Origin of the sequence: Undibacterium sp. Di27W, assembly GCF_049340345.1 — a bacterium.
Classification (GTDB): domain Bacteria; phylum Pseudomonadota; class Gammaproteobacteria; order Burkholderiales; family Burkholderiaceae_D; genus Undibacterium.
This window is the reverse complement of sequence record NZ_JBMPOS010000001.1, coordinates 173,014-230,684: the sequence shown is the minus strand read 5'-3', so window position 1 is coordinate 230,684 and position 57,671 is coordinate 173,014. Positions and strand designations below refer to the sequence as shown.

General features: G+C 50.5%; 54 protein-coding genes (2 of these 54 only partly in view). 22 read left to right on the top strand and 32 right to left on the bottom strand.

Features of this window, described 5'->3' with window-relative positions:
* Window positions 1-975, top strand: partial view of a transglycosylase SLT domain-containing protein gene (locus ACO0LF_RS00965; protein ID WP_423011090.1) — the 3' portion only. 579 nt of this gene lie to the left of the window's left edge; the window shows 975 of its 1,554 coding nt (coding positions 580-1,554); its start codon lies off the left edge, out of view; it ends in the stop codon at window positions 973-975.
* A 213-nt stretch (window positions 976-1,188) separates the two neighbouring features.
* Here ACO0LF_RS00965 and ACO0LF_RS00960 read toward each other — a convergent pair whose 3' ends face one another.
* The 11 genes from ACO0LF_RS00960 to ACO0LF_RS00910 form a co-directional block, all read right to left on the bottom strand.
* A complete protein-coding gene (locus ACO0LF_RS00960) occupies window positions 1,189-2,190 on the bottom strand; it encodes an NADP-dependent oxidoreductase (RefSeq protein ID WP_423012405.1) in 1,002 nt (333 codons plus the stop codon).
* Between the two features lie 137 nt (window positions 2,191-2,327).
* Window positions 2,328-3,137, bottom strand: coding sequence for an oxidoreductase (locus ACO0LF_RS00955; protein WP_423012403.1), 810 nt, complete (start codon window positions 3,135-3,137; stop codon window positions 2,328-2,330).
* A 124-nt stretch (window positions 3,138-3,261) separates the two neighbouring features.
* On the bottom strand, window positions 3,262-3,870 hold the full coding sequence (locus ACO0LF_RS00950; RefSeq protein ID WP_423011088.1) for a TetR/AcrR family transcriptional regulator: 609 nt from the start codon (window positions 3,868-3,870) through the stop codon (window positions 3,262-3,264).
* 350 nt (window positions 3,871-4,220) lie between these two features.
* Entirely contained in the window at window positions 4,221-4,892 is a 672-nt protein-coding gene (locus ACO0LF_RS00945) for an OmpW/AlkL family protein (protein WP_423011086.1), read from the bottom strand.
* 14 nt (window positions 4,893-4,906) lie between these two features.
* Window positions 4,907-6,433, bottom strand: a complete 1,527-nt coding sequence (locus tag ACO0LF_RS00940) for an alpha/beta hydrolase (RefSeq protein WP_423011084.1) — start codon at window positions 6,431-6,433, stop codon at window positions 4,907-4,909.
* Between the two features lie 313 nt (window positions 6,434-6,746).
* Window positions 6,747-9,878 carry an efflux RND transporter permease subunit gene (locus ACO0LF_RS00935; RefSeq protein ID WP_423011082.1) on the bottom strand — a complete coding sequence of 1,044 codons (3,132 nt, stop codon included), beginning with the start codon at window positions 9,876-9,878 and terminating at the stop codon, window positions 6,747-6,749.
* Between the two features lie 3 nt (window positions 9,879-9,881).
* Window positions 9,882-11,063, bottom strand: coding sequence for an efflux RND transporter periplasmic adaptor subunit (locus ACO0LF_RS00930; RefSeq protein WP_423011080.1), 1,182 nt, complete (start codon window positions 11,061-11,063; stop codon window positions 9,882-9,884).
* 174 nt (window positions 11,064-11,237) lie between these two features.
* Complete coding sequence (locus ACO0LF_RS00925) at window positions 11,238-11,723, bottom strand: DoxX family protein (protein WP_423011078.1); 486 nt, start codon at window positions 11,721-11,723, stop codon at window positions 11,238-11,240.
* Between the two features lie 74 nt (window positions 11,724-11,797).
* Window positions 11,798-12,586, bottom strand: a complete 789-nt coding sequence (locus tag ACO0LF_RS00920) for a putative DNA-binding domain-containing protein (RefSeq protein ID WP_423011076.1) — start codon at window positions 12,584-12,586, stop codon at window positions 11,798-11,800.
* Window positions 12,586-13,485, bottom strand: a complete 900-nt coding sequence (locus ACO0LF_RS00915; protein WP_423011074.1) for a DUF692 domain-containing protein — start codon at window positions 13,483-13,485, stop codon at window positions 12,586-12,588. The genes ACO0LF_RS00920 and ACO0LF_RS00915 overlap by 1 nt, the downstream gene beginning before the upstream one ends.
* 55 nt (window positions 13,486-13,540) lie before the next feature.
* On the bottom strand, window positions 13,541-13,795 hold the full coding sequence (locus tag ACO0LF_RS00910; RefSeq protein WP_423011072.1) for a DUF2282 domain-containing protein: 255 nt from the start codon (window positions 13,793-13,795) through the stop codon (window positions 13,541-13,543).
* A gap of 234 nt (window positions 13,796-14,029) precedes the next feature.
* Between ACO0LF_RS00910 and ACO0LF_RS00905 the strand changes: the two genes are divergently transcribed.
* Both ACO0LF_RS00905 and ACO0LF_RS00900 read left to right on the top strand, forming a co-directional pair.
* Window positions 14,030-14,281, top strand: a complete 252-nt coding sequence (locus ACO0LF_RS00905) for a hypothetical protein (RefSeq protein WP_423011070.1) — start codon at window positions 14,030-14,032, stop codon at window positions 14,279-14,281.
* A 50-nt stretch (window positions 14,282-14,331) separates the two neighbouring features.
* Window positions 14,332-14,550, top strand: coding sequence for an RNA-binding S4 domain-containing protein (locus tag ACO0LF_RS00900; protein WP_423011068.1), 219 nt, complete (start codon window positions 14,332-14,334; stop codon window positions 14,548-14,550).
* Here the strand turns inward: ACO0LF_RS00900 and ACO0LF_RS00895 are convergent.
* The 3 genes from ACO0LF_RS00895 to mobB form a co-directional block, all read right to left on the bottom strand.
* Window positions 14,538-14,966: a hemerythrin domain-containing protein gene (locus ACO0LF_RS00895; RefSeq protein ID WP_423011066.1), complete on the bottom strand. Its 429-nt coding sequence runs from the start codon at window positions 14,964-14,966 to the stop codon at window positions 14,538-14,540. The genes ACO0LF_RS00900 and ACO0LF_RS00895 overlap by 13 nt on opposite strands.
* Window positions 14,967-15,156: 190 nt before the next feature.
* Window positions 15,157-15,357: a YjfB family protein gene (locus ACO0LF_RS00890; protein WP_110254153.1), complete on the bottom strand. Its 201-nt coding sequence runs from the start codon at window positions 15,355-15,357 to the stop codon at window positions 15,157-15,159.
* Window positions 15,358-15,432: 75 nt separating this feature from the next.
* Window positions 15,433-15,948, bottom strand: coding sequence for a molybdopterin-guanine dinucleotide biosynthesis protein B (mobB, locus tag ACO0LF_RS00885; protein WP_423011064.1), 516 nt, complete (start codon window positions 15,946-15,948; stop codon window positions 15,433-15,435).
* A gap of 138 nt (window positions 15,949-16,086) precedes the next feature.
* Here mobB and ACO0LF_RS00880 point away from each other — a divergent pair, with 138 nt between their 5' ends.
* Window positions 16,087-17,211, top strand: a complete 1,125-nt coding sequence (locus ACO0LF_RS00880; RefSeq protein WP_423011062.1) for an ABC transporter substrate-binding protein — start codon at window positions 16,087-16,089, stop codon at window positions 17,209-17,211.
* A 135-nt stretch (window positions 17,212-17,346) separates the two neighbouring features.
* Window positions 17,347-17,961: an outer membrane beta-barrel protein gene (locus ACO0LF_RS00875; protein ID WP_423011060.1), complete on the top strand. Its 615-nt coding sequence runs from the start codon at window positions 17,347-17,349 to the stop codon at window positions 17,959-17,961.
* A 133-nt stretch (window positions 17,962-18,094) separates the two neighbouring features.
* Here the strand turns inward: ACO0LF_RS00875 and ppc are convergent, their stop codons facing one another.
* From ppc to edd, 4 genes are all read right to left on the bottom strand, one after another.
* Entirely contained in the window at window positions 18,095-20,851 is a 2,757-nt protein-coding gene (ppc, locus tag ACO0LF_RS00870; protein ID WP_423011058.1) for a phosphoenolpyruvate carboxylase, read from the bottom strand.
* A 231-nt stretch (window positions 20,852-21,082) separates the two neighbouring features.
* A complete protein-coding gene (pgi, locus tag ACO0LF_RS00865; protein ID WP_423011056.1) occupies window positions 21,083-22,717 on the bottom strand; it encodes a glucose-6-phosphate isomerase in 1,635 nt (544 codons plus the stop codon).
* Window positions 22,718-22,779: 62 nt separating this feature from the next.
* Entirely contained in the window at window positions 22,780-23,433 is a 654-nt protein-coding gene (eda, locus tag ACO0LF_RS00860; RefSeq protein WP_423011054.1) for a bifunctional 4-hydroxy-2-oxoglutarate aldolase/2-dehydro-3-deoxy-phosphogluconate aldolase, read from the bottom strand.
* A 22-nt stretch (window positions 23,434-23,455) separates the two neighbouring features.
* Window positions 23,456-25,297: a phosphogluconate dehydratase gene (edd, locus tag ACO0LF_RS00855; RefSeq protein WP_423011052.1), complete on the bottom strand. Its 1,842-nt coding sequence runs from the start codon at window positions 25,295-25,297 to the stop codon at window positions 23,456-23,458.
* 382 nt (window positions 25,298-25,679) lie between these two features.
* Between edd and zwf the strand changes: the two genes are divergently transcribed.
* From zwf to ACO0LF_RS00840, 3 genes are read left to right on the top strand one after another with little or no spacing between them, the layout of a single operon-like run.
* Window positions 25,680-27,140 (top strand): glucose-6-phosphate dehydrogenase, encoded by a 1,461-nt coding sequence (zwf, locus tag ACO0LF_RS00850; RefSeq protein ID WP_423011050.1) that lies wholly within the window; start codon window positions 25,680-25,682, stop codon window positions 27,138-27,140.
* A 14-nt stretch (window positions 27,141-27,154) separates the two neighbouring features.
* A complete protein-coding gene (gene pgl / locus ACO0LF_RS00845; RefSeq protein ID WP_423011048.1) occupies window positions 27,155-27,823 on the top strand; it encodes a 6-phosphogluconolactonase in 669 nt (222 codons plus the stop codon).
* Window positions 27,814-28,731 (top strand): SIS domain-containing protein, encoded by a 918-nt coding sequence (locus ACO0LF_RS00840; RefSeq protein ID WP_423011046.1) that lies wholly within the window; start codon window positions 27,814-27,816, stop codon window positions 28,729-28,731. The genes pgl and ACO0LF_RS00840 overlap by 10 nt, the downstream gene beginning before the upstream one ends.
* A gap of 9 nt (window positions 28,732-28,740) precedes the next feature.
* On the opposite strand, the gene ACO0LF_RS00835 is transcribed toward ACO0LF_RS00840, so the two are convergent.
* Entirely contained in the window at window positions 28,741-29,397 is a 657-nt protein-coding gene (locus ACO0LF_RS00835) for a hypothetical protein (protein WP_423011044.1), read from the bottom strand.
* Between the two features lie 19 nt (window positions 29,398-29,416).
* On the opposite strand from ACO0LF_RS00835, the gene ACO0LF_RS00830 reads away from it, so the two are divergent.
* Complete coding sequence (locus tag ACO0LF_RS00830; RefSeq protein ID WP_423011042.1) at window positions 29,417-29,641, top strand: hypothetical protein; 225 nt, start codon at window positions 29,417-29,419, stop codon at window positions 29,639-29,641.
* A gap of 101 nt (window positions 29,642-29,742) precedes the next feature.
* Here ACO0LF_RS00830 and ACO0LF_RS00825 read toward each other — a convergent pair whose 3' ends face one another.
* Window positions 29,743-30,858 (bottom strand): SRPBCC domain-containing protein, encoded by a 1,116-nt coding sequence (locus ACO0LF_RS00825; protein WP_423011041.1) that lies wholly within the window; start codon window positions 30,856-30,858, stop codon window positions 29,743-29,745.
* Window positions 30,855-31,874, bottom strand: a complete 1,020-nt coding sequence (locus ACO0LF_RS00820) for an acyl-CoA desaturase (protein WP_423011039.1) — start codon at window positions 31,872-31,874, stop codon at window positions 30,855-30,857. The genes ACO0LF_RS00825 and ACO0LF_RS00820 overlap by 4 nt, the downstream gene beginning before the upstream one ends.
* Window positions 31,875-32,202: 328 nt before the next feature.
* Between ACO0LF_RS00820 and ACO0LF_RS00815 the strand changes: the two genes are divergently transcribed.
* Window positions 32,203-33,045 carry an HDOD domain-containing protein gene (locus ACO0LF_RS00815; RefSeq protein WP_423011037.1) on the top strand — a complete coding sequence of 281 codons (843 nt, stop codon included), beginning with the start codon at window positions 32,203-32,205 and terminating at the stop codon, window positions 33,043-33,045.
* 24 nt (window positions 33,046-33,069) lie between these two features.
* Here the strand turns inward: ACO0LF_RS00815 and ribA are convergent, their stop codons facing one another.
* The 4 genes from ribA to pepN all read right to left on the bottom strand — a co-directional run bounded on the left by ribA (window position 33,070) and on the right by pepN (window position 39,897).
* Complete coding sequence (gene ribA, locus ACO0LF_RS00810) at window positions 33,070-33,702, bottom strand: GTP cyclohydrolase II (protein WP_423011035.1); 633 nt, start codon at window positions 33,700-33,702, stop codon at window positions 33,070-33,072.
* Between the two features lie 288 nt (window positions 33,703-33,990).
* Window positions 33,991-35,868 carry a dihydroxy-acid dehydratase gene (gene ilvD, locus ACO0LF_RS00805; protein WP_423011033.1) on the bottom strand — a complete coding sequence of 626 codons (1,878 nt, stop codon included), beginning with the start codon at window positions 35,866-35,868 and terminating at the stop codon, window positions 33,991-33,993.
* Between the two features lie 306 nt (window positions 35,869-36,174).
* Window positions 36,175-37,176, bottom strand: a complete 1,002-nt coding sequence (locus tag ACO0LF_RS00800) for a class 1 fructose-bisphosphatase (protein ID WP_423011031.1) — start codon at window positions 37,174-37,176, stop codon at window positions 36,175-36,177.
* Between the two features lie 42 nt (window positions 37,177-37,218).
* The gene (gene pepN / locus ACO0LF_RS00795) at window positions 37,219-39,897 is read right to left on the bottom strand and encodes an aminopeptidase N (protein ID WP_423011029.1); all 2,679 of its coding nucleotides are present in this window, start codon (window positions 39,895-39,897) and stop codon (window positions 37,219-37,221) included.
* Window positions 39,898-40,315: 418 nt separating this feature from the next.
* Here pepN and ACO0LF_RS00790 point away from each other — a divergent pair, with 418 nt between their 5' ends.
* The gene (locus ACO0LF_RS00790; protein WP_423011027.1) at window positions 40,316-40,951 is read left to right on the top strand and encodes a DUF4136 domain-containing protein; all 636 of its coding nucleotides are present in this window, start codon (window positions 40,316-40,318) and stop codon (window positions 40,949-40,951) included.
* Between the two features lie 84 nt (window positions 40,952-41,035).
* Here ACO0LF_RS00790 and ACO0LF_RS00785 read toward each other — a convergent pair whose 3' ends face one another.
* The 4 genes from ACO0LF_RS00785 to ACO0LF_RS00770 all read right to left on the bottom strand — a co-directional run bounded on the left by ACO0LF_RS00785 (window position 41,036) and on the right by ACO0LF_RS00770 (window position 45,524).
* Window positions 41,036-43,282, bottom strand: a complete 2,247-nt coding sequence (locus ACO0LF_RS00785; RefSeq protein WP_423011025.1) for a DUF1631 family protein — start codon at window positions 43,280-43,282, stop codon at window positions 41,036-41,038.
* Between the two features lie 169 nt (window positions 43,283-43,451).
* Complete coding sequence (locus ACO0LF_RS00780; RefSeq protein WP_423011023.1) at window positions 43,452-43,598, bottom strand: hypothetical protein; 147 nt, start codon at window positions 43,596-43,598, stop codon at window positions 43,452-43,454.
* An 11-nt stretch (window positions 43,599-43,609) separates the two neighbouring features.
* Window positions 43,610-44,584 carry a quinone oxidoreductase family protein gene (locus tag ACO0LF_RS00775; protein ID WP_423011021.1) on the bottom strand — a complete coding sequence of 325 codons (975 nt, stop codon included), beginning with the start codon at window positions 44,582-44,584 and terminating at the stop codon, window positions 43,610-43,612.
* A gap of 28 nt (window positions 44,585-44,612) precedes the next feature.
* Window positions 44,613-45,524, bottom strand: a complete 912-nt coding sequence (locus ACO0LF_RS00770) for a DMT family transporter (RefSeq protein ID WP_423011019.1) — start codon at window positions 45,522-45,524, stop codon at window positions 44,613-44,615.
* Window positions 45,525-45,740: 216 nt separating this feature from the next.
* Here ACO0LF_RS00770 and ACO0LF_RS00765 point away from each other — a divergent pair, with 216 nt between their 5' ends.
* A complete protein-coding gene (locus ACO0LF_RS00765; RefSeq protein ID WP_423011017.1) occupies window positions 45,741-45,911 on the top strand; it encodes a hypothetical protein in 171 nt (56 codons plus the stop codon).
* Between the two features lie 74 nt (window positions 45,912-45,985).
* Here ACO0LF_RS00765 and ACO0LF_RS00760 read toward each other — a convergent pair whose 3' ends face one another.
* Window positions 45,986-47,623, bottom strand: a complete 1,638-nt coding sequence (locus ACO0LF_RS00760; protein ID WP_423011015.1) for a helicase HerA-like C-terminal domain-containing protein — start codon at window positions 47,621-47,623, stop codon at window positions 45,986-45,988.
* Window positions 47,624-47,753: 130 nt separating this feature from the next.
* On the opposite strand from ACO0LF_RS00760, the gene ACO0LF_RS00755 reads away from it, so the two are divergent.
* The 9 genes from ACO0LF_RS00755 (at window position 47,754) to ACO0LF_RS00715 (ending at window position 55,649) form a co-directional block, all read left to right on the top strand.
* Complete coding sequence (locus ACO0LF_RS00755) at window positions 47,754-48,479, top strand: YebC/PmpR family DNA-binding transcriptional regulator (protein ID WP_423011013.1); 726 nt, start codon at window positions 47,754-47,756, stop codon at window positions 48,477-48,479.
* Window position 48,480: 1 nt separating this feature from the next.
* Window positions 48,481-49,755 carry a phosphoribosylamine--glycine ligase gene (gene purD, locus ACO0LF_RS00750; protein WP_423011011.1) on the top strand — a complete coding sequence of 425 codons (1,275 nt, stop codon included), beginning with the start codon at window positions 48,481-48,483 and terminating at the stop codon, window positions 49,753-49,755.
* A gap of 108 nt (window positions 49,756-49,863) precedes the next feature.
* On the top strand, window positions 49,864-50,763 hold the full coding sequence (gene hemF, locus ACO0LF_RS00745; RefSeq protein ID WP_423011009.1) for an oxygen-dependent coproporphyrinogen oxidase: 900 nt from the start codon (window positions 49,864-49,866) through the stop codon (window positions 50,761-50,763).
* Complete coding sequence (nadD, locus tag ACO0LF_RS00740) at window positions 50,754-51,428, top strand: nicotinate (nicotinamide) nucleotide adenylyltransferase (RefSeq protein ID WP_423011007.1); 675 nt, start codon at window positions 50,754-50,756, stop codon at window positions 51,426-51,428. Before hemF ends, nadD begins: the two co-directional genes overlap by 10 nt.
* A gap of 4 nt (window positions 51,429-51,432) precedes the next feature.
* Window positions 51,433-52,176, top strand: coding sequence for a ribosome silencing factor (gene rsfS, locus ACO0LF_RS00735; protein WP_423011005.1), 744 nt, complete (start codon window positions 51,433-51,435; stop codon window positions 52,174-52,176).
* A gap of 97 nt (window positions 52,177-52,273) precedes the next feature.
* Complete coding sequence (gene rlmH / locus ACO0LF_RS00730) at window positions 52,274-52,744, top strand: 23S rRNA (pseudouridine(1915)-N(3))-methyltransferase RlmH (protein ID WP_423011003.1); 471 nt, start codon at window positions 52,274-52,276, stop codon at window positions 52,742-52,744.
* Between the two features lie 20 nt (window positions 52,745-52,764).
* A complete protein-coding gene (locus ACO0LF_RS00725) occupies window positions 52,765-53,382 on the top strand; it encodes a Maf family protein (RefSeq protein WP_423011001.1) in 618 nt (205 codons plus the stop codon).
* A gap of 21 nt (window positions 53,383-53,403) precedes the next feature.
* Window positions 53,404-54,876: a ribonuclease G gene (gene rng, locus ACO0LF_RS00720; protein WP_423000407.1), complete on the top strand. Its 1,473-nt coding sequence runs from the start codon at window positions 53,404-53,406 to the stop codon at window positions 54,874-54,876.
* A gap of 284 nt (window positions 54,877-55,160) precedes the next feature.
* Window positions 55,161-55,649, top strand: coding sequence for a hypothetical protein (locus ACO0LF_RS00715; RefSeq protein ID WP_423010999.1), 489 nt, complete (start codon window positions 55,161-55,163; stop codon window positions 55,647-55,649).
* 48 nt (window positions 55,650-55,697) lie between these two features.
* Here ACO0LF_RS00715 and ACO0LF_RS00710 read toward each other — a convergent pair whose 3' ends face one another.
* The gene (locus ACO0LF_RS00710) at window positions 55,698-56,351 is read right to left on the bottom strand and encodes a hypothetical protein (RefSeq protein WP_423010997.1); all 654 of its coding nucleotides are present in this window, start codon (window positions 56,349-56,351) and stop codon (window positions 55,698-55,700) included.
* Window positions 56,352-56,463: 112 nt separating this feature from the next.
* Window positions 56,464-56,865, bottom strand: a complete 402-nt coding sequence (locus ACO0LF_RS00705) for a hypothetical protein (RefSeq protein WP_423010995.1) — start codon at window positions 56,863-56,865, stop codon at window positions 56,464-56,466.
* A 376-nt stretch (window positions 56,866-57,241) separates the two neighbouring features.
* Here ACO0LF_RS00705 and ACO0LF_RS00700 point away from each other — a divergent pair, with 376 nt between their 5' ends.
* Window positions 57,242-57,671: the 5' portion of a substrate-binding periplasmic protein gene (locus ACO0LF_RS00700; protein ID WP_423010993.1), read on the top strand. Its footprint extends 368 nt past the window's final position; 430 of the gene's 798 nt are visible here — the first part of the coding sequence; its start codon is at window positions 57,242-57,244; the stop codon falls past the right edge of the window.

The following is a 57,671-nucleotide window of genomic DNA, read 5'->3' as shown; positions in this document are numbered from 1 at the left end:
CTGTATGGCATGTTTGGCGACTGGCAACTGGCCCTGGCAGCCTACAATTGGGGCGAGGGCTCAGTCCAGCGCGCTATCAAGAAACAACAGGCACTGGGCTTGCCGATAGACTTCCAGAGTCTGTCCGTGCATATGCCAAATGAAACAAAAAATTACCTGCCCAAATTGCAGGCCGTTAAAAATATCATAGGCCACCCTGAACAATTCAACCTGGCCCTGCCCAGGCTGGATAATCAGCCTTACTTTGTGACCGTGGAAAAAACCCGTGATATTGATGTAAGGGTTGCGGCACAACTGGCAGAGCTTTCCATCGATGAATTCAAGGCACTGAACCCGCAATTCAGCCGCCCTGTGATTACTGGCAGCAGCAGTACCAAGATCTTGCTTCCTACTGATAATGCGGCCCTGTACAAAGCCAACCTGAACAAATGGCAAGGCCCTTTGTCCAGCTGGTCCGCCCATACTGTGCAAAAGACTGAACGCATAGAATCATTGGCCAGCAAATTGGGTTTGAAGCCTGAGGTTGTGCGCGAGGTAAATCTGATCCCGGCAAAAATGATGATCAAGGCTGGCTCCACCCTGCTGGTGCCCAAGTCAGACAAAACACCCGATCATGATATTTCGCTGGAAATCGCGGAGAAAGCCCAGATCGTCATAGAGAAAACGGCTACCCGCCAAGTCAGTTACAAAGTTAGCAAACACGATAACCTGGCTGGCATTGCCAAACGCTTCCGCGTCAGTGTTGCAGAATTAAAAACCTGGAACCATCTGAAGCGTGAAAATCTTGCCCATGGCCAGACCTTGCATATACAAACGCCAGTTGTCACTCAGGTAAACCAGACCAATATACTGGCAAGTGCAGGTGGCCGCCATGCTGCACAGACACCTAAAATTGTCCACCACTCAGTCGCGCCTGCACGCCATGGCAAGACCCTGCTTGCCAACCTGAAGGCCAGCAAAAAGAAACACAGTTGATCAAGCTGCTCGGGCAGGGATTCCGGTAGGGTCGCCTAGCCAGATTCACCCAGACCAAGCCCCTTGACAGCTTCGATGCAAAATGCAAAGCCCTCACATGCAAATGGGAGGGCTTTGCACTCCGACCTAGCCTCCATACAAAACACCTGCAGGTCGACCCGGCAATCAGGAAATAAGCTGCAATTGACTCCACCTGCAAACAGATCTTGCCCCCTACCGGATCTTGATAACGACCTTACCTTTTGCACGTCCACTTTCGACATACGCCATAGCCTCGTTACTTGCTTCAAATGGAAAAACCTTGTCTATCACTGGACGGATAGCTCCGGCATCGATGAGAGAAGTAATCTCACGCAATTGCCTGCCGTGCGCTTTCATGAACAGGAAAGAGTAGCTTATATTGCGACGCATGGATTTCCTCCTGACGCTAAAGCTCAGCAGGCGGATGATCAATCTCACGAACCACGGAGCGCCAATTTCTTCCGCAAATGCTGTGTCCGGTGGCCCAGAAATTGAAATGAGTTTCCCTCCGGGTTTTAGTATTTGCAGTGATTTTTCCAGCGTCTGTGCATCCTGGCTATTCAATACAACATCGTAATCCTGCAGGATTTTTTCGAAATCCTCTTTCTTGTAATCGATAACAACATCTGCACCCAGACGCTTCGCCAAATCAATATTCGCAGTACTGGTTGTGGTGGCGACGAATGCACCCAGATGCTTCGCCAATTGAATCGCAAATGTTCCCACACCACCGGATCCGGCCTGGATGAATATCTTTTGCCCTTGCTTCAAATTTGCTTTCTCAACCAGCGCTTGCCATGCAGTTAAACCTACCAGCGGGATAGAGGCCGCCTCTTCCATGCTTAGAGATGCTGGTTTCATCGCCAGCGAGTCTTCCTTGATGGCGATGAATTCTGCAAAAGCACCGATCCTGAAGTCATCTGGCCGGGCATAAACTTCATCGCCCAACTTGAACTGCCGTACTTTGGAACCTATTTTGACCACTACTCCTGCAGCATCATGGCCCAGAATGAGTGGCAAGCGATAAGGCAGGATGAGTTTAAATTCACCATCCCGTATCTTGGCATCCAGCAGATTGACGGCAGCGGCATGGATCTGGACCAGGACTTCATCCTCCCGTATTTCCGGAACTGGCATTTGGCCAATTCGCAGCGCACTCTTTTTTTGGTATCGATCGACAATAAAAGCTTTCATCATGAATATGACTCCAATCTGTTTAAAATAATTTCTCGCAAAAATCTGGCCGTCAGTTGCTGACGCGGGATGCTTTACATATCCTCTGAACTGACTCATGCCCCCCCTGAACAAGAGCCAGGATACAAAAATCGCGTCTAAGCTTCTAGCCGCAGATCTCTACGTATCCCGGCATCCATCAGAGCAGCTGGCGCAAATGTGCGCAACAAGCGCAAGCGATTCGCCAGACGGCCTGCGGTGTAACGCAATTTGGGATGCTGTACGCTGGCAGCCTTCAACACCGCCTCAGCGACGACCTCAGGCCCTTCAGCTGCCTCCATTACTTCTTTAATCCTAATATTCACTGCGTCCCGAATTTCGCGATACTCCTCCATCTTGGTGTCTGGTTCCAGCATGTTCACGTCGAATGCTGTCCTGGTGTATGCCGGCTCAATCACTGTGACGCGGATACCTCTGGTGCGCAGTTCATGGTCCAGGGATTCGGAATAAGCTTCGACTGCGTGCTTGGTGGCAGCGTACAAAGCTCCGTAAGGCATGGGCAAAAAGCCCAATACCGAGCCGATGTTGACGATGCGACCCGCTCCCTGACGTCGCATATGAGGCACGACTGCCTGGGTTACCCTCAAGATTCCAAAAAAATTCGTATCAAAAATCGCCTGAGCCTGCTCTATGGAAACCTCTTCTGCCCCGGCAGGGGCGATCCCTATCCCGGCATTATTGACAAGCAGGTCTATACGACCACTCAAACGTATGACCTCAGCGATTGCCGCCTCTACAGATACTCCGCTGGTCACGTCCAGTGACAGCATCTCGTAGGATCGTTGCCCCGTTGCGGCTCCCCGGCGACTGGTGCCGTAGACCTTATAACCAGCTTTTGCCAGGCTCCTGGCAGTAGCTTCGCCTATGCCCTGTGAGGCACCTGTCACCAGCGCAATTTTTTTACTCATCATATTCTCCAATCTATATAGATTATGTATTTAGCCGTAGTAAGGCTTTAATTTCACAAAATATGATGCTCATCATATTTTAAAGCAAACAAAACCAGCATGAGCTGCCAAACATCTACCTCAATCAGCTATCCGCTGAAATGAGCTTTTCCCGCGCCGCATCGAGAAAACTTTCGGATAACTTGAGGTCATCAACAGCCCGTGCCAGCAGCATGCTACCAACCATGGTAGCGACCATCATCAGTGCCTGTTCATGCGCCCCTGGCTGTCCCCAGTTTGGTAGTTGACGCGCAACGACGTCTATCATCTCCTTGATACGGCGGGTAGCTGCACGCCGCACCTCCGGTGCCTGCCGGGGCATCTCCGAACCCAGTGCACTTACCGGGCAACCAGTCTCTATGCTTTCGAAATGTTCCTTCGACAAATACGCCCTTACCAATGCTTGCAATGCCTGCTCTGGCGGTACCGCAGCGGCAATGCTGGCGGAAGCGGCCACTGCTTCCGCACCTGCTCTATCCGCCGCTTCAGCCAGCAATGCTTCGCGTGAGGAAAAGTGACTATAGAAGCCGCCGTGTGTCAAGCCGGCTTCCTTCATGAGGTCAGCGACACCGGTGCCATCATAGCCACTACGTCGTATTGCACGCGCAGCAACTTCAACGATCCGTTCGTGCGTAATTTCCTTGCGACTAAGGTTTTTTTGCTTAGATGATTTATTTTCCATGACGGTCATCATATACCATTTCAGAATAAGTCGCTGGGTAACTCATTAAAATATCCAGAACTCAATTCATTAGGATTTATGCAAAACTGCCCTGGCAAGACGTGGCAACGAAGACAGTACTCTATACACGATCAGGAGCTGCAACGCAGCTGGCGGCGGGTTTGCATAGCTGGTATTCATGGAAAGTGTGACGCCTGCTCAATTTGAGCCGCTTGGCGTGGATGGCTTGCAGCAAAGAAGAATACCGACGTGCTGGTGATATTACACGTATCACTCTTGCGAAGAAAAAGTTTGTCAGTTCTTCAAAAAAAAGGGTTCCAGCATATGCTGGAACCCTTTTTATTTGGCATACAGAAGAATGATCAGAAGCTATAACCCACAGCTACGCCATAGACCACAGGACGAAAATCGATCGTCGTTTTACGCTCAATACTACCGGTCGTCGCTGTCATGTCAGATTTGACTTTGGCAGCCGCGATGGAAGCACTGACCGACCAGCGATCATTAATGTGGTAATTGATACCGACCTGTCCTGCCAAACCTATAGAGTCTTTCAAATCAATCTTGGTCGGACCACCAGAGGCGATATTACCGTTAGCAGTCGATTTTGCATCGAAGAACTGGGTGTAGTTCAGACCAAGTCCGACGAAAGGACGCCAGGCATTAGTAGCCTCACCAAAATTGTAATTGATGAAAAACGTAGGTGCACGTTGTTTGACCTTGGAAATAACACCATAAGGTGCCAAATTGCCACGACCAACTACTTCATGCTCAGGGGGAATACCAGCGACGAAATCAAAATCAAAATGATCGTTGAGACGGCGGGTATAACCAAAGACAACAGTTGTTGCATTACTGACGATCAGGCCGGCTGGCTGTGGCGTCAGGAAAGTTGGGCCATTGCTGGTCAGGTCAGGGGATTCTGAATGTACTTGCACATTCAAAACACCTGCCCGAATAGTATTGTCATAGGCGTGAGCCGAGAAACATGCCAGACCAAACAAGGCGCTGACGGCGAAATGAATTTTTTTCATGATGGCGTCCTCTCTTATTTAGCCAAGACTTGCTGGAAGAAGGCGCGTGCCGCTGCATTGCAGAACGGCGGAACCAGGGTACCGTGATACACGCTTGCTACCGCTGTAGTCGGATCCTGCTTGGCTGCAATCGCTGCACTGATAGCTGCTGCCTTGCTTTGGGCGAAGCCAACTTTTGCTGCTGCAAATGGATCTGCCGCGCTGGTTGGCGCACTATCTACGTCCAATACTGCCAAAGCTGCTGCTGGCAAACCCTTGGCCAGGAAGAAGCCAGCTGTTGCCTGCGTGCTGGCAAAGAACACTGTAGGATCATTGGCGCCACCACACAACAACACAGGTACATTAGGAACATAGTTACGCAAGTCATTCTTCACGCCAGCCTTACGGAAAGGATTGGCAGGTGTACAGTTCAAAGGATCTGCTGGATTGACATTGCAAGGATTTTTCTGTGCATCAGCCAGATAGGTATTGCGATAGCTGGTTTTCACCAGGTTACCGTCACCAAAGAAGGCGCCAAATGCTGGTGAAGATGGACCAGGCAAAGAGTCTTTGGCAAACATCGCATACGCAGGCAACTTGCCAGTAGTGAACAGGTCATTGAAAGTCAAAGCACCTGGCAACAGTGTTTCTATACCAGTAGCGTATTTGTCTTCATAGACTTCGTTCGGGCTGGAGTACAGGCCACCGTAAGATTTTTGCCAGCTAGTGGTGATCAGCGGGATAAATACAGTGCCGCCAGCATTCGGACTACCAGCAAAAGTAGCGTCACCCAACAAGGACATGGCGTAAGGACCGGACATGCCAGCCAGGGCGCTCACCTTGAATTCGGAAGCATAAGTGGTTTGCATGGCGCGCTGTGTTGCCATCGCTACGTGACCACCCTGAGAATAGCCACCAATCACCAGCTTGCCAGAATCTTGCGCACCAATAGTCGCAAAAGCCTTGCGTGCTGCACGCAGGGAATCGACCATATCATTGGCTTGTTGCTCAGCATTCAGATACGGATGATATGTCAGTGCCGATGTATCGTAACCAGCATAGTTAGGTGCAACCACGATGAAACCTTGAGCGGCGTACATGGCTGCCAGCAAAACAGCTTCCGAATTGTCGCGCAGGTTGGCCATGTTGAAGGATTTTTCCACTGTCGTGCCATGGGCATACAGGATCACCGGGCGTGGACCGCTACAGGCAGGATCGCTGCCGGATGGAACCATGATGGCACCAGTCGCATCGGTCGCCTCATTGGCACCGCCGACTGTAGTGTACTTCATGTAATAAGTAGTGATTTCGCACTTAGGCGCGCCCGTGAGCTGTGTCAGACCTGGCTTGGCAGCATCCAGAGAAGCCTTGAAGACGACTGGGTCGAGCTTGGTTAATGCAGTGCCATTCGCTTGAGGAATAGGTACCAAGATGGGTGGGTTGGCGACCAGAGTGCCGCGGGCAGGTGTGTTATCGATGACTGGACCAGCACTACCACCGCCACCGCAAGCCGATAAAACGGCAGCAGAAAGCAGCCCCAGCGCTACATGAATTTGACGCATTGTTGTCTCCTGTTAAGTATTTTTTTGCAAGTCATTAAAGCCTCACACCATCAAAATAAAATGGAACGAGCGTTCTAAAACTTGATATTAGTATGTCATTTGCGCAATTTACTGAATAGCTAAAACTATCCATCTAGAGTAAACACTCTTAAAAAAACTGCTTAAACTTGCCCCAAAGAAGATTCATGCGGGGCAAAAACAACACTCTCAAAAAAATGGGAGAAAGAGTGAGGAAAACCCGCCACTATTTCCGGGCGGCAAGTATATCCTCTTCTTTGTCAAAGCGAAAAATCATTTATGTAACAGTATACTTTTATTTGGAGGATTCACTTCCGGTAACAACAAGTATGGGTGCAGCCACGGCGTCCGGTTCGTGATGTGCAAAATATGATTTAGCTTTTTTACCCAGGTTATCCAGATAAGTATAGGCGATAGGCACGACCAGCAAGGTTAATAAAGTGGAAGTAATGATACCGCCTATAACTGCCCTGCCCATAGGCGCCTGGGTTTCTGCACCATCACTGATACCCATGGCCATAGGCAACATGCCGAAGATCATTGCCAGCGTTGTCATCAAGATGGGGCGTAAGCGCACCTGACCAGCGGCCAGCACTGCATCAAACTGACTCATGCCCTGCTTTTGTGCCTGATTGATAAAGTCCACCAGCAAAATCGCATTCTTGGTCACCAGCCCCATGAGCATGATGAAACCGATGATGGAGAAAATATTCAAGGTACTGCCAGTAATCAACAAGGCCAGTAAAACCCCTATCAATGAAAATGGCAGCGCTGTCATGATCGCCAAGGGTTGCAGGAAACTGCCGAATTGCGATGCCAGTATCAGGTAAATAAAGATCACTGCTATCCCCAGCGCCGCCACGGCGGCACTGAAAGACTCTTGCATTTCCCTGGTTTGCCCACCGATATCAAAGCGGTAGCCGGGCGGCAGCTCTATGGTCTTGACCAGTTTTTGCACTTCTGCACCCACGTCACCAGCAGGCCTACCTTCTACGTTGGCATAGATCGCGGCCCTGCGCTGCAAGTCCTGACGCTTGATAACGCGTGGGCTAGTGCTGGGAATAAATTGCACAACCTGACGCAAGGGCACCATCATGGGCTTGCCATCGACGTCTATCTTGCTACTGGCCAGCGACAGGTCAGCCAGATCAGAAATTTTTTGCCTGCCTGACTTAGGCAGTTGCACATTGATTTCATAATTCTGACCATCTGGTGCCAGCCATTGGCCCAGAGTATCGCCAGCAACAAAGGGGCGCAAAGCTGCACCTATCTGCTGCACAGACAGGCCCAGGTCATTTGCCAGTTCATTATTGACCTTGACCAAGACGGTAGGGTTAGCGCCAGTCAGGCTACTCTCCAGATCGGTGATGCCCTTGATGACAGCCATTTTCTTCATGACACTATCAATCACGTCCTGCAGTTTGTCGGCATCCGGCCCCAGGATCGCCACATAAATTGGCTTATCAAAACCCACTGCCATTTCTATGCCGGGTATGCTCTTCAAACGCTCACGGATTTGCGTTTCTATCTGCTTTTGTGATTTTCGATGGGAGATACGCTTTTCACTCAGCTTCATATTGATTTGCGCAGTATTTCTTTCATTTTCAACGCCGACTGAAGTATTGATAGTCTCGATATCCGGCATGGCCTTGAGCACGGCCTCTACCTGATGCGTCTTATCGTCGGTGTATTGCAGGCTGGAACCTACCGGGGTTTTCAGGTTGATGGTGATTTGCCCTTCATCAGCTTCAGGCACGAATTCTGTACCTATCATGGGCAGCAGGAAAAAACTGCTGACGAACAGGGAAAGTGCCAGTAGCAAGGTGGTTTTGCGCTTACGTAAAACCAGTAGCAATAATTTTCCATAAACCAGGTGCAACTTGTCTATGCCATGTTCAATGCCATCCATGAAACGGGCCAGCCATGGAAAACGTTTGAAGCGATTTTCCTCGGGATCTCGCCATACTGACGACAACATGGGGTCAAGCGTAAAACTGACAAACAGTGAGACCAGCACAGCAACGGTCACCGTGATCCCGAACTGGAAAAAGAATTTGCCTATCATGCCCTTCATGAAAGCCACAGGCACAAATACGGCGACGATGGCAAACGTCGTGGCCATGACTGCCAGGCCGATTTCATTGGTACCATCTTCTGCCGCCTGCTTATGCCCCTTACCCATGCCCAGATGACGCACGATGTTTTCCCGCACGACAATGGCATCGTCAATCAGTAGGCCTATGCACAGCGACAGTGCCATCATGGTTAAAAAGTTCAGGGTAAAACCAAAGGCTTTCAGGGCGATGAAGGTGGCGATGACCGAGATAGGCAAAGTCAAGCCGGTAATAATGGTGCTGCGCCAGGAATGCAGGAACAGGAAGACAATCAATACTGTCAGGCCAGCGCCTTCGAGTATGGTTTCTTTCACGCCATCAAGTGAGTGTTTGACAAAATCAGCATTGTTTTCGCTGACTGTCATTTGCACATCCTTGGGCAAGCGCGTCTTCAAGTCCGCTATCGCCTCCATGATACCGTCGCCTACCTTGACGATATTGGCGTCCTGTATCCTGGTCACTGCCAGGGCAATTGACCTTTGTCCGTTCACACGCGAGATGGAAAATTCTTCCTTTTCGCCATCCAGAACTTCAGCCACTTGTTCCAGATAGACAGGTGCTCCTGCACGACGGGCAACGATAATTTTATTGAAACCGCGGGTATCAACTATTTTGGCTTCCAGCCTGACCAATTGATCTTGCGAACCACGTGTAATCAAGCCTGCTGGCATGTTTTGATTGGTGCTTTGTATTGCAGCCAGGACTTCATTGACACCAATATGATTTGCCGCCATGCGGTCAGGCAAGAGCTTGACCTGGACTTGTCGCACGACTGCACCACGTACATCCACCCTGCCTACACCAGGTACGCTCTGCAATTTCTTGACGATAATCTGGTCTGTCAAATTCGACAAATCACGCAGGCTGCGCTCACCCGAGCTCACCGCCATTTGTACGATGGGGCGACCATTGCCATCCCCACCCCGAATAATAAAGGGGTCCTTGACATCTCTGGGGAAGCTGGGGCGTATCTGGGCAATCTTGTCGCGCACTTCTTGCAAGACCTTGTCGCCATTGACGGACAACTGGAATTCTATCCAGATGCCAGCACGGCCTTCATACGAACTGGCCATGATGCGTTTGACGCCACTGATAGTATTGACGACGTTTTCTACTGGCTTGGTGATGTCATTTTCGACAATCTCCGGTGAGGCACCGGGATAGAGGACTTCCATCCAGACACCGGGCGACTCCATATCGGGCATGTTTTCCAGACCCAGGCCTTTATAGGAAAAAATACCCAGCACCATCAGGCCTATCATGACCATGGTGGCGAACACCGGGTTTTGTATACTGACTTTGGTCATCCACATGGTTTAACCCTTGCTCAACGCATTAAGCTGAGGCAATTTGACCTTGCTACCAGCCTTGACACCATCCAGACGTGAGGAAATCAGCACGGCCCCTGTTGCCAGCCCCTGTACAACTTGCACCCTGCCTTCATCTTCGCTGCGCAGGCCCAATTTTACAGTTTGCACCTTGACTTTATTATCAACGATTTCATAAACAACATCGGCACCATTGAGCTGTTTGACGGCGGTCAGCGGAACTGTGGTCACTGCTGCTGTTTTTTCCAATACCAGATTCCCTTTGGCAAACATGCCACCTCTTAACGCTGCATCGGCATTGTCAACAGCGATATACACCATCATTGAACGCGAACCTGCTTCAGTCGCAGGATTAATGCGGGCCACCTTGCCCTGGAATTCACGGCCACCATAACCATCGACTTGAAACAATACTTTTTGCCCGGCTTTGACTCGTGGAATCTCACTGGCGGGAACTTGTGCCTCCAGGGTCAGGCGGCTCAGGTTGACGATGTTATACAAGGCGGTATCTGGCGAGACTTTTTCACCCGGCTGCACATGACGCTTGCTGATGACGCCATCCAGCGGTGAACGCACCAGGGTATCCGCCAGCGCCAGTTGTGCTACTTGTTTTTGCGACAGCGCAGACTTCAGGCTGGCTTGCGCCAGTTCAAGGCCATTGTGCGTAGTGTCATAGGCATTCTGGGAAATATAATTTTGCTTGAGCAAAGTTTCATTCGACAAGCGATTTTTTTGCGCCAGCGCCAGTCTGGCCTGGGCCTCGTCCACCGCGGCTTCCTGAGTAGTCAGCCTTGCATGTAGATCAGCCGCCGTAAAGCGCGCGATCACTTGTCCTTTTTGCACCGCGACACCTTCTTGCAAAGGTGCTTCCGCCACTTCTGCCACGACTTTGGCGCGCACCGTGACCTGGCTTTCTGGCATCAGCGAGCCTGAGATCGGCAATTGCGATGACAATTCCTTCAACTCCGCCGTAGCAATGTCAGCCCTTGCCAATTCAAACACCAGTTCTTTATCCGCGCCCTGCTTTTCTGTAGTGCTGGCCTGGGCTGTCGTCTTGCTGGAATAAGCCAGCCAGAGCGCCGCAGAAATTGCTACAGCGACCACAGTCAAGGCAGGTGCGCGCCATTGAATTTGCCCTTGAGCATTGCGAAAATGAAATTTACTTTGCATGATGAATATAGTCCGGTGAAATTCTGCTTCATATCCGCACTGCCGCCTGGCAGGCCAGATTTTGTTTTCCGTTTGACTGAAACCCTGGTGATTAGTTCATCAAAATAGATTTTACAAAAAAATGGCCCGCATCTGCGGGCCTGGTGACTATATTGATCTTTGCATTTGTTGAGCTTAGCTGCCTGGGGCGGATTGCTTTAATTTTCCTGCACTCATCCAGGCATCAAGTGACAGTTTGCCAGGACCAAAACTCACCAGCACCAGCAATAATATGCCCCAGTACAAATGGGAATTGACCGCAGCCGGGCACTCCAGCTCAAACAACTGTGGGTAGGAAACTACCGCCATCAAATTCACTGCAAACAGGGCCAGGGCCGCTGGGCGGGAAAAAATCCCCAGTGCCAGCAAAACCGGTAAAACCAATTCTCCCCCGGCCCCCATCCAGGCAGCCAGCTCTGGCGGGATAACAGGCACCATGTATTCTTCACGGAATAATGAGAGGGTTGATTGCCAGTCAGCGATTTTTACCAGGCCAGCTTTAAAAAACTGCCAGCCCACAAATAACCTCAGAGCCAGACTCAGGGCTGAACCACCCCAGACGCTCAGTTTGTCATCAAAACGGGTACTCAGGCTATGAAAGTATTGCAGGGTGTTATACATCGTCATTCTCCAATTGATCTCCTGCATCTTAGTCAGCCAGGCCAGAGTTTCCTTACAGCTTTTTTTATGAAAATTTAAGCTGAATAAATATGTTTGACAAATAAGCCTGCCGCAAACCAGGATTGCAAATGCGCATTGATGGCAAATTCTGCATCCACATCCAGCGCCACCTCCAGCGCCTCGCCCAGGCCGCGACCTTGCGTCAAAGCAGATAAAGCCAGCCAGGCTGGCTGATCCAAGGCTTGCAACTCTACAGACCAGTCTCTTCTGTAGATAAGCCCATGGCAGATTTGTTGTATATTCTCTGGCAACTCTCGTTCGGAATGTGCTTGATGAGCCAGCCAGATACTCACACTATCCCATTCTGAACGATACAGGCTGACAGCAGGATGCAATTGTAATTGCACTGTTTGCAAATCCTGCCCGCCAGCAGCAATCGCCTGTAAAAGCTCGGCCAGACTGAGTACATCTGCATCCGCCGCATAGTAAGCATTATGTATTTGCCATTCCAGTGCAGCGATGTCAGGAAAATAAGGGTAATCGCTTGCGTCAGGTATGCTCTTCAGAAACTCAGCGAGTTTTGCGCCAAATTGATTCAAATCCCCGGACAAGGATGGGCGAGCACGGCCAAAAGCGCGCGCCAGTTGCTCGAAATAAGCCTCCCCCACCAATTGATATAAAACAGGAAAGGCATTCTTCAAGGCCGACGTCCAGATGGCCGTCAAGTTACCTCGATACAAGGCCAAGCGGTCTTGCTGATAAGGATGAGGGCAAAATAGGCTCGCGGCATCCGGTGCGCTGGAGGGTTCCAGCAAAGCCGATGAAAAATGCTTCTGGATATCAGTCAGGCTCAATGCATTCATCAGGCCAGCACCGTTTCATGCTTGTTCCAGCTTGTCATGATTTCCCTGGCTGTATGCGCTTCACCCAGCAATATTGGTAAATCAGGAATCGCCGTATCCCACTCTATCAATACCGGGATGCCAGGAGGCAGCATACCGCCAGCTTGTCTGAACAAATCCCAAACCGCATCAGCTACCTGGCTACCATGATCATCCACCAGACAAATATCTGTTTGCAGATGACCCGCCAAGTGAATTTCACCTATCGCGCCAGCAGGCAAGGCCGCCATGATATGCAGAGCGTGCATGGCATCTTCACCGTGATTGTGTTGATTGACATAGAGATTATTGATGTCGAGCAAAATGCCGCAACCGGTACGTGTGACCAGAGCAGCGAGGAATTCTGCTTCCGACATATCATCCTGGGCAAAGCGCAGATAAGTCGAGACATTTTCTATCAAGACCTGTCGCTGCAAGCGGGTTTGCAAATCATCGACACGCTGGCAAACCAATTCAAGGGCGCTGTGCATCAAAGGCAGAGGCAGCAGGTCATTTAAATGTCGACCAGCGATCGCTCCCCAGCACAAATGTTCGGACACCAGCGCAGGCTCAGTTCTTTCTATCAAACGCTGGAGTCGACTGATATGCGCCTCAGAAAATCCCTGGGCCGAACCCAAGCCCATGCCTACGCCATGCAAACTCAAAGAGTAATCCCGGCGCAAAGTTTGCAAGACATGCAAATCATAGCCACCGTCACCAAAATAATTTTCTGAATGAACCTCCAGCCAGTCAGCTGGTGTGGCAGCAAGCACAGTCGCAGGCGCATGCAGAAAATCACGATAATGTTGAGTGCGCAAACCCACACCTACCCCTTGCAGAGTGGATGTGGGTTTGCAATTCAAGCGAGCCGTATCAGTCAAAATACATCAACCAGAAAAAACGGACCCGTCAAGATAGTCAATACTCAGGAAATACTCAGGATTTAGCCGCTTCCAGCTTGCCACCCATTTTTTCGCATGAACCGGCTGGGACTTTTTTCCATTCAGATGGATCATTGTCTTTTTTGGATTGACCAGCGCAAGAATGGGAGCCGGATTTGGTGGCGCAGTCATTTTGACCCGCTTTGGAAATACCAAAGCATTTTTCTGTCTTGACTGGCTCAGCTGCCATTGCCATGCTGGAACCCAACAAACCTGCCAGTGCGACTGCTACCATTGCTTTGTTACTCATGTTCATCTCCTGTTAAGTGCAAAACATCCCACATGGGAAAATTAAAACTACAACCATCAGTCGGCGCAGATAAAGCAAACTTACACCGTTTCTAAAAAAATTTCAGTTGCGCTATCTACACATCTATATACGCACGACATTTTTAATTGGATTCAAGTCTTAATCAGATTATCCTACTAGCTTATGACATTTTTTCAAGCTTAAAGTTTCCATATGCTTAACTTCACGCAAGAATTGCGACAAAGTATCCAAGATTTATCCGCTGAGCGCATCAATATCACTCATTTTTGCCACATATGGCGTAATAAACCTGAATTATTAGCCGCCCTGCCACCGCAATTCAGTGTGGTCATGGAGGACTTGTTGAGTCGGCTGGAATCTGGCAGCTTGTTCACCGAAGAAAGTTGCTCTTTCAGCCAGGCAGATTTACTTGCTCAATTGGGAATGTGGCTGGACAAAGCCAGTACGCGCCTGGTACCGGGATAAATAGTGTAAGCTGCGTGCCTTTTATTATTGTGCAGGTCAGAGGAATTTATATGCAAAAATTGAGTTTTAGCCTGGATGGCGAATATGTAGAACTGAACCAGTTATTGAAACTGGTCGGGCTGTGCGAAAGTGGTGGCGCTGGCAAGGCTATCGTTGCCAGCGGCGATGTCAGCGTGGATGGCGCACAGGAATTGCGTAAAACTGCAAAAATCCGTGCGGGCCAGGTCGTCAGCCTCGGTGATATAGAGATCAGGGTTCAGGCAGGCTGAACTTGAGCAGCATCAACAAGTTTTTCTGGATTGCTGGCCATGAAGCGCGCCAGCATATTATCCATGGTGTCGACATGATGCTCGAACCACAGTGGTAATTCTTCCGCGAGGCGACTGGCCAGATCCACCTCACCCAATTCCACCCTGCGCCTGACCTCTTGCATGACTTCCAGCACGGCCTCGTGCTCTTGTTTATGGCAGCCTGCAGGAGGGAAGCCGGTTTCAGCCATCCATTGATTCTCTTGCTCGAAATGGGCAATGGAATGCACGATCAATGCATCCAGTCTGGCCACGAAGGTGGCGGGATTGTCTTCCGACAATGCGGCACAGAGTTCAACAAACTCCTTATGGGTATCATCCATAGGTTCATAGCTGAGACTGAGGCGCTCAGACCAGCCCCAAGAATTTTGTTCCATGCGTAGTCCTGAAATAGTGGGATAAAGAAATCGCGAGATTATCGCTGATCGCCAGGCAACTTGCTTGCGCTAGATCAGCGGAGATCGTTGCAGCAAAGATCGCTCACAACAAAACTGATAACAAAAAAGCGCGCCATGAGCGCGCTTCCTGAAGTTTGTTGAACTATCTTTTTAGCAATACATACAGGCATCAAGCCGTGGTATTGATGTTCCTACCCAAATTAGGTGGTAGATTGGCAACAGATTTATTGTCAGGTATAGCTTCTATGAGCGCAGTGGCACTTTCAGCCGAGACATCAATGGCTTTCTTCAATACCGCAATACTCACTGCCTGGCTAGTACCAACATCAGCCAATGTTGTTGCTACGTTTGCAATACCGGTTACATCCATGACATTTCTCCTTATCTGTCTACTGTAGATAACGGCCGCTTTAAAGAAGTCTTTAGGGAATTTTCAGGTTTTTTTTTAAATCCCGTTTTGCATCGCAATATTTATCCACTCCAGCAGCAATTGCGGCTGATTTAAATCCATCCATATGAGACCAGGGCGCAAATCCTCAGGAGCTGGGGCATCAGAAGCAACCAGAAGCACCTGCTGGTCTTCCGGATAAATTGCCAACTTACCCAGCGAGGGCCGATAAACTTCAATTTTGGGTAAAGCTTCCCACTTATAGCCTTCCACCAAAGTCAAATCGGCAGGCGCCAGGCGCAACAATAACTCATTAAGCGATGGCTCGGCTTGCTGGCGCAATTCATGCGCAATGACATATCGATAAGGCGATGCCAGCAAGACTTCTTGTGCACCAGCAAGGCGCAGGCGGGAGCTGTCTTTTTGTGGCGGCTCAATCACGACATCGTGATGACTATGCTTGACGACATTGATCTTGCGGCCAGCAGCAGTCAACTCCCTGACCAGATATTCGAGCAAACTGGTTTTACCACTGCCAGACCATCCTATGACACCTAATATTTGTCCGGCCATTGTCACAATATCCCTTTATCACAAAAAAAGATTATATACATATAACTTACGAATCTTAACCTGCTGCAAGCCTGGTCATTCCTTAGTCATATTTGAATGTAACAATTGTGACATTGCAATATTTAACAGGTAATCACCATGCTTTCCCTCGTCAGACTCCGGTCTTTTTGCCTAGCCCTGCTTTGCAGCATTTTTGCATTGAATGCGCAGGCGCAAGGCAACACCATCATCATTGGCCAGGCCATAGACTTGTCTGGGCCGAATGGTAGCATTGGCCGTGACTATGTGGCTGGCATTACAACTTACTTTGACAGTATCAATGTGAATGGCGGCGTGGGTGGCAAGCGCATTAAATACCTGGTGCGTGACGACCAGGGCAACCCTGCCATCTCGGCGCAGGCAGTCAGTGATTTACTGGAAAAAGACAAGGCAGAATACTTATTAGGCGGCATAGGGGCAGCAACTACCGATGCAGTGCTGGCCAATGCAAAATTTTCACAAAGCGGCCTGACCTTGTTCGCCCCCTTGGTGGCATCTGCCAAGACTTATGGCTCCCGTGTCCTGTTCTGGCGCCCCAGCCCTGAGCAGGAAATGCAATACATTTTCTCTTATTTTGACAAATTGGGTATCAAGAGCGTAGGCATAGCCTATCAGGAAAATGCCTTGAATCAAGATATGTATCAGTATGTCGTTGCTGAATTGCGCAAGCGCAATATGCTCATGAGTGGCCTGGTACGCATAGGTGCTTCGGCTGCGGATCTGGAAAGAGAATCTGCCATATTGGCAAAATCCAATCCTGGCATTGTGATTGCCATTGCCGACACTCTGGGCACGGGCGTCTTCCTTAAGGAATTCAGAAAACATGCGCCACGCACTTTTGTTGCCGGCATGTCACTCATCAACCTGGATACCCTGGCAGAAGTAGCCGGCCCCAAGGCTCTGGAATGGACAGTGTTTTCTCAAGTTGTTCCCAATCCCTTGAGCAAAAAATCACTGATACAAATAGATCATAGCAATATGATGAAAAAATTCAGGGACGAAGATTTATCAGCCCTGACTTTTGAAGGCTTCATGGTTGCCAAGACCTTGGTCAAAGCCATACAGGCGGGCAAGCCTGGGCGTGATGCCCTGCAGGCACTAAGCACACAAAAAGGCGCTATTGACCTGGGCGGCGTCACCCTGACACCTTCAGACTCAACACACCGCATGTCCAACTATGTCGATATGGCGCTTTTTAGAAAAGGTGGCGGATTGTTATTTTAAAGACACATAAGTAATTTTATGACAACCATATCCAAACCGTTATAAATGTTAGAAATTAAATAAGATTTTTTTGACATTCGACCTGTTTTACTTTACAGTGCTGCACTGCAATATGAGGAATTCACCTTTGTTTATTTGACGAATGCAGAAATCCTCTTTGCACTATTTAAAAATTACAGGTACAAAAAAATGTTCACAAAAAAAATTATCGCTGCCACATTGGCAATCTCTGGTCTGTTTATCGGCACTACTGCAAATGCAGAAGCGTATGCTGGCGCTACAGTTGGTCAAGCTCGTTTCAATGTTGATTGCGCAGGCACAACTAACTGCAAAACTAATGACACATCCTTCTCAGTTTTGGGTGGTTACAACCTGAATGCTAACTGGGGCATAGAAGCAAGTTACAACGATCTGGGCAAAATCAAAGCCAATGTTTCTGGCGTAGCTGCAGAAATCAAAGCAACAAGCTTTGACCTGGCTGGTGTATATCGCGCACAGCTGAACAACAACTGGGGTGTATTCACCAAGTTGGGTCTGGCTTACTCCAAAGGTGAAGCAACAGTTTCCTACGGTGGTGCCAGTGGTTCCGTATCCAAAAATGCAACTAAAGTTGTTGCTGGTGTAGGCGTAACTTATGCATTCACACCTAACTTCGCTGGCCGTGCTGAACTGACTAGCCGCCGCGTTGACATGGTTGGCGGTGACGCAAATGTTACTAACTTCAACATTGGCGTACAAGCATCGTTCTAATATTGAAGCAGTATTGAGTTGATTGGCCTATCCGGGCCAAGTAAAAGCTCCAGACTGAATAAAAAACCTCGCTTGCTGTAGCAAGCGAGGTTTTTTTACAAGCAAAGCTGCGTCGCCGAGCAGCAGGTGATGCTTAACCACTATTGCGCAAACCTGCCGCAATACCATTGATAGACAAATGTATACCGCGGTGCACGCGCTCATCATCGTCACCGTTACGGTAACGCTCCAGCAATTCGACTTGAACGTGATTTAAAGGTGACAGATAAGGGAAGCGGTTACGTATAGAACGTGCCAGCAAGGGGTTTGCCGCCAGCAATTCATCCTGACCAGAAATAGACTTCAGTATGTCTATCGTCGCTTCGTGTTCAGCCTGTATGCGCGGGAAGATGCGGTTACGTAAAGACTCATCCTTGACCAGTTGTGCATAACGGCTGGCGATGCCGATATCACTCTTGGCCAGCACCATTTCCATATTCGATAACACAGTACTGAAGAAAGACCATTCCTTGAACATCGCCTGCAAAGTCTGCAAGCCATTATCAGGATGCGCCTTCAGATAAGCTTGTACTGCCGAGCCAAAACCAAACCAGCCCGGCAACATCAAACGACATTGCGACCAACTGAATACCCAGGGTATGGCACGCAAGTCTTCTATCGCTGTCGATTTTTTGCGCGATGCCGGGCGACTGCCTATATTCAAGCCAGCAATTTCGGAAATGACTGTCGATTCCCAAAAATATTTCTCGAAGCCTTCAGTCTCGTAGACCAGGTTGCGATAAGCCTTGAAGGCGTGATCAGACAATTCCTCCATGACTGTCAAAAATTCTGGCCTTGGTGCTGGTTCTGCGTCGGCCAGCAAGGTCGCTTCCATGGTAGCCGCTGCCAGCACTTCCAGGTTGCGCCGCCCTACTTCAGGGTTGCCATATTTTGCCGTAATTACTTCGCCTTGCTCGGTCAGGCGAATCTGGCCTTGCACAGCACCAGCAGGTTGCGCCAGGATAGCCTGATAGCTAGGGCCACCGCCACGACCAACAGAACCACCACGTCCGTGGAACAGGCGCAGGCGCACCTGGTGTTTGCTGAATATGGCGATCAGGTCAAGCTCAGCCTTATACAGCTCCCAGCCTGAAGTCAAAAAGCCGCCATCCTTGTTACTATCAGAATAACCGAGCATGACTTCTTGCGCATTGCTGCGACTTGCCAGCAAGCGTGCATAAGCCGGTATGCCAAACAGCCTATCCATGACAGGTGCGCTGTTTTGCAAATCGCCTATGGTTTCAAACAGCGGAATAATATTGACGTCAACACGGCCTTCTGCTGGATGCAGCAGACCGGCTTCTTTCAATAGCAAGGCCAGCTCCAGCATGTCGGACACGCCATCGGTCTTGGAAATGATGCAATTCGGTACTGCACCTTTGCCATAACGTTGCTGTGCAGTGAAAGCAGCACGATAGATTGCCAGCTCGGACTGGGTGTCTTCCGAATATGTCAGGTAAGGCGAAGCCAGCGGGCGGGCCGAGCTGATCTCTTTGATCAAGACTTCTATGCGCTGGTCTTCATTCAAATCCAGATACTTCAATTCAGGATTGGCCGCCTGCAATAACTCATGCACGACGCGTTCATGCACGTCTGAGTTCTGGCGCAAATCCACAGGTGCCAGATAAAAGCCAAATACCTTGACTGCACGGCGTAAATGACGCAAACGGCCGCGGGTAATTGCGGCAGAACCATTAACATACAAGGAGTGGTGGACGATATCCAGATCAGCAGCCAGCTCTTCCGCCGTTGCATAAGGCTCGGCGATGCCGCTGGGGTGGATGACAGGCTCCAGATCCAGCAATTGCTTATAGGTCGCTGACAGGCGCGCATAGATGCCGCTGATGGCGAGGCGATAAGGCTCATCAGAGCGATGCGGTGAATGATCGGGAGAGCGCTCAGCCAGCGCCAGCAAGTCGTCAGAGACTTTCACCAGCAAATTCGCCATCGACAATTGCGAACCCAGGGTATGCAATTCATCAAGATAAAATTTAAAGGCGCGTGTGGCCTGCATGGCAAGGGTTTTTTCCAGCACTGTGGCAGTGACGAAAGGATTGCCGTCACGGTCGCCACCTATCCAGCTACCCATTTTCATGAAGCTGGGCAATTCATGTTGCGCCAGGGCGGCATCTTTGCTGGCCAATAAATCTTCCAGACCGGCATACAGATGCGGCAACTCGCGCAGGAAAGTATAGTCGTAAAAACTCAGACCATTTTCGACTTCATCGAGCACTGACAATTTGGAAGTGCGTAGCATGCGTGTTTGCCATAGAGTCAGCACGGCACGACCCAGGGCTTCATCATTGGCTGCAGATTCTTCCGGTGTCAATTGCATACGGTCACGCTCATCAAGCAAGCGGGTAATCACCATCTGGCAATTCAGAATACTCTTGCGCTGCACTTCTGTAGGATGTGCAGTCAAGACCGGGAACACTTGTGCAGTCTCAAAGAAATCCATTAACTGCTGGCTGCTGTGGCCAGTGTTATACAGTGCATCTATGGTGTGTGCCAGACTACCCTGGCGCGGCGCAGAACCTGCGATCAAATGGGCGCGGGTACGGCGTATGTGATGCTGGTCTTCTGCCAGGTTCACCAGATGTGAAAAATAACTGAAGGCGCGTATGACTTGCGTGGTCTGGTCATTGGTCAGTGTATCGAGCGTGGTTTCCAGCTCGGCGCGTGCAGCCTCATCGGCATCACGGCGAAAGCGTATGGAATTCTGGCGTACCTGTTCGATGAGATCGAATACTTCATCACCATGCTGGTTTCTTACCGTATCGCCTAATATGCGGCCTAGCCTGCGTATGTCTTCACGCAGGCTCTGGTCTTTGTCGTCGCTGATATCGTTCATTTTTAGTTGCGGATGTAGGTGGGCATTCATGCTGACAAATTCTACGGTAAGGATAAAAACAGATCGATGAAAATTCTTGCATACCTGAAGTGGCAATATATTTGCGGCGGCCAGGGCGCGGTTCTACAGAGTAAGCAGCTGCCTTGACAGCATACTTACACCTTTATATAAATTTAATATATCAAATACATTGAGGCTCGCCTACAACACCATGGCATCAGAAATGAAATGCTAAGCTGCCTTTTTCAATTTGTGACTACGGCCAACTGCCATCAACAAACCCTTGGTTGAACTATCGTAATCTTCCTTGACTGCACTTGGATCAAGGCTGATCAATTGCTGCGCCAGCGATTTACCGAGTTCCACACCCCATTGATCAAAGGCATTGATATCCCAGATCACGGATTGCACAAACACCTTGTGTTCATACAGCGCAATCAGCGCGCCCAAAGAACGTGGCGTCAGGGAATCCAGCAAGACCGTTGAAGTTGGGCGATTACCTTCAAATACGCGCGGTGCCAATACCTTGTCAGGCAGGTCACCAAGTTCTGCGCGCACTTCCTGCATGCTCTTGCCCCAGGCCATGGCCTTGGATTGCGCAAAGCAATTTGCCAGCAGCGCCTGATTATGACCCGGCAAACCAGCATCATCATCAGCGACTACGATAAAATCGGTAGGGATAATTGTTGCGCCCTGATGCAATAACTGGAAGTAAGCATGCTGGCCATTAGTACCCGCTTCGCCGAACAGAATAGGCGAAGTGGTGTAATCAACCCGCTGTCCTTCACGCGTGACGGACTTACCATTGCTCTCCATTTCCAGTTGCTGCAAGTAAGCAGGCAAGCGCGTCATGCGCTGGTGGTAAGGTGCAATCGACAAAGCCTGCAGGCCAAGGAAATTGATATTCCACACACCGATCAAAGCCATCAATACTGGCAGGTTTTGTTCCAGCGGTGCCTGGGCAAAATGCAGGTCCATTTCATGTGCACCAGCCAGCATTTCTTCAAATCGGTCTGCGCCTACATAGAGCGCAATCGACAGGCCTATCGCACTCCACATGGAATAACGGCCACCAGCCCAGTTCCAGAACGGGAAAACATTTTCAGGGGCAATACCAAAATCAGCAGCAGCTTTGACGTTAGTACTGAGTGCCACGAAATGCTGACATATCTGATCAACCGGGCAGCCATGCGACAACATCCATTCACGCGCAGTGCGTGCATTGGTCAAAGTCTCCATGGTAGAGAAGGTCTTGGATGCCACCACGAACAAGGTTGTTTCAGGATCAGCATTAGCCAGCGCATCAGCGACATGACGACCATCGACATTGGAGACAAAATGCAGGGACAGGTTTTTTTGCGACCATGGTGCCAAAGCGATGCAAGCCATTTGCGGGCCAAGGTCAGAACCACCGATACCGATATTGACGATAGTGCGTATCGCCTTGCCGGTATAGCCCTGCCAGCGCCCTTCCCTTACCGCATCGCTGAATGTCCGCATTTGCGCCAGCACCTGGTGCACATCGGCAGCAATGTTTTCACCATTCAAATCAAAAGACTCGCCTTTAGGCAAGCGCAATACCGTATGCAGGACAGCGCGATTTTCCGTTTGATTGATCGCCTCACCGCGTAACATGGCGTCGCGCCGCGACTCTACATCCTGTTGTCTGGCCAGTGCCAGCAAATTGAGTTTGGCTGTCGTGTCTATGCGCTGCTTGGAATAATCAAGCATGATGCCGCAGGCAGAAGCTGAAAAATGTGCAAAGCGCTGAGGGTCAGCGCGAAACAAGTCTTTCAGGTTGGGCATGTTGGTGGCACGTTGCTGCAACAAACCCCATATAGGAGTACGCGATACGGAAGTGACCATAATCTTGCTTATAGACGAAAAGTGTTGGGTGAAAATGCTAAAAATATTATTCCAAGCTGTATTTACTTCTTGCCTGCTGCGGCAGCAGCGGCAGCCAGTGCGCCAATCGCAGCCCAGTCACCAGCATTAATCAGAGAAGCCGGACACATCCACGAACCGCCCACGCACAGAATATTTGATTGCTGTAATAGTGCTGGCGTTGCTTCCACCGTGACGCCACCGGTCAGGCAGAATTTCACATCGGGGAAAGGGCCACCCAGTGCCTTTGCCATCTTGGTGGCACCGACGATATCGGAAGGAAAAAGTTTGACGACATTGAAGCCATGCTCCAATGCCAGCATCAAGTCACTCGCACCACCAACGCCAGGGAAATATGGCAGGCCAGAATCAGCAGCGGCTTTGGCAAGCACAGGTGTAATGCCAGGGCTGATACCAAAGGCAGCACCAGTTTCTTTAACCGCATCCAGTTGCGCCTGCGTCAGGATAGTACCTGCACCTACAGTCACAGTCGGGCAAGCCTTGACGACTTCACGCAAAACAGTCATGGCATTTGGCGTGCGCAAGGTAATTTCCACGGCTGGCAAACCATTTTCTGCCAGGGTAGTCACGCAGCGTATCGCCTGATCGACGTCATCAGTAACGAGGATAGGCAGTACACGGATTTGTTCCAGTTGGGCGATGATGTTACGCTTGCTCATACTGATATTCAGGCTCATGATGGGTTTCGCTTTTAGAAAATTAATCGATGAAAAGAGTGGATGCACCGTGCTCAGGCGCAGTCACGACACGGCGCTGGGCAGCAAACAAGTCACGGCCATAACCAAAAGTGACTTCCTTGCTGAGCTCACGCACGGCGCGTTGTGACCAGACATCAGCATCCACCAGGGCACGCAATTCGCCAGTGTGAACATTGAGCTCGACCACATCACCATCACGCACTTTACCCAGAGGGCCGCCCTGTGCCACTTCCGGGCTGACATGCAGGGCCGCTGGTACTTTGCCGGATGCACCGGACATACGGCCATCCGTCACCAATGCAACCTTATACCCAGCCGACATCAGGCTACCCAGCACGGGCGTGAACTGATGTAACTCCGGCATGCCATTCGCCTGTGGGCCCTGGAAGATGACCACAGCAACAAAGTCCATATTCAGCTCGCCTGCTTTATACGCTTTGACCAGGGCATCCTGAGATTCAAATACTTTTGCTGGTGCTTTGATGATCCATGCATCTTCAGGTACGGCAGATGCCTTGACGATGGCACGTCCCAGATTGCCATGCAATAAACGCAGGCCACCGGTAGGTGCGAAAGGATCAGTCACATTACGTACCACTGTTTTATCGGTCGATTCTGCTGGCAAAGCTTCCCATTTGACCTTGCCTTCTTCAGTCAATACTGGGCGGCTGGTGTGTGAGTTCAAACCATCATCGCCATAGACTGTCATGACATCTGCGTGCATAAGGCCAGCCGACAAGAGTTCACGTATCACAAACACTGGGCCACCGGCATCTTCAAAGGCATTCACGTCAGCCGTACCATTAGGATAAACACGCGTCAGCAGAGGTATAACCGATGACAGTTCATCAAAATCCTGCCAGTCGATAATGATGCCAGCAGCACGGGCCACCGCTATCCAGTGGATAGTGTGGTTGGTGGAACCACCCGTCGCCAGCAAGGCGATGACGGCATTGACGATGGTTTTTTCATTGACCAGCTGGCCAATCGGTTTGTAATTGCCGCTTTGCTCTGTCAATTGCAGGACACGCTCTACTGCTGCGTCTGTCAGCACACTGCGCAATGGATCTCCAGGGTGGACAAAGGCAGCGCCTGGCAAATGCAGGCCCATGGCTTCCAGCAACATCTGATTGCTGTTAGCTGTGCCGTAAAAAGTACAGGTGCCTGCGCTATGGTAGGCGGCGCTTTCTGCGGCGAGTAATTCTTCCTTGGTCGCTTTGCCCTGGGCATAGCGTTCACGTACTGCGGCTTTTTCTTTGTTCGACAAACCAGAACCCATGGGGCCTGCTGGTATGAAGATGGTAGGCAGATGACCAAAGGCCAGCGCACCTATCAGCAGGCCAGGCACGATCTTGTCGCAGATGCCCAGGCAAAGCGTCGCATCAAAGGCATCATGGGTCAGCGCCACAGCAGTCGCCTGGGCAATCACATCACGAGAGAACAGCGAGAGCTCCATACCGGGGCGGCCCTGTGTCACACCATCACACATGGCAGGCACGGCACCGGCAACCTGAGCAGTACCGCCAAAGCGCAGGGCCGTCTGGCGTATTTGTGCCGGGTAATGTTCATAGGGCTGGTGCGCCGACAGCATATCGTTGTAGGCAGTAACGATGCCGATATTGGGTTTTTGCGCCTGGTTGAGCCAGATCTTGGTGCCGCTGTCCATGGCCGCATTGGCATGCGCCTGATTCGCGCAAGACAGACTGGCGCGACGCGGGCCACGGCCACGCATTTGCTCCAACTGGGAAAGATAGGTAGAGCGCATGGTTTTGCTGCGCTCGGTAATGCGCTGTGTGACCTTGTCGATAACAGGATGCAACGCAGTGGATGGGGATGTCGTCATATAACACCTGTAACCCGTTCGGGCGAAAAATAAGAAAGCTGTCGTAATACTGAATCAATGCCAACAAAGATAGCATAAATCCCTTCATTTTTGTAACAAACTTTCAGTATTTTGATATTTAGCTGTTTTTTTTGGCAAAAACATCAAATTTATCGTAATGAAACTACATTTCTGAATATTTTCTGTCATAATCAAGATAAATCACTATCATCAATGTAGTACATCTTTTGCAATGCATGCAAAAAGCAGTGCAAAGAAACAGCAAGCCCAGCAAGACCAATTAGCATCCCATTAGCACCCCGCAACACACAGAACATACGGGAACATATACCTACAGTCTGTGTTGCACCCAACATAACAACCGACACAACACGGAGTCAGCATGACCACATTTGTTTTATTTGGCGGCACTGGCGATCTTGCCAAGCGCAAGATCATCCCTGCTTTGTATAGCGCATTTGTGAATGGCAGGCTGGATCAGGATTTCAAATTCATCGGCGCAGCCCGTGAAAAACTGACGGATGAAGAATTCCGTGTGCGTGTCGCTACCGCCATAGAATCTTATGCGTCTGATGTAGATGGTGCGACAGAAGAAAAACGTGCTGCCTTTCTGGCGACCACGCATTATTCAAAAATCGACGCACGTATCCCGGAAGATTTTGCAGCACTCAAAGGCAGCCTGCAAACCAGCGAAACCAACGCCACCCTGTTTTATCTGGCGACTGGCCCGGACATCTTTATTCCTGTAGTAGAGCAATTATCGAAGCATGGCCTGGTCGAGGGTAATGCCCGCGTGGTGGTAGAAAAACCGCTGGGTCGCGATGCCCAGTCTGCCAAGGAAATCAACCAGTCCCTGCGTTCTTACCTGAACGAAAACCAGATTTACCGTATTGACCATTACCTCGGTAAAGAGATGGTGCAAAATCTGCTGGCGCTGCGCTTTGCCAATTCCTTCCTCGAACCTTTGTGGAACCGCAAATGGATACAGGATGTGCAAATTTCCATTTCTGAACAAGTAGGTGTTGAGTCACGCGGTGATTTTTATGACCACACTGGTGCCCTGCGCGACATGGTACAAAACCATTTGCTGCAACTGGTCTCCATCGTCGCGATGGAACCACCGGTGAATGCCAACCCTGACGCCATCCGCGATGAAAAAGTCAAGGTCTTGCGCGCCCTGCACAAGTTCACGCCTGATGAAGTCAGCAAAAAAACCGTGCGCGGCCAATACCGTGCCGGTGCTGTCGATGGCAAACCGGTTATCGCTTACCAGAATGAGCCTGGCGTACCGCCATCTTCACGCACAGAAACCTTTGTTGCCATCCGTGCCGAGATCGATAACTGGCGCTGGGCTGGTGTGCCTTTCTACCTGCGTACAGGCAAGCGCATGGCCAGCCGCAGCGCAGAAATCACCATCAATTTCAAACCTATTCCCTACTCCATTTTCGGCAAATCACAAGGGCCTTTGCGTTCTAACCGTCTGGTGATTTCCCTGCAACCGGAAGAAAGCGTACAACTGTATATGAAGGCCAAGGAACCAGGCGAAGGCATACGCCTGTCTGATGTTGCCCTGAACCTGGATTTTGCTGAAGTATCAACCTCTAGACGTGTAGAGTCCTATGAACGTCTGCTGCTGGATGCTATGCATGGCGATCTGACCCTGTTCGTGCGCGATGATGAATTGAGTGCGGCATGGGCCTGGATAGACCCTATCATGAGCGCCTGGAAAAATGATAGCGAAGGTCTCAAATCGTATATCTCCGGTAGCTGGGGACCATCTGCCGCCAGTTATTTGCTGGCACAGCATGGTGCAGCCTGGGGTGAAGAATTCGTTGAAAGCTAAGCGATAAAATGACCATGAAATATCACACTTTTGAAAACTTCACAGCACTGACCGAAGCCCTGAGCCAGCAATGGCTGGACGTTATCCAGACCACGCCTGACGGCAGCAGCTTTGCCCTGGCTGGCGGCTCCACACCTGCGCCCGTGTATCAGCGCCTGGACCAGTTGATGTCGAATATAGATGCGCATAATCCCATCAAGCTGGTGGCCACCGATGAACGCTGGGTGCCGGACCAGGACACGCAAAGCAATGAAGGCTTGTTCCGTCGTTGCCTGTCTGGTTCTGCTGCAGACAAGCGCTGGCAACTGGTGTCCTTGAAAAATGCATCAAGCACGCCGGAAGTAGCGACAGAAGCCATCAATGTGCGCCTGAATGAACAATTGCCGCAAGCTTTCAGCGCTGTCCTGTTGGGCATGGGGGCGGATGGGCATATCGCCTCCCTCTTCCCTGGTGCGCCTACTCAGCATGATGACCTGGCCTGCCTGGCAGCTGTGCATCCGCAAACCCGGCAGAGCCGCATGTCACTGTCTTTGCCGCGTTTGTTGAATACCAAACGCATCTGGCTGGTCATCACTGGCGCAGAAAAACGTCAGGTGCTGGAACAGGCGAAAGAAAATAATCTGCCGGTTGCGTCCTTGTTGCGTGAAGCTGGCTGTACCATAGATGTTTTCTGGTGCCCGTAAAACTCATGTATATGGCCAATCCGTTCTCTGACAATAAGCCCAATATTCCTCCTGAAAAAGGTTTACTGGCACGCATACGCACTGCCAGCACAGCCCTGAGCCGAGCTGAGCGGCAGGTGGCAGAATTTTTACTGCAAAAACCGCATGATGCATTGGAAATGTCGATACGGGTTCTGGCCCAGGCTTGTGATGTCAGTGAACCCACGGTTGCCCGCTTTGCCCAAAGCCTGGGCTTTGATGGTTTCAAGACCTTCAAGCTAGCCTTCGCCAAGAGCCTGGCCACCGGCATCCCATTCTTGCATCTGGATGTCAATCAGGCTGACCATGTACGCGATGTCTTGCCCAAGGTATTTGACCGCACCATCGCTGCACTCATGGAAGCGCGTAATAATGCCAACACGGCCACCTTTGAAGCCGCAGTCAGCCTGCTGGCACGAGCACGCCGCATAGAATGTTATGGCCTGGGTTATTCTGGTGCGCTGGCAATTGATGCACAGTTGAAATTCTTTCGCTTTGGCATACCGACTACCGTATTTTGTGATGCCCACTTGCAGGCACAATCCGCCACCTTGTTGAATAGCGATTGCGTCGTCGTGGCATTTTCACGTACAGGCCGCACCCGTGACCTGATCGACAGCGTGCAACTGGCGAAACAGGCTGGTGCCAAGATTTTGGTATTGTGCGCCAGTGGCGGCCCGCTGGCAGAACTGGCCGATGTGCATATCGGCGTAGACGTGGAAGAAGACCCCGACATCTACACCCCCATGACTTCTCGCCTCGCCCATCTGACTTATATTGATGCACTTGCAGTGGCTGTTACCCTGCTGCGTGGCCCTGCCGCCATTGACATGCTGGAAAGAGCCAAGGCCAGTATCAGTGAAAAGCGCCTCGTGCCAAAGATAGCTTGAGGCCGGACTTTAATCACAAGCGCCTATCGCACTGCAAGCAGGGAAGGTTCTCTGCTTTTTCTGGGTAGTGCATTTGCCAGCCTTAGCGTCGCAGTTGATGGTATAAGTCGTTTCCAATACATCGACCCAGCTACCAACTTCACATTGTTGCGCATCTTTTTTATTGCCTTTGAAATCAGATTCACTGCGTGTCAATAACTGTATCGTGCCTGGCTTGACAGGTTTCACTTCAAAGCTTTGCGCCTGATCCTGAAACTTTTCAGCCAGATAGGTTTTGGCATTCTGTTTCAAGTCAAAAATAGCATAGCCATCACCAGGTGCCTCGCCCAGGCAACTTTGCTGGCTGCCTATGGCAATACGCATACTGGTTTCAGGCAAAGCCTGGCTTCTGCTAGCGATCTCTGTCAATTTTTTCATGTCGCTTTTCGCGAAAAAGACAGAGCGAAATTGATCCACGCCTGCATCAATATCATCGCTATGCGCAGTCCGCACTTCGCGCAATTGCAGCAAGACATGCTCTCCCAGGTCTTCAAATTCAAGCTGCACTACGCCTTCAGGCAAAGGGGGCAAATCTTCGCCTGCTTTTTCTACTCCATGTGACTTCAATTGCCGAGCATTAAATTCATCTATTGATTTGCGCAAAGCCTGTTCGTCATAGGTCTTCATGGCCGCTTGCAGGTTGACTATGAAACTGTCAGCAGTTTCCGACTTGGCTGCCTGGGCTGCTGGTTTTATCGCTGGGGTACTGGCCGCCACTGCGGAAGCAACAGCACTCTCTGCGGACGATGATGCCGACGCAGTTGTTGCCTGTTTTTCACCACAGGCAGATAGTGCAACAGCAATCACCAGCAAACAAGAAAATCTGGTAACACTGGATGTATTAAAAGAAAACATCACATTTAACCCTTAGCTATGCAAAGCAGTGATTCTAAATCCAGTGGCACTTTAATGTGTGAAAATACCTGTCTGTCTTATTGAGAAAAAATACTGCATAGTAAAACCTACTTATCCTTACTGGCTTGCCTGTACCTCCATGCTGGATGTCGTCTTATGATGATCACTTTCCACGGCTCTTTTTTGATAAAAGTTCAAAATAACTTCTTCAAAATCAGTAATCAATACTCTGGCGATGAGATCGGCGTACCAGTTAAATTCTGTGCTGACCCTGTAGCGCATCTGTATCTTCAATTCCGTCGTTCGTGCAGACTGAGGTTTCAGGGAATAAGTCGTATCCAGGATATCGAAATAGCGACCACCTATCATGACATGATCATCAAGCGCATTTGGCGGAAAAGAATCAGGATAAAAATGATAGCGCCAGACCACATATTGATTTTCTACCCAGTCAGTGGAAACCTGGTCAAAATAAACTGACTTGTTCATCCTGATACTACGCACCAAACCAGTTGCAGTTTCATGAGTAACACCGGCGACCGGCAAGGGTACACCTATCCGATACATCCAGGCTTGCCCGACCTCATCTTGTCGTATATTTTCTGCATGGTGCAATTGATGCCAGATTTGCTCCGGTGTCGACTGTACCAGTATCGTCCTCTCCAGCACGGCAATGCGTTGCAGGTCAGGCTCGCCAGGCGGGATGATGCCCAATAGCAGTGGCAGCAACACAAAACTTCCCACAGCCTGTTTTGGCCAGTTAGTGGTACGGCAGATCACGCCCATCAGCAAGCCACCTAACGCACCGACCAGGGCAAATAGAGGGATGATAATGATGGCGCAGATTGCCCCTTCAATAAAAATCGCCATTGTTCCAAGCACAAACAGGAAATTGGCAATGATGGGGCCGCCAATATAAAAACTCCAGCTCCTTCGCCTCTTACGCTCGGCAACAAAGACCGTCGTTGCACCAACTGCCATAGGCACCAACAAGACAAAAGAACCAGCCATCGCAGTATAAGCAGTCTCAGGCTTCCCTGAAAAAACCAGGCGCAAGATAATGCCTATCATTGCCCCAGCCAACAAAGGAACCCAGTTTGAAAATGGCAAAGTCTTTTTACCCGATGCCACCTCTTTACCTGACGGAGTGAACATAATTTCTTCGTCTTCATTATCCAATGAAGCGGCTGGTATCTCCATCAGATGCGGTGGCTGCTTTTTGTCTTCGCTCATATCATTCTCTCACTATGTTGAACCGTCGTTTCTCTGCCCGATTCCTTTTCTATACTTTCCCGACTGGCATGAAGCGAACTCTGGCTTAATTGTGTATGCAAATGTACATGCAACTCAGGTCGAAATGGCAAATCAGCAGGCAGCTTCAGATTGGATGCCAGGCCCATTTTCTGTAGCAGCATCAAAGCCCACCAACCTGGATCCCATTCCCCCTCCGCCAAACCCAGTCTGGCAGAACCTGGATAGGCATGATGGTTGTTGTGCCAGCATTCACCCATGGTCAGTAAAGAGACGAAGCGTATATTGTGGCCCTGCACTGCAGCCCCCTGGATTTCATAATGCATAGGCCCATGATTGTGGGCGAAATAGCCGATGAACCAGTGACCAAAGACGGTCGCCGTTACGCGGGCACAAACACCCCAGAAGACAAATGCCCAGCCACCCCAGGCATAAAACAGCAAGGCGATTGGTAGTTGTTGCAGCATCCAGGTTTTTTCCAGGAAGCGATAAAAGCCATCATTTGCTATAGATGCTTCCAGGTAGATTGTCGGAGGGTGCTGCAACTGCAAATCACAATGCAATTGCCACCATGCGTCGACCCAGATACTGCGTCCATGGCGCAGATAATCATGGCAATCAGGCAGGCGCTGTGCATAGTCGCGCAATTCATGTTGCCGCAATAAGCCTATAGGCCCGGCCAGGCCAACTTGCACGCCGAGATAAACCAAAAGATATTCCAGCCATAAGGGACAGGCAAAACTATTGTGTATGAGTTTGCGGTGACTACCCAGCGAATGGCCAAATAGCAAAACCACTGCAGCAGTAACGATGAATAGCGCAAAGGCTGTCCAGGAGAAATAATGCAGACCGCCTGCCACCGCAGCCAGTAGCATGCCACTAAACCAGATGGATTTCACAGGCGAATAATTGACTTTACCTGTTCGCACGCTAAGCACATCCGATGCCTGCACGCGATGGCAGGCCAGATCAGGAATAGGAAATTGCACTGTTTTCATAGAAGAATTCCAGGTAGAGAATAGCCTGCTTGGGCCACATCAGCGTCACTGCAAAAATGCATTGAAGGTGAAACATCAAATACATTAAGTTAATTAGCCAATTAACTAATTGGCTAATACAATAATTGATAATTCATCCTTTGTCAAAGATTTCAATTGGCTGTGAAATCATGCGATGGCAAGTTTGCAGGACCGGCCGGGCATCGCAGCTCTCACTGTTTATTTTCCTTATTTTTTTGTAGCAAATTGACACAGATAAGAAATATACAAGTTCATTTCTCATATTTCTGGCAAGCTATAAGAAATATTCTTCATAGGAGCCAGGTTTATGAATCCCATCTCTCTTGCCCAGATTATTGACAGTGTCCAGGACTTGCCGACCTTGCCAGCTATCGTGATGGAATTGCTCAATAACATCGATGATGAAGAATTGAATATTCATGAGCTGGCACAAAAAGTCAGCCATGATATGGCGCTGACCGCCAAGACCTTGCGCTATGCAAACTCCCCCTATTACGCCACCATGATCAGGGTGACCACGGTGCAGCAGGCGATTTCATTACTGGGTTTGAGTACGGTGCGGCAAATCGTCATGACTGCGGCATTGACAGGCTGCTTTCCTGAAAATAATTGCCGGGGATTTAATCACAAGGAATTCTGGCGACACTCAAATGCTGTTGCCATCGCTGCCCGCATATTGGCGCGCCGGCTCAATTTCAATGTCGATGTGGCTTTCACGGCTGGCCTGTTGCATGACATAGGCGCGCTGGTATTGGCGACCTGCTATAGCGAAGCTTACGAGCAAGTGCTGGCGCAACGCCAGGAATTGCAAACGACGCAATATGAAACTGAAAAGCAGGTATTGGGAATTGATCACGCCCTGGTTGGCGAAACCCTGGCGGTACAATGGAATTTTTCAGAAGTCATGATCAAGGCCATCGCTGGCCACCATCATCCTGAAAAGCCCGGCCTGGGTTTTCTGGCGACCATCATCCATGTGGCAGATGGTATAGCCCATGCACTTGAGGTAACCACGACACCCGACCTGGCACCGCCAGAAATCACCGGCCAATCATGGGAAAGCCTGGGTTTGGACCAGGCTTTATTCGATGAAGTTTTGGCAGAGGCTGCCATAGAATTTGAGAAGCTGCAGGAAGCGGTTGAAGTATAAACCTGCACTGCGACTAGCAAGCGCTTATAAATCTGGCTGTATCAAATGCCCCAGCTTGGTCGCCTTGGTACTCAGGTAGCGCTCATTATAGGGATTGCGCTTGACGATCAAGGGGACATGCTCCTCCACCCTGACATTCATACCTTCCATCGCAGAAATCTTGCGCGGGTTATTGGTCATCAGGCGTACAGATTCTATGCCCAGATGCTTGAGCATGGGGTCACACAGGCTATAGTCGCGCAGGTCGGCGGCAAAGCCTAGTTTTTGGTTGGCTTCCACTGTATCAGCACCGTCGTCTTGCAGATGATAGGCACGCACCTTGTTGAGCAGACCTATGCCACGCCCTTCCTGGCGCAGGTATAGCAAAGCACCACGCCCTTCCTGAGCGATTTTTTGCAGGGCCAGTTCCAGTTGCGGGCCACAGTCACAGCGCTTGCTGAACAAGGCATCACCGGTCAGGCATTCTGAATGTATGCGCGCCAGCACGGGCTGGCCATCAGCTACATCGCCGAGAGTCAGGGCGATATGCTCTTTGCCCGTTGCCGTTTCGACAAAAGCATGCATGCGAAAAGTTGCCCAGGTCGTGGGCAGATTACAGGAATCAACATATTCCAGGGCCTGCTTACTTAATTTGACAGGCTGGTCATTGCTTAACATACAATTCTCGCGGATTCTTTTTATGGATTATTGCCTGGCATAGCGCCATCAGTGGCTTTGATAACACCAGCCAAGGCTAGAGTATAAACGAGACAGGCATTTTCTACCTGCCACTGCGAACGGGCGTTTTATTCTTAATCAAACCTAATTGTAGCTATATAGGGTCAGCATCCTTAAAAGCAAGTAGCTGCCGGAGTAGAGGGTTTCCACGAAAAAAAGGGCACCTGCTTTTCAGGGTGCCCTCATTCTCTCAGCTTAGCAAGCAGACAAGCTGCTTACATTAAAACTTTATCTACGCTGCAACTGCGTAATATCCCTGACCGCGCCACGGTCAGCCGATGTGGCCAAAGCAGCATACGCCTGCAAGGCTTGTGAGACATAACGCTCACGGTCTACTGGCTGCCAGGCTTGTGGGCCGCGTGCTTCCATGGCGGTTCTGCGTTGAGCCAGATCGTTGTCGCTGACTTTAAGATTGATGGTACGGGCCGGAATATCGATCTCTATGATGTCGCCCTCCTCCACCAAGCCTATGGTTCCACCTTCAGCAGCTTCTGGTGAGGCATGGCCGATGACCAGGCCGGAAGAACCACCAGAGAAACGGCCATCAGTGAACAAAGCGCAGGCTTTGCCCAGACCTTTGGATTTGATATACGAAGTTGGATACAGCATTTCCTGCATGCCAGGGCCACCTTTAGGGCCTTCGTAACGGATGATGACGACATCGCCTTCATGCACGGTGTCACCAAGAATAGCTTCTACCGCAGAGTCCTGGCTTTCAAACACACGGGCCTTGCCTGTGAACTTCAAGATACTTTCATCAACACCTGCGGTTTTGACGATGCAGCCTTTTTCTGCCAGATTGCCGTACAGGACCGCCAGGCCACCATCTTGCGAATACGCATGGGCTTTGTCGCGTATGCAGCCAGCTTCACGGTCAATATCGAGGCTGTCAAAACGTTTGTCTTGCGAGAAGGCAGTCTGGGTAGGCACGCCACCCGGTGCGGCACTGAACAGTTTGCGTATCGCGGGATTGTCAGTCACGGCAATATCGTTTTGCGCAATCGCATCTGCCATGGTCGGGCTATGCACGGTAGGGCGTGTGGTATCGAGCAAACCCGCGCGTGCCAGTTCACCGAGGATAGAGATAATGCCGCCAGCGCGATGTACATCTTCAATATGGTATTTATCGGTCATCGGCGCGACCTTGCACAGGCAAGGTACTTTGCGTGAGATGCGGTCGATATCTGCCATCTTGAAATCCACACCTGCTTCATGCGCAGCAGCCAGCAAATGCAAGACAGTATTGGTAGAACCGCCCATGGACACGTCGAGTGCCATAGCGTTTTCAAAGGTTGCCTTGTTGGCGATGGAGCGTGGCAGGATGGAATAATCATCTTGCTCATAATGGCGCTTGGCCAGCTCAACCACCAGACGGCCTGCGCGCAGGAATAATTCCTTGCGGTCGGCATGCGTCGCCAAAATCGTGCCATTGCCTGGCAGGGACAGACCCAGTGCTTCGGTCAGGCAGTTCATCGAATTTGCCGTAAACATACCAGAACAGGAACCACAGGTAGGACAGGCAGAACGTTCTATACGGCCTATCTCTTCATCCGACACATTGCTGTCGCCGGCCTTGATCATGGCATCGACCAAATCGATTTTCACTATCCTTTGTTCGCCAGTCTGCTTGGGATGCAAAGTCTCCAGCACCTTGCCCGCTTCCATGGGGCCACCGGAGACAAACACGACAGGGATATTCAAACGCATGGCGGCCATCAGCATGCCGGGCGTGATCTTGTCGCAGTTGGAGATGCAAACCATGGCATCAGCACAGTGGGCATTGACCATGTATTCAACAGAATCAGCAATCAATTCGCGTGAAGGCAGTGAGTACAACATGCCACCATGGCCCATGGCGATGCCGTCATCCACGGCGATGGTATTGAATTCTTTTGCTACACCACCCGCCGCTTCTATCTCCCGCGCCACCATCTGGCCCAGGTCTTTGAGATGCACATGGCCAGGCACGAACTGGGTGAATGAATTGACGACGGCAACGATAGGCTTATCGAAATCACCATCTTTCATGCCAGTCGCACGCCACAGGGCGCGGGCACCGGCCATATTGCGGCCATGGGTGGTGGTACGGGAACGGTATGCGGGCATGTCTGACTCCAGGCTGGCGATAAATGAAAAAGTTATATCAGCATGCGCTTGGGGCTACGATATGTCAAATATGGAATTTATTGCAAATTAGGTCGTTTTACATATAAGACCAAAAAACTCACCACAGAGGCACGGAGACACAGAGGTGCACAGAGAAAACCAAAACTCTTTTAAAAGGTATTTAGATTTTCTCTTGTCTTTCTCGGTGTCTCTGTGCCTCTGTGTTGAGAGGTCTTTACTCAAATCAGGAGTAACCATAAAAAAACGCGAAGCTCACACTTCGCGTTTTTAAGAATCATGACTCCATCATTCCTGATGGTATTGCGTCACTCTTTCCACTTCATTTTTTGAACCCAGGAACACCGCCACACGCTGGTGCAGTTTTTCTGGCTGGATATCCAGCATACGTTGCTTGCCATCTGTCGATGCGCCACCAGCCTGTTCGACGATGAAGGACATGGGATTAGCTTCATACATCAGACGCAGTTTGCCTGCCTTGTCCGGTTCACGCTTGTCAGCCGGGTACATGAAGATGCCGCCGCGGTTCAGGATGCGGTGTACGTCAGCGACCATGGAGGCGATCCAGCGCATATTGAATTCTTTGCCGCGTGGGCCAGTGCTGCCTGCCAGCATTTCATCGACATAGCGCGTGACTGGTGGATACCAGTGACGGGTATTGGAGGCATTGATGGCGAACTCTTTAGTATCTGTCGGGATTTGCATATTGCGTTGTGTCAGCACCCATGAACCCATTTCACGGTCAAGGGTGAAGCAATTAACGCCATTGCCTGTCGTCAGAACCAAGACCGTTTGCGGGCCATATACGGCATAGCCAGCGGCGACTTGCTTGCTGCCTGGCTGCAAAAAGTCTTGCTCGGTTGGTTTGCCCATGCCGTCAGGTGCTTTCAATACCGAGAAGATGGTACCGATGGAAACATTCACGTCGATATTGCTGGAGCCATCGAGTGGATCAAACAAGAGCATGTATTCGCCCTGAGGATAGCGATTCGGTATCGGATGTATGCTTTCCATTTCTTCCGATGCCATGGCTGCCAGGTGGCCGCCCCATTCATTGGCTTCGAGCAGGATTTCATTCGACAGGATGTCGAGCTTCTTTTGCACTTCGCCCTGGATGTTTTCGCTACCGGCTGTGCCCAGCACTTCACCTAATGCGCCCTTGCCTACTGCATGGCTGATGGTCTTGCAGGCGCGCGCGACGACTTCGATCAGCAGGCGTAGCTCTGCCGGTATCGAATTATTCAGCCGTTGTTCTTCGACCAGGTATTGGGTCAGGCTTACACGTTTCATGTTGATCTCTCGATTTTTTCAGTAATTCTTGTAAATATTTATTCAAGAAGCAAGTGCCTTGCTGACGACTTCCAGCACGTCTTTCGACAGCTTCTTGGTATCTGCAACTTTTTGCAGTGCTGCCTTCATATGTGTTTGCAGGCTTTCTGGATATTTTTTCCAGCGGTCCATGCTGCGTGCCAGGCGTGCTGCGACTTGTGGATTGAGCTTGTTGAGTGCAATCACCAGTTCTGCCCACAAGGCGTAACCACTGCCATCAGCGGCGTGGAAGCGGGACGGATTGGCATTGCAGAAAGCAAACGTCAAACTGCGCGCACGATTAGGATTGTTCAGTGTGAAGGCTGGGTGCGTCATCAACTCACGCACCTTGGCAACATCCGTAGTACGTGCAGTTGCCTGCAACATGAACCATTTGTCGATGACCAGGGCTTCTTTCTTGAAGTCTTTATAAAAGGCTTTCAAGGACTTGGCTGCCGATTTGGCTTGCTTATCATTGCCACTGAAGTTAGTCAGTGCAGTCAAAGCTGCCAGGCGGTCAGTCATGTTTTCTGCTTCGTCAAACTGGGTTTTTGCCAGCTCAAAAGTAGATTCGTCCGACCATTCCAGCAGATAAGACAGGGCCAGGTTTTTCAAACCACGTTTAGCCATGGATTCTGCATCCGGGCTGTATTTGCCTGGGGTCAGATGGCCTTCGTAAGCACTCAGCAAATCAGCGCGCAGATGTTCTGTGATGGTGGCGCGGGCAAACTGGCGTGCGGTATGGATGGCTTGTGGATCTACGACCTTGAATTCTTCAGCGATCATGGCTTCGGATGGCAGTGTCAACACCAGCTCACGGAAAGCTGGGTCCAGGCTGGCATCGTTCAGGGTAGCGCGCAGGGCTTCGATGAACATGCTGTCCAGGCTCAGTTCTTCGCCTTGCTGTACTGCAGTCGTCAGTTTGACCAAACGACGGGTGGCCAGGCGCTGGCCTGCTTCCCAACGATTGAAAGGGTCACTGTCATTGGCCAGCAAGAGACCCAGTTCTTCATCGCTGTAGTCGATTTCCAGCACAACTGGTGCAGAGAAATTGCGCAACAGGGATGGTACTGGTTTGCTGCTAACACCCGTAAATACAAAAGTCTGGCTGGCTTCTGTCAATTCCAGCACCAGACTGGTCGCACCAGCCTGTGCTTCGTACGCAGCGCTATGCAAAGGAATATCCTTGCCATCTGCACCCAGCAAGCCCATGGCAACCGGGATGTGGAAAGGCAGTTTTTCTGCCTGGCCTGGTGTAGCCGGGCAAGACTGGCTCAGGGTGATGGAATAAGTCTGCGCTTCTGCATCATAAGTCGCTTCCACCTTCACGCGTGGAGTGCCGGCCTGACTATACCAGCGTTCAAACTGTGTCAGGTCACGGCCACTGGAATCTGCCATGGCAGCGCGGAAGTCATCGCATTCAACGGCCTGGCCATCATGACGTTCAAAATACAGATCCATGCCTTTGCGGAAGCCATCGTGGCCCAGCAAGGTGTAATACATGCGCACGACTTCTGAACCTTTTTCATAAATCGTGACAGTGTAGAAATTATTGATTTCTACGAAAGAATCAGGCCGTACAGGATGGGCCATAGGGCCTGCATCTTCAGAGAACTGTACCTGGCGCAGCAGACGTACATCTTCTATGCGCTTGACGGCACGGCCTGTGGCTGTGCCTACCAGGTCGGCAGAAAATTCCTGGTCACGGAAAACCGTCAGGCCTTCTTTCAGCGACAACTGGAACCAATCGCGGCAAGTGACGCGGTTGCCGGTCCAGTTATGGAAATATTCATGACCAACGACGGATTCTATGCCTGCATAGTCAACGTCAGTAGCGATAGATGGATTTGCCAGCACGAACTTGGTGTTGAAAATATTCAAGCCCTTGTTTTCCATCGCGCCCATATTGAAGTCGCCAGTGGCAACGATCATGAAGCGGTCCAGATCCAGCTCCAGGCCAAAGCGTTCTTCATCCCAGCGTATGCTGTTCTTCAGGGAATCCATGGCGTGTTGAGTCTTGTCCAGATTGCCGTCTTCTACCCAGACTTGCAACAAGGCTTTACGGCCAGATTTCAACTTATAGTCTTCTTCCTGGCAAACCAGCTTGCCAGCCACCAGAGCGAACAGGTAAGAAGGTTTTTTGAACGGGTCTTCCCACTTGGCAAAATGACGGCCATCACCGAGATCACCTTCTTCTATCAGATTGCCATTGCTCAACAGCACAGGGAATTTTTTCTTGTCGCCACGCAGCATAACGGTGTATTTCGCCATGACATCAGGACGGTCAGGGAACCAGGTGATCTTGCGGAAACCTTCTGCCTCGCACTGGGTAATAAAGTTACCGTTGGATGCATACAGGCCGGACAAAGAGGTATTCTTGAGCGGATTGATCAGAGTTTCGATTTCCAGCGTGACTTCGTCCGGGGCATTAGCGATGCGCAGGGTCTCGCCTTCTATCTTGTAAGCAGACTTTTTGAGGTTCACGCCATTCATGCGCAGTTGCAGCAATTTCAGGGATTCGCCAAACAAAACCAGGTCTTTCTCGCTGCTATCATGATTGCGGCGCATGGTCATGCGGGTGGCTACGTGAGTAGCACTCAGATCAAGGTCGAAACCCATCTCTACGGTGTCTACCCAAAACCCCGGGGCTATATAGTCTTTACGAAAAATTGTCTCTGGCTTGCTGGCAGTATCGTTACGCATGGATGGAATATCTCGCGAAAATAAGTTGAATGACAAAGTCTTATGGACCCTGCAAAGACCACCATTTTACCAAGCTGTGTCATTACAAGTACAAAAGTAGTCTGAATAGACCCCAATTAGCACAGAAAGTTTGGTCAAATTGTGGATTTTATACTCACAATTCCTGACTAAGCGTAGCAAATCAAAGAATATCTTTAGGCGATTGTCAGCCACGTCGATATTCCGCAACTTATCTATCAACTTATCTATCAACTTATCTATCAACTTATCTATCAACTTATCTATCCATTTATGTCTGACTTTATCTATAACACAGACAGTCACAAAATCGTTACAACACGTTACAGTAAGAGCAACAATATTGGCCAATCGGGCATATCATGGAGGGATGACACACATCAGCATCAAGGAGTAGAACATGAAAAAATTAAGCCTCTTTCTTACCCTGGTTTGCAGCCTGATATTGAGCGGTTGCGCGACGACATTCAGTAGCCAGGTCAGCGTCTTCCATGAGTGGCCAGGCAGCACTCAGGATAAATCATATATTTTTGAACGTGCCCCGGGCCAGGAAAACAATCCCGAGCATCAATTATATGAAGACTTGCTGCGCAGCCGCTTGCAAAACCTGGGGTTCAAGGAAGTTACTGTGGGCACAAGCCCGAGCTTGAAGGTCGAATTGCAGTACGCTACGACACTCAGGGAAATCCAGTATTCACCATTCTGGCAACCCGGCATCTATGACCCGTATTGGGGCCTGCATTTCAGCCGTGGCATTTATCGCCGCCATTATATTTACTATCCACCTTACTGGGGCTGGCCTGGTTACCCCAGAGGCTGGATGGATATCAGCATGCGTAGTACCTATCTGCACCAGTTGCAAATCCGCATAACGGAAATGAATGGCAATAAAAAACTGGCTGACATCAAGGCCAGCTCTGAGCAGTTGAATCCTGAAATTTCGCTTTATCTGCCTTACCTGATGGACAGTGCCTTGAAAGACTTCCCGGGCAAGAATGGTAGTACAAGTAAAGTGGAATTGACCGTCAATCAGTAAGCTGACCAACTGAGCTGACCATCTAAGCTGGCTATAAAACCAGCAGATCCATGCACAATGACAGGCTAGAGCCTGTCATTGTGATTATGTTGCAGGAGGATCGCGTAGCGCCTCTACCAGGGCACGGTCGACTACCGATTCTGCGACGATTTGTATGGCCCTGCCTTCGCGGAACTGGGTGATCAACTCTTCACTGGATACCGAGAAGGCATCATGCCCCTGGCGGTTGGTGAAGATGTAGCGAGTACGCTTGGGGCTGACCCAGGCCAGTTTGAAGCGGGTAGTCACGCCATTTTGCCGTGTGAAATCGACCCAGATACCGCGTTCCATAGATTCTATAACACGTGCCCACTCATCGACTGGTTGTTCTATCTGATCTTGCACATGGCGGTTCAGGCGTTTTTCACTGGCGCGCTGGGCGATATTAACGGCAATTTCCAGTTGGCGACGCGGTGAGAATTCCAGTGGTGCACGGGCAATGGCAGCATGCCGCTCGGCCAGCTTGGAAAAGAAGATGACGCGCTCAGGCTCATCCCATTTGATCGCATTGAGCCAGGCATTCAGTAGCGACAGCATGGCTGGCAGCTTGCTGACCAGCTCCTTGCGCTCTTCTGCACTATTCTTGGGTTTCAGGCTCCAGATCAGGTCATCCATCGTCCTCAGAGCATTTTCCAGGGCGTTGGGTTTTTCTTCCTTGACGTTATGCGAGATCGTCAAGATCCTGATCCATTGCTCCTTGAGGAAAGTTTCCAGAAAACCAGCCACTTCACCGGTTTCCACCCGGATGGCGACATCGTTTTCGGCAAATTCACGCGCCAGGCGCATTTTTTCCTGCTTCAACGCAACGGCTACTGGCTCGCTGATGGCGACCTCAGTTTGCTGCTCTTCTTCTTTCAGGAAAGCTTCAAGATCAGCAACAACGTCAGAAAACAATTCTATCTGCTGGTCAAAATCCTGCTGCACCCGCTCGACTATGCCCTCTATCATTTGATAGAGAGGGTCTTCTGCCGTGGTGTCGCTATTGAGCAGGACGCTGGATTTTGCCAGGGTATCGATCAATACCCGTGCTGGATGGCTTTCCTTGAAAAAGAAATCCTTGTCCAGCAAAGCGACCTTCAGGGTGGGTATCTGCAACTGACTGATGAGGTTTTTGATATCTGCCGGTATGCTTTTGTCATTGAAGACATAATCAAAAATACGCGCCAGTAACTCTATGGTGCTTTGATCTATATGCGTCAGGCCGCCAGCATTGGGCTGCTGCGATAATTGCCGCAAATGCAAGGTATCCATGGGCATGGGATTGGCATTAAAGTCTCTTTGTACACTGGTCAGATAGTCGAAAAACTGTCTATCTATAGTCACCATGTCAGGGGCGTTGCCGCCGCCATGACCGCCGCCACCCTGGCCTGAGCCAAAGCCATTGCCGCCCCCATCCTGCCCACCGGTAAAAGGTATGCCGCCGCCGTCCATGGCAGGTGATCCACCGCCACCGCCACCGCCACCGCCACCGCCACCGCCAGTCACCGTATTGCCAAATGAGCCGGGCGGGGCATTGCCCGAGAAAATATTACGTAGCTTGTTTTCCAGATAGGGATCGCGATCGCTAATATCTTCAGAGCCAGAGATCATATTCTTTTTCTGTTTGTTACGATAACCATCATTCAGTTCAGGCAAGATACCGCGCTCAACCAAGGCCAGATTCAACTCACGATAAATTGCGCCCAATTGCAAGAATAGCTCAGGCTGTAACAAGCGCAATATCAGGTGATGCGTTTCGGGATTGGGCTCCAGTTCCATCCAGGCCTGGTGGACAGCTTTGACAAATAGCTCAGGACGAAAGGGATTTTGCGACACGCTGATGGGGGTACGACGCAAGACATGGCCTATGCGCACATTCAGTGCCACCAGTTGCTCGGCATTATTGACTTCCAGCGACTGACTCAAGTTGCGGCTGAGTACCTTGCTTTCCATTTCTTCAAAACTGACCAGGGAGAAATCCTGCTTGCCCTCATCCGTTCTGGCACGTTTGCGGGTATTGACGACGCTGACTTCCTTGGCAAGGGCGGCATTCACCTGCCCGGCAACCAGGCGGTAAAAGGTCGTGCCATTGCGCTTCAATTGCTGGTAGGCAGCAAAACTGCTGGCTACCTCTTCCGGCCTGACGGTTTGGTCAGACAGTTTGAACAAGGCCTCAGTCAGGCGGCCAGCAAATGCCTCAATTTGCGAAGAAACCAGGTTAGTGGCGATAGGCACCAGACTTTGCAGTATCAGCAAACGGCTAGAGCTGGAAAATTCACTCGTCTTGGCAGTATTTAGTGGAATGGTATCCATCGCTCTTTTTTATTATAGTTAAATTATCAACAAAATTCAGGCCGTAGAGCTGCAACTAAAAACTTGCATTTTGCCAAGCCAAGCAAGCTTACGCAATGCCAGCATCCACATCTACAGTGCCGCAAAACAACAAAACTAAAAAATAGTGTTTACGCGTCTTCCAAGCTGCTTAATTAGTATAGTAAGCCTCGGAGCCCAGTGTAATGGCAACGATGAGCATGACTGCAAAAATAAGGACAATAAGCAAGCGTCCAAACTTGGGGCTGCCATTCTCTTGCTCTACTTCTTTTTTTGATGGTGGTGTTACTTGTGTCATATATTCTTGCTTCAAGGAATCAATATACTGGAACCTGTCGTTTTTCTGGCTTCCAGCTCACGGTGGGCTTGCGCGACCTCACTTAAAGGATAGCGCTGGCGTATGTCTATTTTAACTTTGCCGCTCTCTACCATGGAAAATAAGTGCGCAGCCATTTGCTCAAGATCATCACGCTTGGCGGCATAACTCATCAAACTGGGGCGGGTAATGAATAAAGAACCGCGAGAAGCAAGCTCTCCCAGACTAAACGCAGGGGCCGGGCCAGATGCATTGCCAAAACTGACCATCATACCCAAAGGAGACAGGCAATCCAGAGAAGGGAAGAAAGTATCCTTGCCGATGGAATCATAAACGACCGGCACTCCTTTTCCATCTGTAATTTCACGCACTCGCTGAACAAAATTTTCCGTGTTGTAGTTGATGACATGGGCACAGCCATGGGCTTTGGCCAACTCACCCTTTTCATCCGAGCCTACCGTACCTATCATTGTGACGCCTATGGCACGTGCCCATTGACAGGCAATCAGGCCAACTCCACCGGCAGCGGCATGAAAAAGAATGGTTTCACCTCCCTGCAAGGGGAAAGTCCGGTGAAACAGGTATTGCACCGTCAAGCCTTGCAACATCATGGCGGCAGCAATCTCAAAACTGATGCTGTCCGGCAGCCGCACCAGATTATCCGCAGGCATGATACGGGCCTCAGCATAGGCACCGGTTGGCCTCCCTGCATAAGCGACTCTGTCACCAACCTGCACATATTTCACATCCGGCCCTATGGCCTCTACAATGCCCGCACCCTCCATGCCCAGACCACCAGGCAGTGCTTGTGGGTATAAGCCGGTACGGAAATACACATCAATAAAATTCAGGCCGCAAGCCTTTTGAATTACCAGCACCTCACCCGGGCCGGGGGTACCCAGCTCTACATCGACATATTCCATGACTTCCGGACCACCGGTTTGCTGTATGCGGATTGCCTTGACCATTTACCCCTCCTGAATAAGTTTTCTGTGTTTAGCTTTTTTTCCTGGACAGCAAATACATGCCGCCCATGACCAATACTGTCCCAGCCAGCTGCCAGCCCGTGATGGGTTCACCAATGAAGTAAGCGCCCAGGAACAAGGTCGATACCGGGCCTATCATGCCGGCCTGCGAAGCTGTCGCTGCACCTATGCGCTTGACGGCGATCATGGTCATGAACACTGGCAATACGGTACACATGATGGCATTTACTATAGACAATGAATATACAGCAAGCGGCTGCACCAGCATGCTGGCAGGACGCAAAATAAAAAACTGGCCTATGCAGGCGGCACTGGAAACACACATTGCATATGACACCAGCCTCAAGGAACCCAGTCTTTGCACCAGTTGACCCGACTGTATCAAATAAATGGCATACGAAATCGCGGCGCCCAGCACCAGCGCAGAACCCAGCAACACATACTCGCCACCCAATTTAAGGTCGTGGAAAAACACCAGCACGATGCCGAGGTAGGACACCAGCAAAGCTGCCCATTCCAGCTTACTGACGGCGCGTTTCAAAAAGAAGGCAGATATCAGCAAGACAAAGGAAGGTGTCAGGAACAGGATCAGGCGCTCCAGACCCGCGCTGATATATTGCAAGCCCAAAAAATCCAGGAAGGATGACAGGTAATAACCAACCAGGCCCAAAGCCACCAGTCGCCAGCGATCTGCCTTGCTCAGGCTACCCGCCTTATGCATTTGCCAGACAGCAATTGCAGCAAAAATGGGCAGGGAAAATGCCATGCGAAAACAGATCAAGGTCACTGCGTCAACGTTATAGCGGTAAATCAGCTTGGCAACGATAGCCTTGGTAGAAAAAAGAATGGCACCTGCCAGGGCGATGGCCAGGCCTGACAGGTAATGGCGGCGAGCGAGCAATTTCGATTGTTCTGTAAGCATAAATCTTTAAAAGAGAGCCAAAGTGTTACACGGCCAAAATCCATAATTTCACACATAAATTGCCGGGTAGAAAGCAAATAATTCCTCCTTGGAAAAGAACTAACAATTTTTCACACGGAATTTTACATTTGCTTGCCAAAATTGACTTTGTGTAACTATTAAACAATAGATATTTCATTACACTTAATTCATGAACCACATCGCAGGAGAAACCAAATGTACACGCCACGCTTACAATATGCAGATCAGCCAGTACTCCGCCCTCAACGTGCGATGACGGATATGCCACAAAGGCAGACAAAAAAAGTATCGCCCAAACAAAGCGATAGCTCCCTGAACAGTATCTTCAGGCGTCTGGCCAATAGCGGCAGCCAGGATCAGGAATAATTATGTTGGTCAGCAGAGCCGATAAGCTCTGCTGATCCTCTGCCCCGGCATGATTTCTTTTAGTGCCAGCAGGTTTACTTCTTCAAGATAGAGCCTAATACTCCGCGGATGATTTCGCGCCCTACCGTAGAACCCATGGTCCTGACCGTAGATTTGATCATGGTCTCAACCACATTGTCCTTACGTCGCAAACCGCCTCCACCGAGCAGGTTGCCGAATACACTTTTCAATGTATCACCGACGCCACCACCACTTGCCTGTGCCTGTGCGGGCCGAGCTGTATGTGCTGAACTGAATGCTGGCCTGGTTTGTGCTGAAGGGGACGGTGGCGTCGATGGGGCTGACGGCGCATTCCCCCAGCCATTGGCATCTGCGGCCGCTGGCTCGGGCTTGTTGTCTCGTTGCGGAATATCTTCCTTATCAGCGGCACGGGCTGCCACCCGGCCAGTCAGTTTTTCATACGCAGATTCACGATCTATGTGCTTTTCATACACACCGGCAACGATGGAGGTCTGCATGACTTGCTGACGCTCATCTGCCGTTATCGCCCCTATCTGCGACGATGGCGGCACAATCAATGCGCGTTGCACGATGTTGGGTCGACCTTTATCATCCAGGAAGGAAATCAGGGCCTCACCCACCTCCAGCTCGGCGATGACTGCCGCCGTATCGAGTTTGGGATTGGGGCGAAAAGTTTCTGCCGCCGCCTGCACTGCTTTTTGATCCCTGGGCGTATAGGCGCGCAAGGCATGCTGGACACGGTTACCGAGTTGCCCCAGCACGGTATCAGGAATATCCAACGGGTTTTGCGTAACGAAATACACGCCCACACCTTTAGAGCGTATCAAACGCACCACTTGCTCTATCTTTTGCAGCAAGACCTTGGGAGCCTCATCAAACAACAAATGGGCTTCATCAAAGAAAAACACCATCTTGGGTTGGTCGACATCACCCACTTCAGGCAGATGCTCATACAATTCAGACAGCATCCATAGCAAAAAGGTGGAATACAGGCGTGGTGACTGCAGCAATTGATCTGCCGCCAGGATGTTTACAAAACCGCGGCCATCACCATCCGTCTGCATCATGTCATCCAGGTTCAGCATGGGTTCGCCAAAGAATTGCTCTCCTCCCTGCTCCGAGATAGTCAGCAGCGAGCGCTGGATAGCACCGACACTAGCGGCAGAGATATTGCCGTATTCAGTCTGGAATTCAGAGGCATTTTCAGCCAGGTATTGCAGCATGGCGCGCAAATCCTTGGTATCCAATAACAGCAGGCCATGGTCGTCGGCGATCTTGAAAGCCAGCTGCAAGACACCTTCCTGGGTATCATTCAGATTTAGCATGCGCCCGAGCAGCAAAGGGCCGAGGTCAGATACCGTGGCGCGTACCGGATGCCCCTGCTTGCCAAACACATCCCAGAATGTCACCGGGCAAGCCTGCCATTTGGGTTCATCGAGTTGCAGGGCTTGCAGCCTTTGCTGCATCTTGCTGGTGGCACTACCTGCTTTGGCCATGCCAGACAGGTCACCTTTGACGTCTGCCATGAACACCGGCACGCCAATTCCAGAAAACGCCTGGGCCAGGGTTTGCAGGGTGACGGTCTTGCCGGTACCCGTGGCTCCAGTGATACAACCATGGCGATTGGCCCAGTCTGACAGTAAATTCAAGTCGAATTCGGTGTTTTTAGCGATCAACAAAGGTTTTGACATAGTTTTGGGAGGTGATTTGGGGAAGTCGGTCGGTGCCACTATGGTAAAATACTGGTCTTCATTATAAAACCAAGCCAGGCAAAATTGCCGCCCTCAGGGTGAGCTATTGTCAATTCAGGAAAGAGCGATCATGGCAGGACATAGTAAATGGGCCAATATCAAGCATAAAAAAGCAGCAACCGATGCCAAACGCGGCAAGATATGGACGCGTCTGATCAAGGAGATCACGGTTGCAGCACGCATGGGTGGTGAGGATGTGAATGCCAATCCACGCCTGCGTCTGGCAGTAGACAAGGCGGCTGACGCCAATATGCCTAAAGAAAACGTCACGCGCGCGATACAACGCGGCGCGGGCACACTCGAAGGCGCAAATTACGAAGAAGTACGTTATGAAGGTTATGGCATAGGCGGTGCCGCCATCGTGGTTGACTGCATGACCGACAACCGCGTGCGTACCGTGGCAGAAGTACGCCATGCCTTCAGCAAATACGGTGGCAATATGGGCACTGAGGGCTCGGTGGCCTTTTTGTTCCAGCATTGCGGCCAGATGCTCTTTGCCCCAGGCACCAATGAAGATGCCCTGATGGAAGCTGCTCTGGAAGCCGGTGCTGACGATGTCGTCACCGATGAAGAAGGCGGCATAGAAGTGTTGTGCGCGCCATTCAGCCTGCCTGACCTGCGTGCCAGCCTGGAAAAAGCTGGTTTCAAGGCAGAAGTTGCCGAAGTCGTCATGAAGCCAAATACTGAGACTGTATTTGCCGGTGACGAAGGCATCAAGATGCAAAAATTGCTGGATGCCCTCGAGAACCTCGACGATGTACAGGAAGTATTCACCAACGCCATCATAGAAGATTAAGATGAAATTACTCGTAGTCGGCTCTGGTGGCCGTGAACATGCCCTCGCCTGGAAACTGGCGCAATCTGAACGCGTACAAACTATTTTTGTCGCCCCCGGCAATGGTGGTACGGCTGCTGACAGCCGTCTGAAAAACATCAACATCACAGACCCGGTAGCCTTGGCAGACTTTGCCGAGCAAGAAAACATAGGCATTACCGTGGTCGGCCCTGAAGTGCCGCTGGCTGCTGGCATCGTCAATATTTTCCGTGACCGTGGCCTGAAAATCTTTGGCCCGACCAAGGAAGCCGCACAACTGGAAAGTTCCAAGGATTTCGCCAAGGCTTTCATGCACAGGCATGCTATTCCTACGGCTGAATACCAGACTTTCTCTGAGCTGGCACCTGCGCATGAGTACATCAATGCCAAAGGCGCACCTATCGTCATCAAGGCCGATGGCCTGGCAGCTGGCAAGGGCGTAGTCGTTGCCATGACGGCTGAAGAAGCACATGCAGCAGTCGACATGATGTTGTCTGACAATAAGCTGGGTGATGCCGGTGCGCGCGTGGTCATCGAAGAATTTTTGGCAGGCGAAGAAGCCAGTTTCATCGTTATGGTGGACGGCAAGAATATTCTGGCACTGGCAACCAGCCAGGACCACAAGCGTCTGCTCGACAACGACGAAGGCCCGAATACAGGCGGCATGGGCGCCTACTCCCCTGCCCCTATCGTGACGCCGCAACTGCATGCACGCGTGATGCGCGAGATCATCGTGCCTACGGTACAAGGCATGGCCAAGGATGGCATCGTATTTACCGGCTTTTTGTATGCTGGCCTGATGATTGATGACCAGGGCAATCCAAAAACTCTGGAATTCAATTGCCGCATGGGCGACCCGGAAACCCAGCCCATCATGGCGCGCCTCAAGACAGATTTCCTGCATGTTGTTGAACATGCTGTCAATGGCACACTGGACACCGTGGAACTGGAATGGGACAGGCGTACTGCCATGGGTATCGTCATGGCAGCCGCCGGCTACCCTGATGCCCCACGCAAAGGTGACAAAATCACTGGCATCCCTGCAGAAACAGCAGAAACTGTGACCTTCCATGCCGGTACATCTTTGAATGAAAAAACTTTGAATGTGACGGGTGGCCGTGTCTTGTGCGTAGTTGGCCTGGGCGATACTGTCAAGCTGGCACAAAAACATGCTTATGACGTGGTGGAGAAAATCCATTTCGACGGCATGCAATACCGCCGTGACATAGGCTGGCGTGCGCTGAACCGCAAGCATTAGCAATGGCCAGGTACACATATTCCATGTGTACAATCGGCTTTTTACAGTGGGTTGAGAATAGTCCAAAGACTAGTCCAGCCCCTTGTGTTTTTTAGAATAGACAGCAGAATGACGGATACACTCGCGGTTAAAAATTACTTCCTGGGCTTGCAGGCTGGTATAGTCGCGGCTCTGGAAGAAGTTGATGGCCATACTTTTATTACAGATAGCTGGGAACGCCCGGAAGGCGGCGGCGGTATCTCGCGCGTGATAGAAGAAGGCAAGGTATTTGAACGTGGCGGCGTGAATTTCTCCCATGTCATGGGTAAAAACCTGCCGCCATCCGCCGCTGCTGCCCGCCCTGAGCTGGCTGGTCGTCAGTGGGAAGCCATGGGTGTCTCGCTGGTCTTGCATCCGCGTAACCCCTATGCACCTACCGTGCACATGAATGTGCGCTTTTTCACCACCCGCGCCGAAGGCCAGGAAGATGTCTGGTGGTTTGGCGGTGGCATGGACTTGACGCCGTATTACGGTTTTACTGAAGATGCGGTGCATTTTCACCAAACCTGTAAAATGGCGGTCCAGCCTTATGGCGCAGACTTGCATACCCGCTTCAAGAAATGGTGTGACGAGTATTTTTACCTGAAACACCGTAAAGAAGCCCGTGGCGTAGGTGGTATCTTCTTTGATGACTTCAATGAGCAGGATTTTGCCAGCAGTTTTGCCATGATGCGCAGCGTCGGCGATGCCTTTATTCCGGCTTATCGCCCTGTCCTGGAACGTCGCAAAGACCAGGAATATGGCGAGCGTGAGCGTGATTTCCAGGCTTATCGCCGTGGCCGCTATGTAGAATTCAACCTGGTATTTGACCGCGGCACGCATTTTGGCCTGCAGTCTGGCGGCAGGACAGAATCCATACTGATGTCCATGCCCCCCATCGTCAAATGGCGTTATGACTGGAAACCGGAGGCAGGCAGCCCGGAAGCAGCACTGGCCACAGACTTTCTGGTACACCGGGAATGGGTATAGACACTGCGGTAGCACCTTGTATCCTGGTACTGGGTGGCAGCTTTGACCCTGTGCATCTGGGCCATGTCGCCCTTGCGCATAGCCTGGCAGCGGTATTTCAGCCGGATGAATTGCGCATCATTCCCGTAGGCCAGCAATGGCAAAAGAATGAGTTGCAAGCTACAGCAACACAAAGACTGGCCATGCTGAAGCTGGCTTTTGAAGACTGGCAACTCTGCCCTGTCAGGATAGATGAGCAAGAAATCATCCGCGCAGAACAGGGTAAAAGTAATTACACCATTGATACCTTGCACCAGCTACGCAGAGAAGTTGGCGATGAGGCATCACTGGTATTTGCCATGGGTGCAGATCAGTTGCAAAATTTGCACACCTGGCGCAATTGGCAGGCCTTGCTTGAAGTAGCGCATTTATGTGCTGCATCACGCCCGGGTTTCAGCCTCGATATCAGCAGCCCCGACATTGCTGACATCTGGAAGAAAAATGCCATCAGCGCCCTGGAAATGCGCACACGGCCAGCCGGTGGCACTTATCTGGAGAGAAATCTGGCGCAAGATGTATCTGCGACCCAACTACGTACTGAATTAAAACAGCATAACCCGACAACAAGATTGCTAGTCCCGCACAAGGTGCTAGACTACCTACAACAACAAACTATCTACCAATAAAAATATGGATATTAAAAAACTGCAAACTCTGGTCATTGACGCTCTGGAAGACGTCAAGGCACAAGACATACAATTGTTTGAAACCACCCACCTGACCAGTCTGTTTGACCGCGTTTGTATCGCCTCTGGTACATCCAACCGTCAAACCAAGGCTTTGGCCGCGTCCGTACGCGACAAAGTCAAGGAAAACGGCGGCACTATCATCAGTATGGAAGGTGAAGCGACTGGCGAATGGGTACTGGTCGATCTGGGTGATATCGTCGTCCACATCATGCAACCAGCCATCCGCGCTTACTATCGCCTGGAAGAGCTGTGGGGCGACAAGCCTGTCAAATTCGGCGCGGCCAAGCGTACTTCTGCTAAAAAGGTCGAGGTTGAAGAAGAAGACGACAAGCCTAAACGCGTCCGCAAAGTGGCTGGCAAGGCTGCTCCGCTGGAAGTCACGCATGACATGATGGCCATCCAGACCACGCTGGACGATGAAAAGAAACCAGCGCGCAAACCACGCGTTACCAAAACTACTGGCGATGCAGATGGCAAACCAGCACGCAAACCGGCAGCCCGCAAAGCCGCTGATGGCACTACTGCTGCCAAACCAGCCAAGATACCAACCGGTGGCCGTGTCAAAGTAGCAGCGACTAAAACTGCCGTTGCTTCTGCCAAGCAAGCCGCAGAAAAACGCACGGCCAATGCTGCTGCAGCGCCAGCAAAACGCGCTCCGGCACGTAAGAAAGCAACAGAGGAATAATTCTGTAAAAGCTCGATCCCAAATGGCTGCCTCGTGCAGCCATTTGTTTAAGTGAGACGCAGTTTCAAGACCCTATTTGCAGCAAGCAGAATAAAACATGCAATTGATCATCGCCGCCGTCGGCCACAAAATGCCCTCCTGGATAGAAACAGGCTTTCAGGAGTATGCCAAACGCATGCCGCCAGAATGCCGCGTCATCCTCAAGGAAATCAAACCGATAGAGCGCTCAGGCAGCAAAACGGCCGAAACCGTCATGGCCCTGGAGCGTACCAAAATCGAAGCCGTGATACCCAAGAATGCCCGCATCGTCGCCCTGGATGAACGTGGCAAGGACTGGACCAGCGTCGCCCTGTCGCAAAACCTCACTCAATGGCAGCAGGATGGCCGCGATGTGGTCTTCATCATCGGCGGTGCCGATGGCCTCGATGCAGAATTCAAGGCCAAAGCCGATACCCTGATACGCATCTCCAGCCTGACCCTGCCACATGGCATGGTCAGGGTACTACTGGCTGAACAGCTATATCGCGCCTGGTCAATTACCCAGAACCACCCTTATCACCGGGTATAAGTCATACCAAGGAGACCGCCATGCTAAAAGAAAATAAAATCTACCTGGCATCAAAAAGTCCAAGACGTCGCGAATTGCTGCACCAGGCAGGCATAGAGTTTGACCTCCTGCTGCTGCGCGATGCCGCACCGCGCGGGCCGGATGTGACCGAGATCGTTTTGCCCGGCGAAGCGCCAGAAGCCTATGTCAGCCGCGTCACCCAGGAAAAAGCAGACAAGGCATGGGAAATCATGCATCTGCGTAAAATGCTGCCACGCCCCGTGCTCGCCGCCGACACCACCGTAGTGCTTGGCAAGCAAATACTCGGCAAACCTGCCGACAAGCAAGAAGCCATACAAATGCTGAGCATGCTGGCGGGCCAGACACATATGGTACTGACCAGCATTGCCGTGCATTCTGCTCTGGGCAGTGCCGCTGTCACCCAATGTTCAGAAGTCAGTTTTGCAAAGCTGGATGAACAGCAGATTGTGGCCTACTGCAATAGCAATGAACCCTATGACAAAGCCGGTGGCTATGGCATACAGGGCGCAGCCGCCCGTTTTATTTCACACATCAAAGGGAGTTATTCTGGCATCATGGGATTACCTTTATTTGAAACCTGCCAGCTGCTGCGTCAGGCAGGTATCTTTATTCCCTAAATTGAAGTATCAGAGAAGCTTATGAGCGAAAACCTCCTCATCAATATCACCCCTCAAGAAACCCGCGTTGCCCTGATGTTCCAGGGCGCGGTACAAGAACTCCATATAGAACGTACATTGTCACGCGGCCTGGTCGGCAATATCTACCTCGGCAAAGTCGTGCGCGTCTTGCCTGGCATGCAGTCTGCGTTTATCGACATAGGCCTGGAACGCGCTGCCTTTTTGCACGTAGCCGACATCTGGGACGCCCGCTCGCAAGATGCCAATGGCAATACCAATGCACCGCTGACACCAATAGAAAAATTGCTGTTCGATGGCCAATCCGTCACCGTACAAGTTGTCAAAGACCCGATAGGCACCAAGGGTGCACGCCTGTCCACCCAGGTTTCCATCGCAGGCCGCATGCTTGTCTACCTGCCACAAGATTCGCATATAGGCATCTCGCAAAAGATAGAGAATGAAGCAGAGCGCGAAGCCCTGCGCACCAAAGTACAAAACCTGCAGCAGCCAGAAGAAAAAGGTGGTTTCATCGTCCGCACCATGGCAGAAGACGCCTCCGATGAAGACCTCAAAGCCGACGTCGATTACCTGCGCCGTACCTGGTCCACCATACTGCAACTGGCCAAGACCCAGCCACCGACTACCCTGCTGTACCAGGATCTTAATCTGGCACAGCGCGTCTTACGCGATTTCGTCAATGAAGAAACCGACAGCATACAAGTCGACTCGCGTGAAAATTACATCATGCTGCAAGAGTTCGCGACGCATTACATGCCGTCGGTACTCGGCAAGCTGCAACACTATATAGGCGAACGTCCACTGTTTGACTTGCATGGCGTGGAAGAAGAAATAGAACGTGCCCTGGGTCGCCGCGTCGATCTCAAATCTGGCGGTTACCTTATCGTCGACCAGACCGAGGCCATGACCACCATCGACGTCAATACCGGCAGCTTTGTCGCTGGTCGCAATTTCGATGACACCATCTTCAAGACCAACCTAGAAGCAGCCCACGCCATCGCCCGCCAGTTAAGGCTGCGTAACCTTGGTGGCATCATCATTCTCGACATCATCGACATGGAGAATGAAGAACACAAGACTGCTGTATTGTCCGAACTCAACAAGGCTTTGTCACGCGACCGTACCAAGTTATCCGTATCCGGCTTCTCAGCCCTCGGCCTGGTAGAAGTCACCCGCAAACGCACGCGTGAATCACTCGCCCATGTACTGTGTGAACCCTGCCCTGCCTGCAGCGGCAAAGGCCAGGTCAAAACCGCCCGCACCATCTGCTACGAAATCCTGCGTGAACTGCTGCGCGAAGCCAAGCAATTCAACCCCAGAGAATTCCGCATCATGGCTTCACAAGTCGTGGTCGACATGTTCCTCGAAGAAGAATCCCAACACCTGGCCATGCTCGGCGATTTCATTGGTAAACCGATTTCACTGCAAGTGGAGAATGTGTTTCATCAGGAGCAGTACGATATTATCTTGATGTGATGCACGAGAGAAAATACTCAGGATAAGGCTAGGGTATCTCTTCATGCCAGACTTGCCCCAGTCCAAGCATGAAGAGATTCAGGTGAAATGCGCGAAATTTCGCTTGTTTAAGTCAAGCGACATATCCATGTAAGATCAATGACTACACCACCCTCAGTCCAAGACTATTCGTCATTTTTGCCAGGGAAGCACATGTAGCAGCAATCTTTGCACGGGGACCAAGCAACTGGTTTCACGTGATTCGCTGGGATACTCGCAAAGATACTTTTGAGCCCGGTGCCTGAATGCGTGCCCACTTATACCCTCAACGCTGTGACCTGTCGCCAGATGGAGGACTGTTACTCTATTTCGTACTTCAGGAGCGACGTGGCTACACAAGTTATAAATCATCCTGGACAGCTGTCAGTCGCCTGCCCTGGTTGCACGCACTAGGACTATGGCCCGAGGGTGGTACCTGGGGTGGCGGAGGCTATTTCATCACGAACCGCGTAATTTCTCTCGCTACCGGGTTTGGTTCCCCAGCTCACCCTGACCACATTCCAAATGGGCTGGACGTTTTCTACGGTGGAGGAGAACACCAGTCATCCAGCAATGAAGTCGCTGGCGCAGAATGGTCAGGCCGCGACCAAAACAAGCGCCTGGTATTTACTGCCAATGGAAAATTGCACTGGCAGCGTGATGACCAGGCTGTGCAGGTGTTAGCTGGTTTCAACGGTGACAAACCTGATCCGCGTGAAGCGCCAGAATGGGCCAAACGACCATTGACGGACTAAACCTCAGGGGACATTCTGAATCAAGATGTTTGGACGTCTCAGGGTTCATCAAGCTTTCATCAGATAAAACAAAGCAGCGGGAGCAGCCACTATGCATAAAACAATCCAGAACCATGCATTACCAAAAAATGTTGTAGGTGGTTTTCTCAATTTCTGAGTCGCCCTGGGATTCGCGCGTTTAAAATCTGCAGCATACTGCCTGTTCAAAAATCGGATGGCGAGAACTTTGCCATTTTCTTTGAACTTCAAAGGGCGAACATTCGCATTTCTTTTTGCCCATAGCACGGTCAGATATCCCAGCCAGCCAAATACAAAGAAAATGATAGTCCCAACTTTTCCAATTCCCAAAAAATTAGCCACATCGAGAAGAACCATGTGATGTGCCAATTTCTGGTACAGGAAAAAGCATGATAAAAAAAGCGAGAAATATACCAGGCTCCTGAGCACGGTCATGAAGACACCGCCTTCGAGTAAAGTCAACGCCCATTCATTACTGGATGCATGCGTCGCACACATGGGGAAATCGATAGAAGACACTTGCTCGCCTATAGAAACCGAGACCACATTGTATGAACCGGTACTGCGTACGATATATGCCTTGACATTACTCAAGCGCCCGGTTGCTCCACATGCGGGACAACGGCCAGGCCAGTGGATACCACCGTCAAGTCGGTTCAACGCTACATGAACTACTTCAGACATCTGTTCTCCTGCGAATAAATTCAATTACAAAACTTAAAGCTGCATCATCAATGTCAATAAACCCACAGGCAAAAAACTAATTCCCTCAGTCGGAGTGATTGGAGGTAGCCCGCTATTTTTTTCGACTGCTTAGCCGCAAATAAACCATTATTAAAATCCCAGTCGCCGCAAGAATAAAGCCTTGTCCAGGCGATCTGCTTTCCCATAGCCACCTGGTTTTGCCTGGATTACTCACCAGATAATTGATCTTCACGACCCCATTTTTGTTTAATTGTTGCGCCATCAACAGGTCAATATGCCTTCTGACTGTAATTATTTGCCCTCTCTCTGTTTTAAAAGTCAGGTCCGCATCCTGAAAACTTTGCTCTGTAAGACGGTATTTGGGTGCTTCGATCTGAGCTATTTTTCCGTCAGAATTAAATTGATAATTTTCCCAAGAACCAGTAACACCTTCATGCAGGCCCATCAAAGCAATTATCAGCCCTAAAGCAATTATGCGTGAACGTAATGACATTTTTCCCCTTCGATTTACTTCGAACCGATTTTATTCTTAAATAAACAATAATTTATAAAGACATACAAGCGCGAGATCATAAAAAATATAGCCACTAAATGCAAAGTAAATTTCCATCGCGTATAAGATTTAGCTATGCAAGAACGGCAATGGCTTGCAGTTGACACATTAACAATATTTGACTATATCAGCTTCAAACACTGCACATCTCAAGACAGAATAGTCGCCGAGTAAGGCTGCTGTGTTGCTCCAGGTAACTATGCATTTGCAAAATATACTTAATTAAGAGCGTTTGAAATATGCCAACGAATCTTAAGGAGTAGAATATTTTCCAATACAGGGAACAGGAAGCCCCTCGGCGGGGAAGATCAAAGCGATGATATTAAAAAGGCTAGACAAGCATCGCAGGTATTTCCTGAGTGCGCTTCCCTTGCTGTTTTCACCCTCTGTCTGGGCAGCCGAACTGCGTAAACAAGTCTTTTTGATCGTGGAGTCAAATACCACCAACACCCCGCAAATTCCCTTTAACCCTGTCTTTCAGCAATGCGTGGCCTATGTAGAGAAAGAATTGCAATTGCAGTTTGAATACAGACGCTATCCCTGGACACGCTTGTTGCAAAACCTGAATGAAGGTGAAGGCCTGGCTTTTGGCCTATCAAAAACCAAAGAACGTGCGCTTACTCTGCATTTTTCCATACCGGCTTTTGGTACATTTATCTGGCTGGTGGTCAGGAGTGACCAGGTTTTTCCATTTTCCAGGATCGCTGACCTGCAGGGCAAGACTGTCAGCATGATACGTGGCTCCA

Excerpts from the sequence above, each read along its gene's own strand:
- zwf (WP_423011050.1), top strand. The coding sequence starts at position 25,680 with ATGACCACATTTGTTTTATTTGGCGGCACTGGCGATCTTGCCAAGCGC.
- rsfS (WP_423011005.1), top strand. The coding sequence starts at position 51,433 with ATGGATATTAAAAAACTGCAAACTCTGGTCATTGACGCTCTGGAAGAC.
- ACO0LF_RS00760 (WP_423011015.1), bottom strand. The coding sequence starts at position 47,623 with ATGTCAAAACCTTTGTTGATCGCTAAAAACACCGAATTCGACTTGAAT.
- ACO0LF_RS00935 (WP_423011082.1), bottom strand. The coding sequence starts at position 9,878 with ATGTGGATGACCAAAGTCAGTATACAAAACCCGGTGTTCGCCACCATG.
- ilvD (WP_423011033.1), bottom strand. The coding sequence starts at position 35,868 with ATGCCCGCATACCGTTCCCGTACCACCACCCATGGCCGCAATATGGCC.
- pepN (WP_423011029.1), bottom strand. The coding sequence starts at position 39,897 with ATGCGTAACGATACTGCCAGCAAGCCAGAGACAATTTTTCGTAAAGAC.
- ACO0LF_RS00930 (WP_423011080.1), bottom strand. The coding sequence starts at position 11,063 with ATGCAAAGTAAATTTCATTTTCGCAATGCTCAAGGGCAAATTCAATGG.
- ACO0LF_RS00775 (WP_423011021.1), bottom strand. The coding sequence starts at position 44,584 with ATGGTCAAGGCAATCCGCATACAGCAAACCGGTGGTCCGGAAGTCATG.
- ACO0LF_RS00830 (WP_423011042.1), top strand. The coding sequence starts at position 29,417 with ATGAAACTGTCAGCAGTTTCCGACTTGGCTGCCTGGGCTGCTGGTTTT.
- ACO0LF_RS00790 (WP_423011027.1), top strand. The coding sequence starts at position 40,316 with ATGAAAAAATTAAGCCTCTTTCTTACCCTGGTTTGCAGCCTGATATTG.
- ACO0LF_RS00955 (WP_423012403.1), bottom strand. The coding sequence starts at position 3,137 with ATGAGTAAAAAAATTGCGCTGGTGACAGGTGCCTCACAGGGCATAGGC.
- ACO0LF_RS00770 (WP_423011019.1), bottom strand. The coding sequence starts at position 45,524 with ATGCTTACAGAACAATCGAAATTGCTCGCTCGCCGCCATTACCTGTCA.
- ACO0LF_RS00920 (WP_423011076.1), bottom strand. The coding sequence starts at position 12,586 with ATGAATGCATTGAGCCTGACTGATATCCAGAAGCATTTTTCATCGGCT.
- ACO0LF_RS00710 (WP_423010997.1), bottom strand. The coding sequence starts at position 56,351 with ATGTCTGAAGTAGTTCATGTAGCGTTGAACCGACTTGACGGTGGTATC.
- eda (WP_423011054.1), bottom strand. The coding sequence starts at position 23,433 with ATGAGCCTGAATATCAGTATGAGCAAGCGTAACATCATCGCCCAACTG.
- ACO0LF_RS00785 (WP_423011025.1), bottom strand. The coding sequence starts at position 43,282 with ATGGATACCATTCCACTAAATACTGCCAAGACGAGTGAATTTTCCAGC.
- ACO0LF_RS00950 (WP_423011088.1), bottom strand. The coding sequence starts at position 3,870 with ATGATGACCGTCATGGAAAATAAATCATCTAAGCAAAAAAACCTTAGT.
- ACO0LF_RS00825 (WP_423011041.1), bottom strand. The coding sequence starts at position 30,858 with ATGAGCGAAGACAAAAAGCAGCCACCGCATCTGATGGAGATACCAGCC.
- purD (WP_423011011.1), top strand. The coding sequence starts at position 48,481 with ATGAAATTACTCGTAGTCGGCTCTGGTGGCCGTGAACATGCCCTCGCC.
- ACO0LF_RS00940 (WP_423011084.1), bottom strand. The coding sequence starts at position 6,433 with ATGCGTCAAATTCATGTAGCGCTGGGGCTGCTTTCTGCTGCCGTTTTA.
- ACO0LF_RS00960 (WP_423012405.1), bottom strand. The coding sequence starts at position 2,190 with ATGAAAGCTTTTATTGTCGATCGATACCAAAAAAAGAGTGCGCTGCGA.
- ribA (WP_423011035.1), bottom strand. The coding sequence starts at position 33,702 with ATGTTAAGCAATGACCAGCCTGTCAAATTAAGTAAGCAGGCCCTGGAA.
- ACO0LF_RS00765 (WP_423011017.1), top strand. The coding sequence starts at position 45,741 with ATGTACACGCCACGCTTACAATATGCAGATCAGCCAGTACTCCGCCCT.
- ACO0LF_RS00880 (WP_423011062.1), top strand. The coding sequence starts at position 16,087 with ATGCTTTCCCTCGTCAGACTCCGGTCTTTTTGCCTAGCCCTGCTTTGC.
- ACO0LF_RS00755 (WP_423011013.1), top strand. The coding sequence starts at position 47,754 with ATGGCAGGACATAGTAAATGGGCCAATATCAAGCATAAAAAAGCAGCA.
- ACO0LF_RS00900 (WP_423011068.1), top strand. The coding sequence starts at position 14,332 with ATGCAAAAATTGAGTTTTAGCCTGGATGGCGAATATGTAGAACTGAAC.
- ACO0LF_RS00895 (WP_423011066.1), bottom strand. The coding sequence starts at position 14,966 with ATGGAACAAAATTCTTGGGGCTGGTCTGAGCGCCTCAGTCTCAGCTAT.
- ACO0LF_RS00925 (WP_423011078.1), bottom strand. The coding sequence starts at position 11,723 with ATGTATAACACCCTGCAATACTTTCATAGCCTGAGTACCCGTTTTGAT.
- rlmH (WP_423011003.1), top strand. The coding sequence starts at position 52,274 with ATGCAATTGATCATCGCCGCCGTCGGCCACAAAATGCCCTCCTGGATA.
- ACO0LF_RS00800 (WP_423011031.1), bottom strand. The coding sequence starts at position 37,176 with ATGAAACGTGTAAGCCTGACCCAATACCTGGTCGAAGAACAACGGCTG.
- ACO0LF_RS00815 (WP_423011037.1), top strand. The coding sequence starts at position 32,203 with ATGAATCCCATCTCTCTTGCCCAGATTATTGACAGTGTCCAGGACTTG.
- ppc (WP_423011058.1), bottom strand. The coding sequence starts at position 20,851 with ATGAACGATATCAGCGACGACAAAGACCAGAGCCTGCGTGAAGACATA.
- edd (WP_423011052.1), bottom strand. The coding sequence starts at position 25,297 with ATGACGACATCCCCATCCACTGCGTTGCATCCTGTTATCGACAAGGTC.
- pgl (WP_423011048.1), top strand. The coding sequence starts at position 27,155 with ATGAAATATCACACTTTTGAAAACTTCACAGCACTGACCGAAGCCCTG.
- ACO0LF_RS00820 (WP_423011039.1), bottom strand. The coding sequence starts at position 31,874 with ATGAAAACAGTGCAATTTCCTATTCCTGATCTGGCCTGCCATCGCGTG.
- ACO0LF_RS00945 (WP_423011086.1), bottom strand. The coding sequence starts at position 4,892 with ATGAAAAAAATTCATTTCGCCGTCAGCGCCTTGTTTGGTCTGGCATGT.
- ACO0LF_RS00725 (WP_423011001.1), top strand. The coding sequence starts at position 52,765 with ATGCTAAAAGAAAATAAAATCTACCTGGCATCAAAAAGTCCAAGACGT.
- ACO0LF_RS00715 (WP_423010999.1), top strand. The coding sequence starts at position 55,161 with ATGCGTGCCCACTTATACCCTCAACGCTGTGACCTGTCGCCAGATGGA.
- ACO0LF_RS00705 (WP_423010995.1), bottom strand. The coding sequence starts at position 56,865 with ATGTCATTACGTTCACGCATAATTGCTTTAGGGCTGATAATTGCTTTG.
- ACO0LF_RS00780 (WP_423011023.1), bottom strand. The coding sequence starts at position 43,598 with ATGACACAAGTAACACCACCATCAAAAAAAGAAGTAGAGCAAGAGAAT.
- nadD (WP_423011007.1), top strand. The coding sequence starts at position 50,754 with ATGGGTATAGACACTGCGGTAGCACCTTGTATCCTGGTACTGGGTGGC.
- ACO0LF_RS00910 (WP_423011072.1), bottom strand. The coding sequence starts at position 13,795 with ATGAGTAACAAAGCAATGGTAGCAGTCGCACTGGCAGGTTTGTTGGGT.
- ACO0LF_RS00835 (WP_423011044.1), bottom strand. The coding sequence starts at position 29,397 with ATGAAGACCTATGACGAACAGGCTTTGCGCAAATCAATAGATGAATTT.
- rng (WP_423000407.1), top strand. The coding sequence starts at position 53,404 with ATGAGCGAAAACCTCCTCATCAATATCACCCCTCAAGAAACCCGCGTT.
- ACO0LF_RS00890 (WP_110254153.1), bottom strand. The coding sequence starts at position 15,357 with ATGGATGTAACCGGTATTGCAAACGTAGCAACAACATTGGCTGATGTT.
- pgi (WP_423011056.1), bottom strand. The coding sequence starts at position 22,717 with ATGGTCACTTCCGTATCGCGTACTCCTATATGGGGTTTGTTGCAGCAA.
- hemF (WP_423011009.1), top strand. The coding sequence starts at position 49,864 with ATGACGGATACACTCGCGGTTAAAAATTACTTCCTGGGCTTGCAGGCT.
- mobB (WP_423011064.1), bottom strand. The coding sequence starts at position 15,948 with ATGGCCGGACAAATATTAGGTGTCATAGGATGGTCTGGCAGTGGTAAA.